The sequence below is a fragment of the Mycolicibacterium sp. XJ870 genome (assembly GCF_053483975.1).
In genome coordinates, this window is record NZ_JBEFTI010000004.1 from 224582 (window position 1) to 280600 (window position 56019).

Consider the following 56019-nt stretch of genomic DNA (forward strand, 5'->3'; position numbering starts at 1 on the left):
CAGCAGCACCGTCACATATGTCATGGTGTCGGGGGCCGGCCTGATCCACACACAGCGGTCTTGCTCGGCCTTCGCCTGGCGTTCAACGACTGCTTGGACATCCAGGGCGACCGCGATTTTCTTGGCCTCGGCCTTCACCCGCTTGTTGCCCCACCCCTCCAGGCGGGTCATGTCGGCGCAGAGGTCGGCATCCAACTGGCGCCGATGCTCGATGCTCAGGCAGGCAGATTCACGGACGATCAAGACTGCCCGCCATTCCGACAATGCCCCGCATTCCAACGCGGCCAGCGTGTGCGGCATCTCGTGCACCAGGGCGGTGGCCAACCCCAGAAAGGTTCCGCCGCGTTTGGGAGCTTCGTGGCGCGCCAGCCCCACTTCATTGGCCAGCCCCTTGCCCCGCTTGCGGGCCGGCACGCCGACAGCAGCCTCGGCGTCTCGGCGCTTGGTCGCCCACAACGCCGTTGCCCGGGCCTGCGCCGCAGCGGCGGCCGACTTCATGCGTTCGAAGGTCTCGACCTGCACCCGCAGCTCCTCCTCGGAGGCCTCCGGGTCGATATCGAACAAACTTTCGAACACGCTTCCGATGCTACATGCACCCGCCGACAACTTGAGATAGTTGTCGGCATGACGCAGATCCGCCCAGCCGTTGGCGCCGACGCGCTTGCTGTTGCCGATGTACATGTGCGGGCGTGGCAGGTCGGCTACCGCGGGATATTGCCGCAGGACTACCTCGACGGCCTCACTGCCGCGGACAGGGCAAGCCGCTACACCTTCGATGCGATGCCGCTTGACGGCCCATACACCCTGGTGGCAACCGACCATGGCGCGATCCGTGGCCTCGTCACGATCGGTCGGTGCCGGGATTCCGGTCTGTCCGGCCTCGGCGAGGTCTGGGCGCTGTATACGGATCCGAACGGGTGGGGGCGCGGGATCGGCCGCGAGCTGATCGCGGCCGCGCGAGAGCTGCTGTACCACAACGGTTTCACCGAGGGCTTACTCTGGGTGCTGGAACAGAACGACCGCGCCCGCAGATTCTACGAACGCGACGGTTGGTGCCCGGACGGAACGCGTAGGACGGATCTCGTCGCCGACGTCCCGGTGGAGGACATCCGGTACCGCCGCCTGTTGCCTTAGTGCAGCCAGGGACCGATCCGGCGCAGCGCCTCCTCGATATCGCTCGTCGGCCCGGCGAACGACAGCCGGACGAACGAACCGCCCCGCACGGTGTCAAAATCTATTCCGGGGGCAATGGCAACACCGGTGTCTGCCAACAGCTTTGAGCAGAAGGACAGGGAATCCTGGGTGAACTCGCTGACGTCGGCGTACACGTAGAACGCTCCGTCGGTCGGCGCGAGCCGATCGATTCCGATGCGGCGCAGGCCGTCGAGCAGCAGCCGCCGGTTGTCGGCATAGTGGGCGAGCAGGCCCTCGGCCTCGGCCAGCGACTCCGGGGTGAACGCGGCCACCGCGGCATGCTGGGCCAGTGCGGGCGGGCAGATGGTGAAGTTCCCGGTCAGGCAGTCCACCGCACGCCGCAGCTCTTCGGGTACCAGCAACCAGCCGAGCCGCCAGCCGGTCATCGCGAAATACTTCGAGAAACTGTTGACCACCACCGCATTCCGCGAGGTTTCCCAAGCAGAGCTGGTGGCGGGCGCGCCCTCGTACACCAGGCCGTGATACACCTCGTCGCTGATCAGCCTGACCCCCGAGGCGTCGCACCAGGACGCGATGGCCGAGAGTTCCTCTGGCGGAATCACCGTGCCGGTGGGATTGGCCGGGCTCGCGACGATTACCCCCTGCACTGGCGGGTCCAGCTCGTCGAGCATCGCGACCGTCGGCTGGAACCGCGTCTGGGGTCCGCACGGGATCTCCACGACCTCGCAGCCCAGTGCGGTCAGGATATTGCGGTAGCAGGGATAGCCCGGGCTTGCGATCGCCACTCGATCCCCGGCGTCGAAGCAGGCCAGGAAGGTCAACAGGAATCCGCCCGAGGATCCAGTGGTCAGCACAACGTCGTCCACGTCGACGTCGAGGCCATATCGGACGCGGTAGGAGCCGGCGATCGCCGCGCGCAGTTCGGGGATGCCGAGAGCGACGGTGTAGCCGAGCTGGTTTCGGTTCAATGCCGCGACGGCGGCCTCGCGAACGGGCGCCGGGGCGCCTGCGCTGGGCTGGCCCGCGGACAGGTTGACCAGGTCACCATGGGTACGTTGCCGCTCTGCCGCAGCCAGCCACACGTCCATGACGTAAAACGGCGGGATACCGGCGCGAAGCGAGACGTCCATCTGAATCAGCCTAGAAGACCTCGGCTTCGAGCCGGCGTAGATGCTCGCGAGGCGGTCCGAGCAGCTGAGCGCTGCCGTGTGCCCGCTTGAAATACAGCTGGATGTCGTGCTCCCAGGTGATCGCGATACCGCCGTGCATCTGCACGGCCTCCGCGGCTACCGCGGACAGTGCCTCACTCGCGAAGTAGCGGGCCAGGGACGCGGAGGAAGGTGACGGGTCGGCGATCGCGTCGTAGACGACGGCGCGGGCCGAGGACACCTTGACGAACAGATCGGCCATCCGGTGCTTCAGCGCCTGGAAGCTACCGATCGGTCGGCCGAACTGCACCCGGTCCTTGGTGTAGGCCACGGTCAGGTCCAATGCACGTGACGCCGCGCCGATCTGCTCGGCGGCCATCAGAAGTGCGGCGGTGTCCGCGAGGCCCGGATCGGTGCCTAGGACGGTGGTGTCTCCGGGGATCACCGCCGACAGCCGGCGGGTCAGATCCATGGTGGATTTGGGGGTGGCGGTGAACGTGGTCCAGCGGGTCAGGTTCTCCCCATCGGCGGCGATGACGACATCGGCCACGTCACCGTTGATGACGTAATCGGGGTTGAACACCATGGTTCCGATTGACGTGCCTTCGGCAAGACCTTCGAGCGGACCGTGATCGCCGACGTCCAGCAGTGCGAGCTCCGCGAGTGTGGTACCCAGTAGTGGGGTGGGAACCAGGGCCTTGCCGAGCTCTTCGAGAACCACTGCGGCATCGGTGAGTTCGCCCCCGGCGCCGCCGAGTTCCTCTGGCACCACCAGGGCGGCGGCGCCGACCTGTTCACAGAGCAGGGCCCACAGCTTCTCGTCGTAGCCGCGTTCGGATTCCATCGCGGTCCGCACCGCCTCGGGGGAGGCGTGCTTGTCAACCAGTGCGGCGACGGTTTCGCGCAGCAGTTGCCGTTCTTCGCTCATCAGAGGGCCTCCAGCAGTCGACGACGATGTGTGGTCGGATCGCCCCAGGCACTGCGCAACGCCTGCACCCGGAGTAGCAGCAGGGAAAGATCGTGTTCCTGCGTGAAGCCGATGGCTCCGTGGGTTTGCAGTCCCGACCGCGCGGCCAGCAGTGCAGCGTCGGCGGCCGCCACCTTGGCGGCACTGATATCGCGGGCGGTATCAGGCGAGCCTTCCGCCAAGGACAGGGCCGCGCCATACACCAACGGGCGAGCCAGCTCGACGGCGATGTGCACGTCGGCCAGCTTGTGTTTGATGGCCTGATACGAGCCGATGATCCGGCCGAACTGGGTGCGCTGCTTGGCGTATGCGACGGATTGGTCGAGCATGGCTTGACCCGCGCCGACCAGCTGTGCCGCGGTGGCGAGGACACCGAACTCGTATGCTCGCGCGGTGTCCGCCGGTTGTCCCGCGCCGGACGCGGTGACGTCGAACAACTTTCGTGCGGGGTCGACGGATGCGTGCTGTTCACCGGCGGTGGCGTCGCTCACGTGTCCGTGCTCGGCGACCAGAATGAGCCCGGCCGTATCGGCATCGACGGCGCGCGGCACCTGCGGGGGCAGGGCGACGGTGGCGATCAGCTCACCGGAGGCCAGCACCCCAGACCTTTCGTCGTCGGCGAGCAGAATCGGTGCCACGGCAAGGGATTCGGTCACCGGGCCGGGAACCGCCCAGTAACCCAACCGCTCCAGTGCCACCACAAGATCTACCGGATGGGCTTCGATACCGTCGAACTTCTCGGCCACCAGCAGCGCGGTGACGCCGAGATCTGCCAGCTGTGACCACACCTTGCGGCCCGGCGCGGTGTCGCCCGCTGACCAGGCCCGCACCGCGGCCGGAACGTCGGCGGCACCCAGCGCCGCATCGATGCTGGCCGCGAAATCGCGCTGCTGTTCGTCTATCTCGAAGTTCACTTTGCCTCCCGGGGCAGCCCAAGTAGGCGCTCGGCGATGATGTTGCGCTGAATCTCATTGGTGCCGGCGTAGATCGGGCCGCCAAGAGCGAACAGCAGGCCTTCCGTCCAGTGATCGACGTGCTCGGCGTCCGGGCCTTGCAAATCCAAAGCGGTCTGATGCAGGGCGACATCGAGGTCAGACCAGAACACCTTGGTCACCGAGGATTCAGCGCCCAGTTCGCCACCGTTGGCCAACCGGGTGACTGTTCCGAAGGTGTGCAGGCGGTAGGCCTGCGCCTTGATCCAGGCGTCGGCAACCCGGTCGGTGAACACCGGATCCGGGTTCTCCTTCCACATCTCGACAAGCCGCTCCGCCGGGGCCAGGAACCGGGCCGGGCTGCGCAGCGACATGCCGCGTTCGTTGCTCGACGTGCTCATCGCCGCACGCCAGCCATCGTGCACGCCGCCGATCACATCGTTGTCGAGAACGAATACGTCGTCGAGGAAGATCTCGCCGAACCCGGTGTCGCCGCCGAGTTGGGCGATCGGGCGCACCGTGATGCCCTTGGCTTTCAGATCGAACATGAAGTAGGTGAGGCCCTTGTGGCGCTGCGCTTCCGGGTCGGAGCGGAACAAGCCGAAACCGCGCTCTCCGAAGGGGGCTCGCGAGCTCCAGATCTTCTGCCCGTTGAGCAGCCACCCGCCATCCGTGCGCGTGGCCGTCGACCGCAGCGAGGCGAGGTCACTACCAGATTCGGGCTCGGACCAGGCCTGTGCCCAGATCTCCTCGCCGCTCGCCATTTTGGGCAGCACACGGTCCAGCTGCTCTTCGGTGCCGTGCGCGAACAGCGTCGGCGCCAGCATCGAGGTGCCGTTGGCGCTCGCGCGCCCCGGTGCGCCGGCCCGGAAGTACTCCTCCTCGAACACCACCCACTGCAGCAGCGTTGCGTCGCGGCCACCGTACTTCTCGGGCCACGCGATCACCGACAATCCGGCGTCGAAAAGCACTTTGTCCCAACGCCGGTGCTGCTCGAAGCCTTCCAATGTGTCGTACGACTTCGTCGGGAACGACTCCCGGTTGGCTGACAGGAACTCGCGGACCTCGGCCCGGAAGGCGTCGGTCTCGTCGTCGAAGCTCAGGTCCATTACACCCTTTCCCGCAAGGTGGGCTTGACCACCTTGCCACCCGGATTGCGTGGCAACACGTCAAGGAACTCCACCGACCGCGGCACCTTGAAGTTCGCCAAATGCTCGCGTGTGTAAGCGATCACCGTCGCCTCATCCAGCTGTGCCCCGGCCTTGGCCACTACGAATGCCTTGCCGACCTCGCCCAACCGCTCGTCGGGAACCCCGATCACCGCGGCCTCGGCGACCCCGTCCAGCCGGGCCAGCACCTGTTCGATCTCCGCCGGGTACACGTTGAAACCGCCGCAGATGTACATGTCCTTGAGCCGGTCGGTGATGGTGAGGTTCCCGGCCCCGTCCAACGTCCCGATATCGCCCGTGTGCAGCCACCCGTCGGCGTCGATCGCCGCGGCGGTGGCGTCCGGGTCATCGAGGTAGCCGAGCATGACGTTGGGCCCGCGGAGCAGCACCTCGCCCGAATCGTCCAGCCGCAGGTCGAAATCGGCAATGGGGCGCCCACAGGTGGTGGCGACCGTGACAGCGTCGTCCTCCGCCCGGCACATCGTGCCGAAGCCGGCGGCCTCGGTCAGCCCATACGCGGTCAGCACGATGTCGATGTCCAGCTCGGACTGCATCCGCTCGATCAGCACCACGGGAACCACCGCAGCGCCGGTGACGGCGAATCGCAGCGAGCTCAAGTCGTAGTCCGCGCGCTTCGGATGGTCGAGCAGCGTTTGGTAGATGGTCGGTGGACCGGGCAACACCGTGATGCGATGTTCTGCAACGGCTTTCATCGCCCCTTCGGGATCGAAGGTCAGCTGTGGGATGAGCGTTGCACCGGTCTGTAAGCAGGCCAGGATGCCGGCCTTGTAGCCGAAGTTGTGGAAGAACGGGTTGATGCACAGGTAGCGGTCAGCGCTGGTGACCTGTCCGCACGCCGCCCAGGCGGCAGAACCATCCAGCGACTGCCGGTGCGCGCAACGCACTCCCTTGCTGCGGCCGGTGGTACCGGAGGTGAACAGGATGTCGGAGACGTCGTCGGGCTGCACCGCGGCGGCGCGCGCGTCGACCTGATCCATTGCGGCAACGGCGCGACCCCGCGCGACAAACTCGTCCCACGTCCCGTCTTGTGTATCGATCGGCACCCGCACGATGTGGCGCAGCGCGGGCAGGGCAGCGCGGTCGAGGTCGGCGGTCTTGTCGGCGCCGAGGAACTTGCCCGACGCAATCAGCAGCGGCGCCCCGGTGCGGGCAAGGATGTCGGTGGCCTCGCTGGCGGTGTAGCGGGTGTTGAGCGGGACGACGATGCCGCCGGCATAGTGCACGGCAAGGCAGGCCACCACCCAGTGCCAAGTGTTCGGCGACCAGATCGCGACCCGGTCGCCGACCTGCACGCCAAGGTCGATCATGGCCGCGGCGGCTTGCCGAACCTCATCGCGCAGCTCGGCGTAGGTCAGCCGCTTATCGGCTGTGACCAGGGCGTCGTGGTTGGAAAACTGCACGGCAATCCGGTCCAGCACCGCTGGAACGGTGCGACGGTCGCTCGTCATCAATGCTCCTCTAACAAAGCAAGTGCTTGGTAGGTTAGCCTACAGGGGTGATAGAGGTCCAGGAGTTCCGGGCCGAGGTCCGGCAGTGGCTCGCAGACAATCTTGTCGGTGAATTCGCCGCGCTCAAGGGCCTGGGTGGACCGGGTCGTGAGCATGAAGCGTTCGAGGAACGCCGCGCGTGGAATCAGCATCTCGCCGCCGCAGGACTGACGTGCCTGGGTTGGCCGGTCGAGCACGGCGGGCGGGGTTTGTCAGTCGCGCACCGGGTCGCGTTCTACGAGGAGTACGCCCGCGCTGACGCGCCGGACAAGGTGAACCACTTCGGTGAGGAACTGCTCGGCCCGACGCTCATCGAGTACGGCACGCCCGAACAGCAGCAGCGGTTCCTGCCCAAGATCCTCGACGTCACAGAGCTGTGGAGTCAGGGCTATTCCGAGCCGGGTGCGGGCAGTGACTTGGCGAACGTGTCGACCGCTGGCGAACTAATCGGTGGCGAATGGGTGATCAACGGCCAGAAGGTGTGGACGTCGCTGGCGCACTGGGCGCAGTGGTGCTTCGTGGTGGCGCGTACCGAGAAGGGCTCCAAGCGGCACGCCGGGCTGTCGTATCTGCTTGTGCCGCTGGATCAACCGGGCGTCGAGATCCGGCCGATCATTCAGCTCACCGGAGACTCCGAGTTCAACGAGGTGTTCTTCGACGACGCCCGCACCGATGCGTCTCTGGTGGTTGGGCAGCCCGGCGATGGCTGGCGCGTGGCCATGGGCACCCTCACCTTCGAGCGCGGGGTGTCCACCCTCGGTCAGCAGATCCGCTACGCCCGTGAGCATTCCAACCTTGTCGAGCTGGCCAAGCGCACCGGCGCTGCCGACGACCCGCTCATCCGTGAACGGCTCACCCAGTCCTGGACCGGTTTGAAAGCGATGCGGTCCTACGCGTTGGCCACGATGGATGTCGAGCAGCCGGGTCAAGATAACGTGTCAAAACTGCTGTGGGCCAATTGGCATCGTGAACTCGGCGAGATCGCAATGGAGGTCGTCGGTATGGCCGGGCTGACTCTTGACGACGGTGAATTCGACGAATGGCAGCGGCTCTACCTGTTCTCCCGTTCTGACACCATCTACGGCGGGTCCAACGAAATCCAGCGCAACATCATTGCCGAGCGGGTGCTCGGCCTACCCAGGGAGTTGAAGGGTTGAGTCTGTCTGTTCCTCCGAAAGAGATTGACGGCCACGGACTTCTGACCGGCAAGGTGGTCCTGGTGACCGCTGCCGCAGGTACCGGCATCGGCTCGTCCACCGCACGGCGCGCGTTGGCCGAGGGCGCCGATGTCGTCGTCTCCGACTACCACGAGCGCCGGCTGGGGGAGACCCACGACGAACTGGCCGCGCTCGGCCTGGGCAATGTCCACGCGGTGGTGTGCGACGTGACCTCAACCGAGGCGGTCGACGCGCTCATCACATCGGCGGTGGAGAAGGCCGGGCGACTGGATGTGCTGGTCAACAATGCCGGGCTCGGCGGGCAGACGCCCGTCGTCGACATGACCGACGACGAATGGGACCGCGTCCTCAACGTCACGTTGACCTCGGTCATGCGTGCTACGCGCGCCGCCCTGCGGTACTTCCGCGACGCCCCGCACGGCGGCGTCATCGTCAACAACGCGAGCGTGCTGGGGTGGCGGGCACAGCATTCGCAGTCCCACTACGCCGCAGCCAAGGCCGGCGTGATGGCGCTGACCCGGTGCAGCGCAATCGAGGCCGTCGAGTACGGCGTCCGCATCAACGCGGTGTCCCCGAGCATCGCGCGGCACAAGTTCCTTGAGAAGACGTCGTCGTCGGAGTTGCTGGACCAGCTGTCGTCCGATGAGGCGTTCGGCCGCGCCGCCGAGCCGTGGGAGATCGCGGCCACGATCGCGTTCCTGGCCAGCGACTACTCGAGCTACCTGACCGGTGAAGTGATCTCGGTGTCCAGCCAGCGGGCCTGACCGGCGAGTGGGGCGGCGAACGCCCAAACGTGACCTAGCAAGCGCTTGGTTGCTATGCTGTGTCAATGGTGCCGGATACGCCCAGCCAGCCGGCAAGCAGACGGGACGAGCTCCTGGAGCTCGCCGCGACGATGTTCGCCGAACGCGGCCTGAAGGCGACGACAGTCCGCGATATCGCCGATTCCGCAGGCATCCTGTCAGGCAGTCTGTACCACCACTTCAAGTCCAAAGAGCAGATGGTCGAGGAAGTGCTGAAGGACTTCCTGGACTGGTTGTTCGGGCGTTACGAGCAGATCCTCGAGCTTGAGGCCAGTCCGTTGGGGCGCCTCACCGGTCTGTTCATGACGTCGTTCGAGGCCATCGAGCATCGGCATGCGCAGGTGGTGATCTACCAGGACGAGGCCAAGCGACTGTCCGGGCAACCGCAGTTCGACTTCGTCGAGACGCGCAACAAAGAGCAGCGCAAGATGTGGGTGGACATCCTGCATCAGGGCGTGGCCGACGGCTCGTTCCGGCCCGATCTCGACGTCGACCTGGTGTACCGCTTCATTCGCGACACCACTTGGGTTTCGGTCCGCTGGTATCAGCCGGGCGGGCCCCTCACGGCCGAGCAGGTCGGCCGGCAATACCTCGCCATCGTTCTCGGCGGAATCACCCTGTCAAAGGAGACAACACATGCCTGAGGCATACATCGTCGATGCCGTCCGCACCCCCGTCGGCAAGAAGAACGGGTCGTTGGCCCAGGTGCACCCGATCGATCTCGGCGTGCACGTTTTCCGCAGCATCTTCGACCGCGTGGACGTGGATCCCGGTGCAGTCGACGACGTCATCGTCGGATGCGTCGACGCGATCGGTGGCCAGGCGGGCAACATCGGCCGTAATGCCTGGCTGGCGGCGGGATACCCGGAAGAGGTTCCCGGCGTCACGGTCGACCGCCAGTGCGGCTCCAGCCAGCAGGCGATTTCCTTTGGTGCGCAGGCGATCATGTCGGGCACAGCCGACGTCATCCTGGCCGGTGGCATGCAGAACATGAGCTGGGTGCCGATCTCGTCTGCGATGATCCTCGGCAAGGAACTTGGATTCAGCACTCCCACAGCGGAATCGGAGAACTGGCGGCACCGCTACGGTGACCAGGAGATCTCCCAGTTCCGGGGGTCGGAGCTGATCGCCGAGCGTTGGGACATCTCCCGCGAGGAGATGGAGCAGTTCGCCTACAACAGCCATCAGCGTGCGTTCGCCGCTATCCGCGCCGGGCATTTCGACAACGAGATCGTTCCGGTCGGCGACTTCGGGGTTGACGAGGGGCCGCGCGAGTCGACGCTGGAGAAGCTGGCCAGCCTGAAGCCGCTGGTTGAGGGTGGTCGGCTGACCGCCGCACTGGCAAGCCAGATTTCGGACGGCGCGTCGGCGGTGCTGCTGGCCTCAGAGGAAGCGCTCAACAGGTACAACCTGAAGCCGCGCGCCCGGATCCACCACATCAGTGCCCGCGGTGCCGACCCGGTGATGATGCTGACCGGCCCGATCCCGGCCACGCAGTACGCACTGGAGAAGACCGGCCTGACGATCGACGACATCGACACCGTCGAGATCAACGAGGCATTCGCGCCGGTGGTGCTGGCCTGGATGAAGGACCTCAAGGCAGATCCCGCGAAGGTCAACCCCAGTGGTGGCGCGATCGCGCTCGGTCATCCGCTCGGGGCGACCGGTGCAAAGCTGTTCGCCACCATGCTCAACACCCTGGAGCGCACCGGCGGCCGCTACGGCCTGCAGACCATGTGCGAGGGTGGCGGCACCGCGAATGTGACGATCATCGAGCGGCTCTGAGCTGCCTACACCCAACGGTTGCGCGGGGGCGGCGCCTGCGGCGTCACCCACGCCTTGGCGTAGCGGTGGCCGCCCGCGCGCAACGGATCGCGACTGCGGTAGACGACATACGGGCGCACCAGATAGCCGATCGGCGCGCTGAACATGTGAACCAACCGCGTGTAGGGCCAGAAGCCCAGGAGCGCAAGCACAATCAAGACGTGCGCCTGGAACGTCCACGGTGTGACAGCCATCAGTTCCGGCGCCGGATTCAAGGTGAACAAGCTGCGGAACCACGGTGAAACCGTCTCGCGGTAGTTGTAGGTCGAGAACACGTTCGTCATCGTGTTCAGCATCCCGGTCAACAGCGCGCCAACGAGCAACAGGTACATCAGCTTGTCGTTGCGGGTTGTCGCCACCCGCACTTCCGGGATGGCGATGCGGCGGTAGAGCAGGATGCCCGCGCCGGCGATGACAGCCAGGCCGGCCAGTGACCCCATGGTCACCGACATCAGATGGTAGACGTGCTCGGATATCCCGATTGCTGCCGTCCACGACTGCGGGATCAGCAGGCCCACCACGTGCCCGGCTAGAACGCCGAGAATGCCGAAATGGAAAAGTGGGCTGCCAAGCCGCAGCAGCCTGCTTTCGTATATCTGGGAAGACCTTGTGGTCCAACCGAACTGGTCGGCCTTGTATCGCCAGATGTGTCCTAGAGCGAACGAGGTGAACGCGATGTACGGCAGGGTCATCCACAGAATGGTGTTCATCGTCTACCCCCTGCTCCCGACGGATCCATCGTCATCGGATCCATCCCGAACGGGTCGAGCCCGACATCTTCGTCGGGTGGCCCCTCTGCCGCCAACTCTGTGATGCGGCGGCGGTCTGCCGTGGTGATCGGTGGCAGCGTCGACAGGACCGCGGCCATCAGGTCTGCATACGGAGAATTGTTGTCCTGCAGAGAAAGCCGCAGTAGTTCCAGCACCGGGACATGTTCAGCCAGCAATCGCTCACCTTGGACCTGATCGACGGTCGCCGCGAACTCGAGCACCATGGGCAGATAGTCGGGCAACTCCGAGTTACCCAGGTCGTCGTCCGTTATCCCCGCTTGGCGGTAAGCGTGCTTGAAGCGCAGCAGCGCCATTCCGCGCTTGCGCGTGTCGCCGTAGGCGTAATAGGTCAAGTGCAGACTGCTGCGACGCCGCATGTCGAATGTCTCGACGTAACATGCGGCCCGTTGCGTCGGATCCGTATCAAGGAAGCACGTCAGGAAATCAGTCACCGCAGTACATACCGTCGCCGGCAATTCACCTGCCGCGGTGCTGAGTTGGTCGGCCACCTCCGCTGTTACGGCATCCGGATAGTCAAGCAGCAGGGCGGTGATGCGCCAGACCAGACGCTGTTGACGCTCGGACAAGTTGGTGCCTGTGCCTGTCCTGCGACCGAGAGTGAGTAACTTCATTTGGTCGGTATCAACCCGTCGGTGTTCCGGCCGTCCCAGTTGAGCAGGTTGACTCGTGATGAATCACCCTGCGGAACAGCGTCATTGGTGTTGACCAGATGAAATTTGTCCGACATCGTGTCCAGCGCCGTCATGCCCGGCCCACCGTCGCCGTCCAGGCTGCAACCTGTGGCCAGTGCGTCGAGGCGATGCGCATCCGAACCGGCACCGGTCGGAATGACGTACCGGTCCTGATATTTGGCGATCGCGAGCAGCCGGTACATCGACTCGATCTCATCGCCACGCAACCGCACGGAATCTGGGATCGTTTCGTCGAACTCCTCGCCGAGATTGGCCGCACGCATATAGGCGCGCATCGCCGCCAGCCGTTGCAGTGCCGCGCGGACCGGTCCGACGTCTCCGGCGGTGAACAACTCGGCGAGATACTCGACCGGAATACGCAGGGTGTCGATGGCGCCGAACAGGTTGTTCTTGCTTTCGCCGTCGTGACCCGTCTCCTTAAGGATGTCGACCACCGGAGACAGCGGCGGGACGTACCAGACCATCGGCATCGTCCGATACTCCGGATGCAGGGGCAGCGCTACCTGATAGTCCACGATCAGCCGGTACACCGGCGAATTCTGCGCGGCATCAATCCATTCGGGAGAGATGCCGGCGCGTTCGGCCTCGGCGACCACGCGCGGGTCGTGCGGGTTGAGGAACGCGTCGAGCTGCGCGGGATAGAGGTCCTTGTCGTCGGGAACCGAAGCCGCCTCGAGCACTTTGTCCGCGTCGTAGAGCAGCACGCCGATGTAGCGGAGCCTGCCCACGCATGTCTCCGAACACACCGTGGGGATGCCGACCTCGACCCGCGGATAGCAGAACGTGCACTTCTCGGCCTTGCCGGTCTTGTGGTTGAAATAGATCTTCTTGTAGGGACACCCGGTGACACATTGCCGCCAGCCGCGGCACTTGTCCTGGTCGACCAGGACGATGCCGTCCTCGCTGCGCTTATAGATGGCGCCGGAGGGGCACGACGCGGCACACGACGGGTTCAGGCAGTGCTCGCAGATGCGCGGCAGGTAGAACATGAACGTCTGCTCGAACTCGAGCTTGACCTTGTCCGAGATTTCGGCGACCTTGGCCAACAAAGGATCCCGGCCCACCTGCTCGGGACCGCCGCCGAGATCGTCGTCCCAGTTGGCACCCCAGGTGACCTTGGTGTCCTGCCCGGTGATCAATGATTTCGGGCGGGCGACCGGCGTGGTGTCCATCAATGGCGACGACAGCAGGTTGTCGTAGTCGTAGGTCCAGGGGTCGTAGTAGTCGGACACCGTGGGCAGATCTGGATTGGCAAAGATGTTCAGCAGGCGCTTGAACCGCGACCCGGTCTTGAGGGTGAGCTTGCCACGCTTGTTGAGCGTCCAGCCGCCCTTCCACTTCTCCTGATCCTCGTACTGGCGCGGATACCCTTGTCCGGGGCGGGTTTCGACGTTGTTGAACCAGACGTACTCGACGCCGCTGCGGTTGGTCCACGCCTGCTTGCAGGTGACGCTGCAGGTGTGGCATCCGATGCACTTGTCGAGGTTCATCACCATCGCGAGCTGCGCCATGATTCTCACGGTCAGTACTCCACCTCTTGTGAGCGGCGCCGGATCGTGGTGACCTCGTCGCGCTGGTTTCCGGTCGGTCCGTGGTAATTCAGTGCGAAAGACTGCTGTGCATAGCCGCCGATCAAATGCGTTGGCTTGATCATGATCCGGGTGAGCGCGTTGTGAATGCCGCCACGCTTGCCGGTCTTCTCGGTACGGGGCACGTCCACCGCCTTGTCCTGTGCGTGGTACATGAACACCAAGCCTTCTGGCATCCGATGGCTGACGATCGCGCGTGCGTTCACCACACCGTTGCGGTTCGTGCACTCGATCCAGTCGTTGTCTTTGACGCCGATCTTGGCGGCGTCCACATCCGACATCCAGATGCACTGTCCGCCACGGGAAAGCGTGAGCATGTGCAGGTTGTCCTGGTAGGCGGAGTGGATCGACCACTTGGAGTGTGGGGTCAGATAGCGCACTGTGATGCCGCCGGAGGTGTCCCCGACGGCCGGCTCGTCGAACAGCGCCGTCATGTCCAGCGGAGGCCGGAAGATGGGCAGCTGCTCGCCGAGCTCTTCCATCCAGTCGTGGTCCAGATAGAAATGTTGGCGTCCGGTCAGCGTGTGCCACGGCTTGAGCCGTTCGGTGTTGATCGTGAACGGCGAGTAGCGGCGCCCGCCGGTCTCCGACCCGGACCATTCCGGTGACGTGTTGACCGGAACCGGGCGGGCCTGGGTGTCTGCGAAGGTGATTCGCTTGCCCTCGTTCTCCTTGGCCAAGTCCGCGAGTTCGACGCCGGTCCGGCGTTCCAGGGCTTCGAAGCCCTCCACGGCGAGGCGGCCATTGGTGGTCCCGGACAGGGCCAGGATCGCCTCGGCGGCGTGGGTGTCCTTCGCCAGCGACGGCCGCCCGGCCGCCATACCGCTGACCACGGTGCCGTTGGCGCCGCGCAGGTATTCGACCTCAGCTTCTGGGTGAGTGGTCACCCCTTTTGTGGTGAGGCCGACGGTTTCCACCATCGGGCCCAGCGCGGCCATCTTCTCCGCGATCGCCGGATAGTCCCGCTCGACCTCGACCAGGCGCGGCATGGTTACGCCCGGAATCGGCTCGCACTCTCCGGCTTTCCAGTCCAGCACCCGCCCGCCCGGCTGTGCTGTGGCATCGGCGCTGTCGTGCTGCAGCGGCATGGCCACGATGTCCTTGCGCTTGCCGAGATGCTTCTCGGCAAGCCAGGAGAATCCGCGGGCGATCCGGTGGAACGCATCGAAGTCGGTCTTCGTCTCCCATGGCGGTGAGATCGCCGGCGAGAACGCGTGCACGAACGGGTGCATGTCCGTACTGGACAGGTCGTGCTTCTCGTACCAGGTGGCCGCGGGCAGCACGATGTCGGAGAACAGCGTTGTGCTGGTGTTGCGGAAGTCCAAGGACAACAACAGATCCAGTTTGCCTATCGGGGCTTCCTCGCGCCACCGCACCTCCTGCGGACGCACGCCATCCTGGTCGCGAGCCTCGACATTGGAATCGGTGCCCAACAGGTGCTTGAGAAAGTACTCATTGCCCTTGGCCGAGGATCCCAGCAGGTTCGACCGCCACACCGTCAGGCAGCGCGGAAAGTTCTCCGGCGCATCGGCATCCTCGCAGGCGAACTGCAAGTGCCCCGACTTCAACCCGTCGACCACGTGCTGGGACGGGTCCTTGCCCAACCGCGCGGCCTCATCGGCCAGATCCAGCGGATTGCGGTTGAACGTCGGATAGCTCGGCATCCAGCCCAACCTGGTGGCCAGCGCGATGCTGTCCGCCACGGTGCGGCCGGCGAACCGACCTTCGGCCAGCGGTGATGCCATCACCTCCGACGTGAACGGGTCGTACCGCCACTGGTCGGTGGCCAGGTACCAAAAGATCGTGCCCTGCATCTGCCGCGGTGGACGCTGCCAGTCCAACCCGAAAGCCAGGGTTGCCCAACCAGTTACCGGACGGCACTTTTCCTGACCCACGTAGTGGGCCCAGCCGCCGCCGTTGACGCCTTGGCAGCCGGTCAGCATGACCAGGGTCAAGAAGGAGCGGTAGATCTGATCGGAGTGGAACCAGTGATTGGTTCCTGCGCCCATCAGGATCATCGACCGGCCCTTGGAACGCTCTGCGTTGTCGGCGAATTCGCGGGCGATCCGCTCGGCCGCCTGGGCGGGAACGCCGGTGATGGCTTCCTGCCAGGCCGGGGTGTACGGCTCGGCAGCGTCGTCGTATCCGGACGGCCAGTTGCCCGGAAGACCATCCCTGGCCACTCCGTACTGAGCCAGCAGAAGATCGAACACTGTTGTCACACGGTGTCCGGCAACGATTCGCGTCGGCACGCCGCGTACCAGAACTCCGGGCTGGTCGCTGTCGAATCGGGGTAGTGCGACGGTGGCGACTTCGCCGGCGCCACCGTGCAGCGTGAGGAGGGGATCGACCCCCTGCAGATCCAGGTTCCAGTTTCCCTCACCCGAAGCGGTGAACCGATGGCCCAGAGAACCGTTCGGCACCACCGGGGTGCCGTCGGCGTCGAGTAGGACAGTCTTGGAGGCCGCGGCCTCAGCCTCCGTATGCCGTCCGCCGAGATCTGCTGCAGTGAGAAACTTTCCGGGCCTGCCCTGGTCTGTGATCGTCACCAGGAACGGCAGGTCGGTGTATTTCTTGACGTACTCGGTGAAGTACGACGTCTGCCGGTCGACGAAGAACTCTTTGAGGATCACGTGACCCATCGCCATGGCCAGGGCGGCGTCGGTCCCGGGGCGGGCCGGCAGCCATTCGTCGGCGAATTTGGTGTTGTCCGCGTAATCCGGTGAAACCACCACTACCTTCTGCCCGCGGTACCGCGCCTCGGTCATGTAATGCGCGTCGGGTGTCCGGGTCACCGGGACGTTGGAACCCCACATGATCAGGTAACCCGCATCGAACCAGTCGGCGGACTCGGGCACGTCGGTCTGGTCGCCGAACACCTGCGGAGACGCGACCGGCAGGTCGGCGTACCAGTCGTAGAACGACAGCATGGACCCGCCGATCAGCGAGATGAACCGCGCGCCGACGGCGTGGCTGACCATCGACATCGCCGGAATCGGCGAGAACCCCGCCACCCGATCGGGTCCGTAGGCTTTGACGGTGTACACGTGGGCGGCGGCGGCGATCTCGGCGGCCTCCCACCACTCCGCGCGTACGAAGCCGCCCTTGCCCCGGGCGTCCTTGTATCGCTTGGCTTTCACCGGATCTTCCACGATGTCCGCCCAGGCGAGCACCGGATCCTTCAGGCGCTCCTTGGCTTCGCGGTAGTACTCGAGCAGCACACCGCGCACATACGGATAACGCACGCGCGCAGGCGAATACGTGTACCACGAGAATGATGCGCCGCGCGGGCACCCCCGCGGCTCATATTCGGGCTTGTCGGCTCCGACTGAAGGGTAGTCGGTTTGTTGTGACTCCCAGGTGATCACGCCGTCTTTGACGTAGATCTTCCACGAGCAGGAGCCGGTGCAGTTCACTCCATGGGTCGATCGCACGACCTTGTCATGTGCCCAGCGGTCGCGATAGAAGTCGTCGGCGGAGCGGCCACCGACCTTGTGGAGGGTGCGCCTGTCTGCCGAGATCTCGCCGCGATGGAAGTACTTGCCCAGTCGCAGTAGAGCATCGGCAGATGTCTGACTGCCCGCATGGGAATCAGCCACGGAACCTCCCCTCACGCTGTTGATTTCATGAGGGTAGGGGCGCCGCAGAGTCCGTCCAAAGAACGCACTGGGACAATGCTGACGGTGTGAAATCGCGTTAACTTGACAGTCATTCCACGGGAACACGTCAGTCATGTGGTGTCCGGGGGTGATCCCGGGGTGGCGTTATCTACCTGCAGCGATCGGTGGATCACCGCTGAAAACGAGGGCGCAGGAAGGGCCCGTCACGAGGTGTCCCCCGAGCCGTCGGCCCCAGGATTTATTCGCGCGGTAACAATTCGCGGCACCGGTATGGGGGCCTACTGAGCAACGGCCAGGCGCCTGCTCCGCCAGCCCGCGACCGCCCGCACGGTGGAGGTGGTCGCGGGGACCAGGACCGGGAACAGTCCGATGAAGAACAGGAGGAAGAAGCCGAACATGGACACGGCGGACTCGCTTTCTGAAGTGGATTTCCGCTTTTGCGGCCGGCAGGGGCCTGCGGTCGTGATGTACGTTACGAAGCCGGATTCACTGTGACGACGGTCTCAGGAGCCCAAGAACGGGTGCTTTTATGTCCTGGGAGGACAAATCGCCCCCTCGACGGCAGGCTCGAACTACGGTTTGTCCATGGCCTCTACCAGCCACGTGGACGGGGCAACAGTCGCCGAAACCGCGGGGGCCATCACCGGCCGACTCGCTGACAAGCTGCCTGGCATCACCGACTCCATGCAGCAGTCGCTGATTGCGGAAATATCAGAATTGCGCGGTGAGGAGCAGCTTCAACAGTTGCTGCGCGACACCGTTGCGAGCAATGTCGAGACGTTTTTCGCCGCGGTTCGGCACGGCATCGCGGTGAAGCACATCGAGTCTCCGACGGGCGCTCTCGAATACGCCCGGCGACTGGCCCAGCGGGAAGTGTCCGCGAATGCCTTGGTGCGGGCCTACCGCCTTGGCCATCGCGCGGTCCTACGTGTCGTCCTTGACGAGATTCGCGCCTCGAAGCTCGAACCGACCCTCGGCCTGGCGGTATACGAGCTCATGGAGTCGGTGTCTTTCGACTACATCGACGAAATCTCCCAACGGGTGGTCGTGGCCTACCAGGAGGAACGCGAACGCTGGCTCGAATCCCGCAACAGCGTGCGGGCCTCGAAGGTGCGTGACCTGCTGGCGTCTGGTGCCGACGTCGATATCGATGCCGCCGCAATGGCAATCCGGTACCCGCTCAGGCGGATCCACCTGGCCGTGATCGCGTGGTGCGAGGAGTCCGACGAGGGCAATGAACTCGCGTCGATGGAACGGTACGTCAACCGGTTTGCCGAATCGATAGGCGCGCAGGAGAACCCGCTGTTCATCTCAGTGGATCGGGTGACGGCCTGGGTGTGGATCCCGGTGCCGGGCGACGTTGCGGCGGACGTGGTGGATCGGATGCGCGCATTCGCCGATGGACCATTCATCGCGGTCGGCAACCCGCTGCCGGGGGTCGACGGGTTCCGCCAATCACACCGGCAGGCAATGGACACCCGCACGGTGGCCCTACTTTCGGGGACTTCCCGCTTCACTGCGGCGAGCGACCAGGGGGTGTTGATTGCCGCCCTGCTGGGCAACAACATCGAATCAGCGGCACATTGGGTGAGGGAGGTGCTCGGCCCCCTCGCCGAAGCAACCGATGGCGACGAACGGTTACGGGACACACTTCGGGCATTTCTGAGCAGCGGCTCAAGCTACAAGGCAGCCGCTGAACAGCTACACCTGCACACCAATTCAGTGAAGTACCGCGTTAGCCGGGCCGTCGAACGTCGTGGTCGGCCGATCACCGATGATCGGCTCGACGTCGAGGTGGCGTTGCTTCTCTGTCACCACTTCGGTTCGACGGTGCTGCACTGACGGCTACCGCCCCAGCGCGGCGGATGCACTCAGTCCGAGGCGGGAACCAGCTCCGGTAGCTGCCAGGTGCCCTCGGTGATCGCTGCGTGCGGTCGGTAGAGCCGAACCAGGAAGTTCCACCCGTCGGGCGTGGCAATGGTGTTGGGACTGTCACCGGATGGGTTGGGGTCGAACCGGATTGTGACCGAGCCATCTGGATTCTTGACGCCGGTCACGCTGTTGACGGTGTACTGGTTGTGTTCGTTGGGCTCGAAGAATCCCCGTGCGTTGTAGACCGAGACCGACCAGAAGCCATCCACCGGAACGTCCCGCAACGTCAACGTTCGGACTTCGTTGGACGGTGTCGGGTCGACGCCGATGTAGGCGGCTTCCTCGGTGGGGAGTCCACCCCAACCAGCGGCTGTACCGATGAGGTGACGGACGGGGTCGATCTGATTGCGGGCACCGAATGTGTGGTCGAAACCATGGAGGCCCTTGGCCAGATCGAGTAACGCGTCGCGTGTCGCGTCCATGCTCGCGCTGTCATAGTCCGGGCAGGTGAAGGGTGTGGCGGAGCCGGATTCGAGTCCCAGTGCGTCCTGGAGCCGAGCGACCTCGGCGACGTCGCTGTCATCGAGGGGGTTGACCAGGATGCGCACACCCACCAGCACGTACGGAGTGTCGAACTGGTCGACGGTGAGCGGGTAGGTGCCGCCGTCGTGGTAGACCGCGTTGATGAGGTGATCCTGGTTGACGATCATCGCCGAGAGATAGCGCTCGCCGGAGTCCGGGAGTGTCAGGCTGGCGCCCGCGGATATGTCGACGATCGCGAAGCTGTAGAGAGTGTCGCGATTGAGTCGGATCACGGTCTGCTGATCGATGGGCGCGGGTTCGCGATTGTGCCGGAATGTGTCCACTCCGCCGGCATCCCGTTGAATGTCGGAGAACATTCGGTCAGTTTCTGCTCGTACGAAATTGTCAGCGTTGACATGCATTCCACCAGTATCCCCGTGGACTGCTCCTTTACTTCATTACTGCTGAATGAAGGAGGACGCTTCCGTCAGGTGCTTCACGGCGTCGGCCACGATCGCGTCGATCAGCTCAGCGCACGACGGCAGGTTATCGATGATGCCGGCCACTTGGCCCGAGGCCAGCACGCCTGCTTCGGTATTGCCTTCCACCAGACCGGCTTTCAGTAGCATCGGGGTGTTGGCCGCCATCACCACCTGTGACCAGGTGAGTTCCTTGCCGTGGCGCATGGCCAGGCCGTCTTTGACCATCGACCGCCAGGTCATCCCGGACATCTTCTTGAACTTCTGCGCGTTGGCCACGGCGGCGGCGAAACCCCGTACCGGCGAGCCACTCTCGAGCTTCTCCACCAGGCCGGTGCGTAGCACGCGGTGCGGCATGCCGTCCACCCGGGTCGAGACCACGGTGCCATCCAACGCCGCCTGCAGATACCGCTGCTTGACGGCCTCGGGCACGGTCGAGTCGGAGGTCAGCAGGAACCGGGTGCCCATCGCGACGCCGGCTGCACCGTAGGACAGTGCGGCTGCCAGACCACGGCCGTCGAAGAATCCGCCTGCCGCGATCACCGGCATGCCGGTATCGGCCACCGCATCCAGAACCGACGGCAACAGCAGCGTTGTGGCGACCGGCCCGGTGTGCCCGCCGCCTTCGCCGCCCTGCACGATCACCGCGTCGGCACCCCAACCGGCGACCTTCTTGGCGTGCTTGGCCGCGCCTACCGACGGAATGACCACCACGCCTGCGTCTTTGAGCTTGGCAATGAGGTCCGGTTTGGGAGCCAGGGCGAAGGAGGCGACTTTGACTCCTTCGCGGATCAGGAGGTCGACGCGCTCGTTGGCGTCGCCGGCGTCGGCACGCATGTTTATGCCGAAGGGTTTGTCGGTGGCCGCCTTGACCTTGGTGACGGCCGTCTGAAGTTCCTCAAGCGTCATCGTCGCCGAGGCGAGGATGCCCAGCCCGCCCGCGTTGGAGGTCGCGGCCACCAGGCGCGCGCCAGCCACCCAGCCCATCCCGGTCTGCACGACGGGATGTTCGATGCCGACCAGCTCGGTCAGCGGCGTTGTGAGCTTGCTCATCGGTTAGGCCTTGACTTCTTTGTCCCGCAGCGATTTCGGGTCGATGACCTCGCGCAGCAGCTTGAGCTCGTCCTCGGTGGCCAGTCGGGTGGTCTCGGCCTCATTGAGGCCGTGCACCTCGAAGGAGGTGTTCTCGGCCACTTGCTCAGCTTCGACGCCCGGGTGCAGTGACACCGCATGCATCTGATGGTCGGGTCCGTTGAAGTCGAACACGCCGAGGTTGGTCACCACACGGTAGACATTCACGAACCGGTACGCGGGGTTGTCGGGATCGACCTTGTCCCAGCCGATTCCGGAGACGATGTCGACGGAGTCACCGAACACCCGCTTGGAGTGGTTGCCCACCCAGTAGCTGGTCGCGTGGTTGATCGAGTTGCCGGGCGCGCCGCGGACCCCGAACATCTGGCGTTTTGGCTGCTGCAGCGGGCCGAATGCAGAGAGGTTCTGGTTGCCGTATCGGTCAATCTGGTTGGCGCCCATGACCACATGGCGACGGCCCCAGGCCAGTGTTTCGAAGACCCGGCCGAACGGCATCCAGCCCTCGATCGTGGCAGCCGCGCCGATGGCCGGCGTGTCGGCGATCAGGCGGGCCTCACCGTCGGTGAGCAGGATGTCGGGGGAGAACGTAAGCCGGGCCAACCTGGCGCCGACCGACACGATCGTGGTCATCGGACTGACCATGATCTCGCCGGCATCGCGGAACAGTTCGGCACAGGCGACAGCGCAAACTTCGGCGCGGGTCACGGCAATCACTTGGTGGCCTCCTGGAAATTACGGACGGCGGCCTGGTAATCGGCCTCGCTGCCGGACAGATAGGTCGTGACGAACTCGGCCCAGGTCTCGTCGGATCCGGCCGCCTCGGCATAGTGCCGCTGGAACTTCTCGTCGCGCTTGTAATCGGGCTCGGCGGTGGTGAAGTGAGCGCCACCCGGAGCTTCGACGACAGTGTCGACCATCATCCGGTTCACCAGCAGTGCTTGTGGCGGTACCGCTTTGACCAGTTCGTCGGTCTGCACTACGCGCTCGACGCTCAGGAAGCGTCGTTGAGCGGCCATCAGGAACAGGTCATCGAAGTACGGGTCGATCCCGGTGTAGGCCGCATTACCCTGCGCGTCACCGAGATTCAAGTGCACGAACGCCGCGTCGAGGTTCAGTGCGGGCATCGCGACAAGTTCCTCGTAGCCGCCGTCTGTCGGGTACGGGGACTTGACTGTGCGCAGTTCGTCACCCCAGAACGCGCGGACATCGCTGCCGAGCCCGGCGCGGATCGGCAGGAACGGCAGGCGTTGCGCGGCAGCCTGCAGACCGCAGCGCAGCATGCCCTCGTCCATCTCGCGGGCCTCGATCGAACCGCTGGTGCGTGCCTTGGCGAACCACGGGTCGTAGAACGGCGGCGAATCCAGCGAGACGAAGCCGTAGTAGACGCGCTTGACCTTGCCTGCCGAGCACAACAAGCCGAGATCCGGTCCGCCGTAGGTGACGACCGTCAGGTCGGTGACGTCGGTGCGCAACAGCGCCCGCACGAAGGCCATCGGCTTGCGCCGCGAGCCCCAGCCGCCGATGCCGATCGTCATGCCGCTCTCGATCGACGACACGGCCTCGTCGAGAGTTGTTCGCTTGTCGCTCATTTCTCCCCTTCTCGCTTCGCTCGTGCCCGCCGAATCATTTGGCTCCCTTTTCAGTCCCCGCGAACGCGTCGCGGTGCTCATCGGAGACGCCGGCCAGGTTCAGCTCGAACGTAAAGCCCTGCTCCATGCGGTATCTCGCGTTGACGGGCTGCACGTCGATGAAGTTGAGCGCTTCCTTGGCGGCACGGATCACCCGGGTGTCCTTGCTGGCGATGTCGCGGGCCACCCGAAGGGCAGACTCGTCGAGATCGGCGCGGGGTACCACCTCGTGCACCGAGCCGAAGTGGTGCAGCGTCTCGGCATCGACGGTGGCGGCGGTGAAGAACAACCGGCGCATCATGTGCTGCGGCACCAGGCGCGACAGGTGGGTGGCCGCGCCGAGTGCGCCGCGCTCCACCTCGGGGAGACCGAACTTGGCGTCGTCGGAGGCGACGATGACGTCGGCGTTGCCGACGAGGCCGATGCCGCCGCCGACGCAGAACCCGTTGACCGCCGCGACGACCGGGACCTCGCACTCATAGACCGCTTTGAACGCCGCGAAGCAGCCCCGGTTGGCGTCGATGAGCGCGGTGAAGCCCTCGGTGTTTTGCATTTCCTTGATGTCCACGCCGGCGTTGAAGCCTCGGCCCTCGGCACGCAGGATGACCACGTGGGTCTGCCGGTCCCGGCCGGCCGCCGTGATGGCGTCGGCCAGCTCGAACCAGCCGGCCGATGGAATGGCGTTGACGGGCGGGTAGTTCACGGTGACCGAGACGATGCCCGGTTCGACTGTGGTGGATGTGATCGTCATCGGGTGGGTCGCTCCCTCGCTACCTAAGCAAGCACTTGCTTGGTACGCTAGCACAGTGACCGATACGCCAGAAGCCGGTGCGCTCAATTTGGGATTGACCGGCAGGGTGGTCCTGGTGACCGGCGGAGTGCGAGGGGTCGGCGCTGGGATCAGCGCCGTCTTCGCCGGTCAGGGCGCCACCGTGGTGACCTGTGCCCGCCGTCCCGTCGAGGGCCTGCCCTACGAATTCCACAGCTGCGATGTCCGCGATGACGCGTCGGTAGCGGGTCTGATCGAGGCCGTTGTGGCCAAGCATGGCCGGCTGGACGTGGTGGTGAACAACGCCGGCGGTTCTCCTTATGTGCCGGCCGCTGACGCGTCGCCGAAGTTCAGCACCAAGATCATCGAGCTCAATCTGCTTGGGCCGCTCTCCGTCTCGCAACACGCGAATGCGGTGATGCAGAACCAGGACAGCGGCGGCTCGATCGTCAATATTTCCAGCGTCAGTGGGCACCGTCCCACCCCGGGCACGGCGGCGTACGGTGCGGCGAAGGCCGGGGTCGACAACCTCACCAGCACGCTGGCGGTCGAGTGGGCGCCGAAAGTGCGGGTGAATTCGGTCGTCGTGGGCATGGTCGAGACCGAGCAGTCCGAACTGTTCTACGGAGACGCCGACTCGATCGCGGCGATCTCGAAGAACGTCCCGCTGGGCCGGCTGGCCAAGCCCGCCGATATCGGCTGGGCCGCAGCATTTCTGGCCTCAGAAGCGGCGTCGTACATCAGCGGAGCCTCCTTGGAGGTGCACGGCGGCGGAGAGCCGCCGCACTATCTGGATACCACCAGCGCGATCAAGTAGAAGGAGACACACAGCATGGGTTTGCTCGACGGCCGGGTGGTCATCGTTACGGGTGCCGGTGGCGGCATCGGACGCGCGCACGCGCTGGCGTTCGCCGCCGAGGGCGCGCGCGTCGTGGTCAATGACATCGGCGTGGGTCTGGACGGATCGCCCGCAGGCGGTGGCAGTGCCGCCCAAGGCGTGGTCGACGAAATCACCGCGGCGGGTGGCGAAGCCGTCACCAGTGGTGCCAATGTCGCCGACTGGGCCCAGGCCGAAGGTCTCATTCAGACCGCCGTTGATTCCTTCGGTGGACTCGACGTCCTGGTGAACAACGCGGGCATCGTCCGTGACCGGATGTTCGCCAACACCTCAGAAGAAGAGTTCGATGCCGTCACCGCGGTGCATCTCAAGGGGCACTTCGCCACCATGAAGCACGCCGCGGCCTACTGGCGCGCGAAGTCCAAGGCCGGTGAGACCGTGGACGCCCGCATCATCAACACCAGCTCCGGCGCCGGCCTGCAAGGCAGCGTGGGTCAAGCGAACTACAGCGCATCCAAGGCGGGTATCGCAGCCCTGACTCTGGTGGCTTCCGCCGAGATGGGGCGCTACGGCGTCAGCGTCAACGCCATCGCACCGTCGGCGCGTACCCGGATGACCGAGACCGTCTTCGCCGACATGATGGCTACCCAGGGCAACGACTTCGACGCGATGGCGCCGGAGAACATCTCGCCGCTCGTGGTGTGGCTGGGCAGCGTCGAATCCCGTGGCGTCACCGGCAAGGTCTTCGAGATCGAGGGCGGCAAGATCCGGGTCGCCGAGGGCTGGGCGCATGGACCCGAGATCGACAAGGGTGCCCGCTGGGACCCGGCCGAGCTGGGCTCGGTGGTCGCCGATCTGCTGGCCAAGGCACGCCCGCCGGTTCCGGTGTACGGCGCCTGAGTTTCCTGGCGAGCAGACGCAAAAACCCCCGAAATGAACTGATTTCGGGGGTTTTCGCGTCTGCTCGCGCAGTTCGGTTAGGCGGCGTCCTTCTCGCCGGTGTCGTTCGTGTCAGCGGCGTCCTTTTCGGTGGCGTCAGCTTTGTCGCCTTGGCCGGTGGCCTTCTTGACGGCCTCACCGATCTTCTGCGCTGACGACGACATCTGCTCGCGGGCATCCTCGACGGCTTCGCGCACCCGCTCGCCGGTCCGGCTGATGGCCTTGGCGCCTGGCCGAGACTTGTTGCCGTCGGTGAGATCCGTTGCGCCACTGCGCTTGGACTTGGTGACCATCTTCGTGCTCTCATCGGCCGCATCGGTGGCGACCGCCGGTTCTGCCTCCGGTGTGACCGCGCTGACGGTGTTGTCCACCGCCGCCTTGAGATTCTCGACGCCGGTGGAAACCTGCTCCTTCAGCTCCGTCGTGTCGCTCGGGATCGAATTGCTCACCCGGTCAATGACTTCGGCATTGATCGCGCGGCTGAACTTTGTGACCGAGAAGCTCGCCTCGGCAACACCCCGGTTGATGGCGGTGGCAATAGTCGCCGGATTGCCGGTGGCGAAGGCCGCCTTCACCTCGGAAGCGACCGCCTCGAGCTGGCGGGACAGGGTGCGGACCTGAAGCTTCACCTCGTGCCCGAAGGTGGGCTCGGGCGTGAACTGCTGGCCGTTCCAATTCACCAGCGTCCAGCCGTCCTCCGGATTGCCCTCGATGACGACGTAGTCGGTGTTGTGCAACTGCGCTGTGCTCAGCAGCTGGATCTTCTCCGGCAGCGTGAGGTTGTTCACGTTCATCATCGTCCAGAACATGATGGTGCCACCGTGCGAGAAGGCGACGGCGTTGCGATCACCGTTGTCGTACATCGTCTTCAGAGCATCTTCCACCCGGGCGTCGAAGACGTGCCCGTTGAGCAATGGATCCGTTCCCGGCATCGGCACATCGAGCTGGCCCCCGAACGCCCACGCGAGCAGGACCGCTCCGTAACCGGCCTGAGCCTCAGCCTCTGGCGTCCCCTCGAACGCACCGGCCTCGATCTCTCGCAGGCCTGGCAGCACCTGGATGGGCAGGCCCAAATACTGCGACATCGGCGCCGCCGTCAGTTGAGTCCGCACCATCGTCGACGCGTAGATCGCGTCATAGTTGTTGTCGCCGAGCGTGTCCACGACGTCCTGGGATTGCTGCTGGCCCAGGGGAGTGAGCACCGGACCGGGCGTCGACGTGTCGATCAGACCCGAGGCGTTGCCCTCTGATTCCCCGTGCCGGATAAATGTCACCCGCATGACTTCGGCTGCGCTGGCAACGGGAATTGCCATAAAGAAAGCGAGGAATGCGAACGCGACACCCCCGAGAATCGCCCGCGTGCGCGAGCATCTTGAATTGTTCATTCTGCCTCCGTTGGCGTAATGGTTTCTGGAGCAAAAACCATGGTTGAGCTGATTAGTGGGCTGGTGGGAGATTGTCCCGGTGTTCGGGACCGATTCGTGCGGAGCTACACCGCGCCAGAAACAATTCAGCCCGCTACTCGGAATGAGTAGCGGGCTGAATTGGTCATTTGCGCCGGTTCATCTCACGCGGCGTCATTGTCGGCTGGTTTGTCGTCGCCGGCTTTCGCGGTCTCAGTCTTACCGGACTTTCCTCCGGCGGCGAGTTTCCTTACGGTTTCGCCGACCTGCTTCATTGACGAATCGACATCGGCCTTCACACCCTGGACCGCTGCCCGAACCCGTTGGCCCACAGCTGAAGAGGCCTTCCCCGGTGTCACCTTGTTGCCATCGGTCAGCTTCGTGGCACCGTTGACCGTGGTGATGCGGGCCTGCTGCCGGTCAGCAGTGGTCGCGGACTTTTCCTCTGCGGCAAGGGTGTTCGCAGACTGGGTCAGGCCACCGATCTCATCGCCGATATCCTCTGCCATGTCCAGGCCGAACTTGACCGGCGCAGTGGCGACGTCGACGGCGCTGTCGCGAACCGTGTTGGCGATCGTCGTGATGTCGCCCGTCTTGACGGCCTGCTGAACGTCATAGGCGGCAGTCTGCGGGGCAACCACCAGATCGCGAACATTGACGAACACCTTTATCGGGAACGTCGCCGGCCCGACCTCCGTGTCGGCCCAGCGCTTGAGCGTCCACCCACCCTCGCCATTGCTTTCGACCACCACGACGTCGGTGTTCTCGAGCGGGTGCTGTGCGAACAGCATCAGATCCGGGTTGTCGACGTTCATCAGGGTCCAGAACATCATCGTGGCTCCGTGCGAGAACACCACCGGGTTGTCGTCGCCATTCGCCTCGACCTGGGCAAGTGCGGCATCGACGCGGGCGTCGAACTCGTTGCCGTCCTCAGACCCGGGTATGCGCACGAACCGCGCACCCAACGTCCATGCCAGCGGGGCGAGGGCGTAGCCCAGTCGGCCGAGGCCCTCTTCCTGGGATTGGCCCTCGAAAATCCCGGCATTGATCTCGCGGAAGCCGCCGATCACCTCGGCAGTGCCGCCGGGCAGGTCGGCGTACGCGGCCGTCTGCTGGGTCCGGATCATGTCCGATGCATAGAGGCCGTCGTAGGCGTCGATGTCGTACCCGTAGCCCGTGAGCTTGTCCGGCACCCCGGCTGCCTGGGTTTCGCCGAGCTCGGTGAGACCCGGACCTGGCACCGAGGTGTCGATGTTCCCCGACGCATTGCCCTGGGATTCGCCGTGCCGCACGAACGTCACCGTCATGGCGGAAGCTGGAAGGACCGAGACGGCAAAGAGGGCGCTGGCCGTGAGGGCTGTCGCGGCGGCTCCGGCGGTCCGGCGACCTGAGGGTTTCTGCATGTAGTTCTCCATCTGTACACCGAGGTGTGGGCTCTAGCACACTCGGTGTTCACCTGTGTGCCGGCTCACTGTACAACATCGCGAATGTGTCTACTGACGCGATCGGAAAACTACAAAACGCCCCTGAACGCAAAGGTTCAGGGGCGTTGACGCTGGTCGACAGCGTTATGGATCGCAGATGACGATCGGGATCTTGCGTTCGGTGTAGGACCGGTAATTTGCGAAGTCGGCGTACATCGCATCCAGCTTGGGCCAGTACTCGTCGCGTTCGGCGTCGGTGGCCTCACGCGCCACCAGCTCCAGTCGTTCCTTCTTGGTCTGGAATGTGATGGCGGGGTTGGCTTTCAGGTTCAGGTACCACATCGGGTTCGTCGCACGGCCGCCCTGCGAGGCCACCAGGACGATGCGCTTGCCCTCCTGCAGGAAGAGCAGCGGACTGTCCCGGGGTTGCCCGGACTTTCGCCCGATGGTGGTCAGGATGCCGACCGCCGCGCCGCGCAGGAACTTGTTACCGAACTTGCCGTTCGTCTTCTTGAAGATCCAGGTCTGGGCCCGCGACATCCACTTGATGGCGGTGCCGGTGGACGGCGCATTGAGCCGTTCGACCTGTTTGGGGTTGAGCGGCTTCGGCGTATTGGCCATGGAGTGAACCTATCGGCTGATGAACGGCTTGAGGGTGGCGTGAATGTGGTGGATGGTAGCCAACCCACTCGGATCAGTAGCCGGGATCAGGAAGGTTTCGTCGACGTGCGAGCACACCCGCCGTCCGGCCAGCCGGGGCTTGGTCAGCACGTCGAACCGGGCCCGGATGTGGTCGCCGTCGACAGTGAACTCGGGCGGCGTCGCAGATTCGATCAATTTGAACTGCGGGCCGTTATTCAGACTGCGCCGCAAGTGATCTCCGGAGCGTCCGGTTTTCAGGCCCATCTCGATACGGATGCAGTCCGGCGCGAACGGCACCTTGTCGGCCTGGTGTGTGACGAGCGCGTCTATGTAGGACTGAGCCGCTGCGATGCGCTCGGCTTCGGAGAAGGTCACGGAAGGTCTCAGATTCTTTCGATGATCGTGCCGGTCGACAACGCGCCGCCGGCGCACATCGTGATCAGCGCAGTGCTCTTGTCGCTGCGCTCGAGTTCATGCAGTGCGGTGGTGATCAACCGCGCGCCGGTGGATCCCACCGGGTGCCCGAGCGCGATCGCCCCGCCGTTGACGTTGACCTTGTCCATATCGGCATCGTGCACCTGAGCCCAGGACAGCACCACCGAGGCGAACGCCTCGTTGATCTCGACGAGGTCGATGTCACCGAGCTTCATCCCGGCCTTCTCCAGCACCTTGGCGGTGGACTGCACCGGACCGTCGAGGTGGTAGTAGGTCTCGGAGCCGACATTGGCCTGCGCGACGATCCGGGCGCGTGGCTTCAGTCCGAGTGCGCGCGCCTTGTCTTCGTCCATCCACAGCACCGCGGCGGCGCCGTCGGAGATCTGTGAGGACGTGCCCGCGGTGTGAATACCGCCTTCCATCACCGGATTCAGTGACGCCAACGCTTCGGCCGTGGTGTCACGCAGGCCCTGGTCACGGGTGACCGGCGCCCACTCGGCCGTCGGCTGCTTGTTCTCGTCGAGCACCGGCGCGGAGATCGGCGAGATCTCCCGGTCGAACCGGCCCTCGGCCCATGCCTGTTTCGCCTTGCGTTGCGAAGCCAGGCCGAGCGCGTCGACGTCGGCGCGGGTGATGCCGCGGCGCTTGGCGATCCGCTCGGCGGCCTCGAACTGGTTGGGCATGTCGATGTCCCACGACGACGCGCGGATGATGCTGCGGTCCGGACCGGCGTTGGCGCCCAGGCCGACCCGGCTCATCGCCTCGATGCCGCAGGCGATGCCGATGTCGATAGCACCCGTGGCGATCAGGCCGGCGACCAGATGGTTGGCCTGCTGCGCGCTGCCGCACTGGCAGTCGATGGTGGTGGCGCCCACGTGCTCGGGCAGGCCCGCGGTCAGCCAGCCCACGCGGGTGATGTTGTTGGACTGTTCGCCGTATTGCGTGACGCAGCCGCCGATGAGCTGCTCGACGTCACCGGCCTCGATCCCGGCCTTCTCCACGAGTGCCTTCTGCACGGCGCCCAACAATTCGGTCGCGTGCAGGCCGGACAACCAGCCGTTGCGCTTTCCGATCGGGCTGCGAGTGGCTTCGACGATGACAGGATTACCCATGTGGCCAGGCTAGAACACGTTTCATTACTCTGACAAGCGACGATGCAACACTGCCTTTGATCTGCGGTCAAGGCATGTTTCAATGGTCCTAATCGGTACTAGACCACGTTGTGTCAGGTGCTCTCAGACAGAACACGCCTGCTACAGACATTAGGAGTAGTCACATGGCCTGCCCGAATCTGCCCAAGGGCTTCGATCCTCTCGACGCGAGCCTGAACCTCGAGCGTCTGCCTGTCGAGGAGCTCGCCGAGCTGCGCAAGTCCGAGCCCGTCCACTGGGTCGACGTTCCCGGCGGCACCGGCGGGTTCGGTGACAAGGGCTATTGGCTCGTCACCAAGCACGCCGATGTCAAAGAGGTGTCGAAGCGCAACGACGTGTTCGGCAGCTCGCCCGACGGCGCCATCCCGGTCTGGCCGCAGGAGATGACGCGCGACGCGATCGACCTGCAGAAGGCCGTGCTGTTGAACATGGACGCGCCGCAGCACACCCGGTTGCGCAAGATCATCTCCCGCGGCTTCACCCCGCGCGCGGTGGGGCGCCTGAAGGAAGAGCTCGATCTGCGGGCACAGAACATCGCCAAGGAGGCCCTTGCCGCCGGCCGCGGTGACTTCGTCGAGCAGGTCTCGTGTGAGCTGCCACTTCAGGCGATCGCCGGTCTGTTGGGCGTGCCGCAGGAGGACCGCGACAAGCTGTTCCGCTGGTCGAACGAGATGACCGCAGGCGAGGACGAGGAGTATGCCGACGTCGACCCGGCCATGTCGTCCTTCGAGCTCATCACCTATGCGATGAAGATGGCCGAGGAGCGGGCGAAGAACCCCACCGATGACATCGTCACGACGCTGATCGAGGCCGATATCGAGGGTGAGAAGCTCTCCGATGACGAGTTCGGTTTCTTCGTGGTGATGCTCGCGGTGGCCGGGAACGAGACCACCCGCAACTCGATCACCCACGGGATGATCGGGTTCTCGCAGCATCCCGAGCAGTGGGAGCTCTACAAGAAGGAGCGCCCCGAGACTGCTGCCGACGAGATCATCCGTTGGGCCACACCCGTCTCGGCCTTCCAGCGCACCGCACTCGAGGACACCGAGCTCAGTGGCGTGAAAATCAAGAAGGGCGAGCGGGTCGTGATGTCCTACCGCTCGGCCAACTTCGACGACGAGGTTTTTGACACACCTCACGCCTTTAATATCCTGCGCGACCCGAACCCGCACGTCGGGTTCGGCGGCACCGGCGCCCACTACTGCATCGGCGCCAACCTGGCCCGGATGACCATCAACCTGATCTTCAACGCAGTCGCCGACACCATGCCCGATCTCAAGCCGATCGGTGAGCCCGAACGCCTGAAGTCGGGCTGGCTCAATGGTATTAAGCACTGGGAAGTCGACTACACCGGCATGTGCCCCGTAGCGCAATAACTTAGGAGAACGGGTGGATTTCAGTCGAAACCCCGAACAGCAGGCTGTTGCCGATGTGGTGACGTCTGTGCTGGAGCGGGACAATACTTGGGACGCACTGGTTTCCGGTGGCGTAACGGCATTGGCAGTTCCGGAGCGACTCGGCGGTGACGGCCTCGGACTTCTCGAAGTGGCGACCGCGCTGACCGAGATCGGCCGGCACGGCACGATCAGCCCGGCGCTCGCCACCCTCGGCCTAGGGTTGGTGCCGTTGCTCGAACTGGCTTCGGATGCACAACAGGACCGTTACCTTTCCGGGGTGGCCAAGGGTGCGGTGCTCTCGGCGGCGCTGAACGAGACCGGTGCGTCGATGCCGGACCGTCCAGCCACCACGTTCTCGGGCGGGAAGCTCAACGGCACGAAAGTCGGTGTGCCATTTGCGCAGAGCGCGCAGTGGCTGGTGGTCACCGCCGACAACGCGGTCGTCGTGGTTTCACCGACCGCATCCGGCGTCACGGTGACGAAAACACCGACCGCCAACGGTTCCGACGAATACGTGGTGACGTTCGCCGACGCCACCGTGCCCGACGAGGATGTGCTGGACGGGGCGAGCGCGGCGCGGGTGAATCAGTTGGCGCTGGCGACGACGGGCGCGTTCGCGGCCGGACTGGTCGCCGGTGCGCTGCGGCTCACCGCCGACTACGTGGCCAACCGTGAGCAGTTCGGCAGGCCACTGTCGACGTTCCAGACGGTTGCCGCCCAGCTGTCCGAGGTGTACATCGCCTCCCGCACCATCGATCTGGTGTCGAACTCGGTGGTGTGGCGGCTCTCGGAAGGGTTGGACACCGATGAGGACCTTGCCATCCTCGGCTACTGGCTGACCTCGCAGGCCCCGCCCGCGATGCGCATCTGCCATCACCTGCACGGCGGTATGGGCATGGACATCACCTATCCCATGGATCGCTACTACTCTTCGATCAAGGATCTGACGCGACTGCTCGGCGGTCCGTCGCATCGCCTGGACCTGGTGGGGGTTTAATGTACATCGAGCTGACTCCCGAGCAGCGAGCACTGCAAGCCGAACTGCGGCAATACTTTTCGACGCTTATCACGCCTGACGAGGCGGAGGCGATGGCCTCCGATCGGCACAATGAGGCCTATCGCGCGGTGATCAAGCGGATGGGCTCCGACGGCAAACTCGGGGTGGGCTGGCCAAAGGAGTACGGCGGCCTGGGCTTCGGCCCGATCGAGCAGCAGATCTTCGTCAACGAGGCCAACCGCGCCGACGTTCCTCTGCCGCTGGTGACACTGCAAACCGTAGGGCCGACGCTGCAGGTGTACGGCACCGAGGAGCAGAAGAAGAAGTTCCTGCCCGGCATCCTTTCCGGCGACATCCATTTCGCGATCGGCTACTCCGAGCCCGACGCGGGAACCGATCTGGCGTCGCTGCGCACGACTGCGGTGAAACACGGTGACGAATACATCGTCAACGGCCAGAAGATGTGGACCACCGGCGCCCATGACGCCGACTACATCTGGCTGGCGTGCCGGACCGATCCGAGTGCGGCCAAACACAAGGGCATTTCGATCCTGATCGTCGACACCAAGGATCCCGGCTACTCGTGGACGCCGATCATCCTGTCCGACGGTGCCCACCACACCAATGCCTCCTACTACAACGACGTCCACGTCCCCGCCGACATGTTGGTCGGCGAGGAGAACGGCGGCTGGAAACTCATCACCACCCAGCTCAACCACGAGCGGGTCGGCCTCGGGCCGGCCGGCCGGGTCGCCGGTATCTACGACCAGATTCGGACCTGGGCGTCCAAGCCAGGCGCGGACGGGGTGACACCCATCGAGCAGGAAGGTGCGCGGCGTCTGCTCGGCCAGATCAAGGCGATCTGGCGGATCAACGAGTTGCTCAACTGGCAGGTCGCTGCATCGGGCGAGACCATCGCCGTCGCCGATGCCGCGGCGACGAAAGTCTTTTCCACCGAACGCATTCAAGAGGTCGGACGGCTGGCCGAAGAGCTGGTCGGACGCTACGGCAACCCGGCTGACCCGGAGACCGCCGAGCTGCTCGACTGGCTCGACAAGATGACCAAGCGCAACCTGGTCATCACGTTCGGCGGCGGTGTCAACGAGGTGATGCGGGAGATGATCGCCGCGTCCGGGCTGAAGGTGCCGAGGGTTCCGCGGTGAGTGACGTGTCAGGCGATCTGCAGAAGGCAGTAGACGAGATCAAGGCTGCGGGCCGCAGCAAGCCGCGCGTCGGCCGGGATCCGGTGAACCAGCCGATGATTCACCATTGGACCGATGCCATCGGCGACCGCAACCCGATCTACGTCGACGAACAAGCCGCGAGAGCGGCGGGCCATCCCGGCATCGTCGCGCCGCCGGCCATGATCCAGGTGTGGACGATGATGGGCCTGGGCGGTGTTCGGCCCGACGACGATCCGCTGGGCAAGATCATCGAGATCTTCGATGCCGCAGGCTATGTCGGCGTCGTCGCCACCAACTGCGAGCAGACCTATCACCGCTATCTGCAGCCGGGTGAAGAAGTCAGCATCGCCGCCGAGCTCACCGACGTCATCGGGCCCAAGCAGACCGCATTGGGTGAGGGCTTCTTCATCAACCAGAAGATCACCTGGCAGGTCGGCGACGAGGATGTCGCCGAAATGGCCTGGCGGATCATGAAATTCCGGCCGGCCGAGAAAGACAAGCCGGCGGTTCCGGACGATCTGGATCCGGACAAGCTGATGCGTCCGGCCGCGTCCCGCGACACCCAGTTCTTCTGGGACGGCGTCAACGCGCACGAACTGCGGATTCAGAAGCGCCCCGACGGCGCTCTGCAGCATCCGCCGGTGCCCGCGGTATGGGCCGGTAAAGACGAGCCGACGGATTTCGTCGTCGCCTCCGGCAAAGGCACGGTGTTCAGCTTCGTCGTGCATCATGCGCCCAAGGTGCCCGGCCGTACCCTGCCGTTCGTCATCGCCCTCGTCGAACTCGAGGAAGGGGTGCGGATGCTCGGCGAACTGCGCAATATCGACCCCGACAAGGTGCAGATCGGAATGCCTGTGCGCGCAACCTTTATCGACTTCCCGGACAGCGATATCAGCCCGGCGTGGACCCTGTACGCATGGGAGTCGGCAAAGTGACACAGGTCGGCACCAAGCTGCCGGAACTCAAGATCTACGGCGACCCGACGTTCATCGTCTCTACCGCCATCGCCACCCGCGACTACCAGGATGTTCATCACGACCGGGACAAGGCACACGCCAAGGGGTCGAAGGACATCTTCGTCAATATCCTCACCGATACCGGACTCGTGCAGCGGTATCTGACCGACTGGGCCGGGCCGTCGGCACGGATCAAGTCCATCGGCCTGCGCCTCGGCGTGCCGTGGTACGCCTACGACACCGTGACGTTCGCCGGTGAGATCACCGCAATCGAGGACGGCGTGGCAACCGTGAAAGTGGTGGGCAGCAACAGCCTCGGTGACCACGTCATCGCCACTGCCACACTCACATTGGGGGACAACTGATGCTCTCCGGCAAGGCGGCCATCGCCGGTATCGGCGCCACCGACTTCTCCAAGAACTCCGGGCGTAGTGAGCTGCGGCTCGCCGCAGAAGCGGTGCTCGACGCGCTCGGTGACGCCGGCCTGGCGCCGTCGGACGTCGACGGCTTGGTGACCTTCACGATGGACTCCAACCTGGAGACCGCCGTGGCCCGGGCCACCGGGATCGGCGACCTGAAGTTCTTCAGCCAGATCGGGTACGGCGGTGGCGCGGCCGCTGCGACCGTGCAGCAGGCGGCCCTCGCGGTCGCGACCGGCGTGGCCGAAGTGGTTGTGGCATACCGGGCTTTTAACGAGCGTTCGGAGTTCCGCTTCGGTCAGGTGATGACCGGCCTGACGACCAACGCCGATTCGCGCGGGGTCGAGTACAGCTGGTCCTACCCACATGGGCTGAGCACACCGGCGGCGTCGGTGGCGATGATCGCCCAGCGGTACATGCACGAATACGGCGCGACGAGTGCGGATTTCGGTGCGGTATCGGTGGCCGACCGCAAACACGCCGCGAACAACCCCAAGGCGCATTTCTACGGCAAGCCGATCACCATCGAGGATCACCAGAACTCTCGGTGGATCGCCGAACCCCTGAGGTTGCTCGACTGCTGCCAGGAAACCGACGGTGGGGTGGCGATCGTCGTCACGACCCCCGAGCGGGCCAAAGACCTCAAGCACCGGCCGGCCGTCATCGAGGCGGCGGCCCAGGGCGCGGGCGTCGACCAGTTCACCATGTACTCGTATTACCGCGATGAGCTGGGACTACCCGAGATGGGTCTGGTCGGACGCCAACTCTGGGAGCAGTCCGGTCTGTCACCCGCCGACATCCAGACGGCGATCCTGTACGACCACTTCACCCCCTACACCCTGATCCAGCTGGAAGAGCTTGGGTTCTGCGGTAAGGGCGAAGCCAAGGATTTCATTGCCGATGGTGCGATCGAGATCGGCGGGCGGTTGCCGATCAACACGCACGGTGGGCAGCTGGGCGAGGCCTACATCCACGGCATGAACGGGATTGCCGAAGGGGTGCGCCAATTGCGGGGCACGTCGGTGAATCAGGTCGACGGTGTCGAACACGTGTTGGTCACCGCCGGTACCGGGGTGCCGACCTCGGGGTTGATCCTGGGATAAAGGTGCGTCGGAACCCCCGCTGGGCACGGTAATCTTTGCTGCAAACAGCAGGACGCGTGGAAGGGGGGCCGTGTCGTGGGGATGATGCCTGACAGCAGCCCGTTTGGGTCGCAGACCGTGATGGGCCCGGGTTGGCCGAATGTCGACGAAGAGCAGTTGACGGCGGCGGCAGCTTCGTACGAGAAGTTGGCCGCCAAGATCAGCGGCAACATCGTGCCGGAGCAGACCAACCAGCTGGCGAAGCTGGGGGAGGTATGGCAGGGCTCCGGGTCGTTGGCCGCTTCGGGCGAGGCGACCACGATGATCGCCGGCCACCAGGCCAACGCTGCGCAGGCTCAAGCGATCGCCACCCAACTGACTCAAATGGCGGCCGCGGTCGTGCAAACGAAGATGGCGGTCAACGCCGCGGCGCAGGAAGTGCAGCACGAGGTCGAAGCGCTGCAGGCGGTGCCCATCGCCGATAAGCAGGCATTGATCGAGAGCCGGGTCAAGGCGGGGCTCGCGCAGAACGTCGCAACCGTCACCGCAGGCACCACCCAGATGGCCAGCGCGCTGGGGACGGTGGCCAATGCGCCCCAGTTCGGAACGCCGCCGACGGCGCAGGCGCAGCAGGCCGGCCAGCAGGGCATGCAGCAGATGATGCAGCTCCTCGGTCAGCTCCCGCAGATGTTGGGCCAGATCCCGCAGATGATCGGTCAGATCCCCCAGCAGCTTTCGCAACCCCTGCAACAGCTTTCACAGCCGCTGCAGCAGCTGACATCGATGTTCGGTTCGGCGGGCAAGGGCGGCACCGGGGGCGGACCGTCGCCGTTTTCGTCCTTCTCCAACCATCCGTTGGCCGGCGGATCCGGCCCGAGCAGTGGTGCGGGCATGGTCAAGTCGGCGTCGTTGCCGGGTTCGGGCGGAGCCGGCGCGCAGACACCGCTGATGTCGAAACTCGTGGGTGGTACGGCCCCGGTTTCGGTGGATCCTGGGCTGGCGGGCAGTGCCGCCATCGGAGTCGCTCCGGTGGCCGCCGGCGCCATGGGCGGTATGGGCGGCGGTATGGGTGCCCCGATGGGAATGATGGGACAGCGAGGCACAAGTGGAGGTACAGCGGCGGGGTTGGCTGTTCCCGCTCCGCTGGACCACAGCTACGACGATGGCGGCGACGACGATGAGTGGTGAGCACGCGATGTTCGGATGCACGATGAACTTTGAAGGAGTTACCCGTGGCTGATACGCCGTTCACCACGCCTGGCACGCTGAACTGGAGTGCCGCGCCCATTCAACTTCCGGACATGCCGAGGATCCCGCCTGGCGAGGACGCCATGAGTATGACGATCGCCGGTTTGCTGCCGACCATGGCCGCCTCGTTGACCACGAACGTCACAGCATTGGCGGCCAAAGAGAACATGTTCAACGGCAAGCTGGGTGATGCCCAGGGTGCCTATGAGAAAGCCGACCAGGCCGGCGGGGAAGGCGTGGGTCAGCTTGGCCAGATGATGGGCCAGCTCGGCCAGATGGGTCAGATGGCTAGTGCCCCGGCACAGGCCGCGGGCCAGATGGGCGGGCAGTTCGGCTCGCTGATGGAGCCACTGATGAAGGCCATGGAAGGTGCCAAGGGCGGCGGTTCAGAAGGCGGCGCCGCCCCCGGTGCCGGTGCCCCCGGTGGTGCCCCGATGGGCCCGAACCCGCAACAGCAGGCCGCTGAGCGTGAGGCTCAACTGAACGAGCGCGATTCCAAGCAGGACGAGCGAGAAAATCGCCAAAATGAGCGTGACGACCAGCTGGACAAGCGGGAAGCGCAGCTGAACGAGCGGACGGGCGCGGGCGCCGCGGCGTCGGCCGGGCCATCCGCCGCGCCATCAGCGCCGCCGACGTCGGCTGCTCCGCCCGCCGCGGCTGCCGGTCCCAGCGAGAGCCGGCCTGCGCCAGGTCCGGTGCCGGTCACCCCGCATGAGCCTCCGCGCTACAGCGGCGGCGACGACGATCTTTCGCGTCGGATGTAGTGGGCCGAGCTGCGTTCAGAAGCCTTAGGCAGGAACCAGTTCCACACCTGACAGCACGACCGCGTTGTCGCGGCTAGGCGCGGTCAGCACACCGATGAAGCGACCGTCTTCTTTCCAGATGTTGGCTTGCAACGTCTCGCCGGGGAACACCACGCCGGCGAATCGCGCACTGTACGAAGCCACCTGGGACACGTCACCGTCGAGCAGGTTGTCGACGATGGCCTTGCAGCCGATGCCGTAGGTGCACAACCCATGCAGGATCGGCCGGTCGAAGCCGGCGGCCTTGGCGAAGGCCGGGTCGGAATGCAGGGGATTGCGGTCGCCGCACAGCCGGTACAGCAGGGCCTGTTGCGGCAGGGTCGGCAGGGCGATCTCGAGATCCGGCGCGCGCTCAGGTGCCTGCGCCGAAGAAGACGGCCCACGCTCGCCGCCGAAACCGCCCTCGCCGCGCGCGAAGATCGACCGCGTCGTGGTCCACAGCAGTGTGCCCGAGGGATCGGTCACCGTCGTCTCACTGACGATGACGGCGGCCTTGCCTTTGTCCCAGATCTCGGTGAAGCGCTGCACCGACTTCGCCGTGCCGCTGGTCGGAATCGGGCCGGGGACACTGACACCCTCGCTGGCATGCAGCACCTTCGACAGCTCGATGTCGATGCCGGGGAACTGCACCTTCGGCGGCTCGGTCATGTGGAAGCTGACGGCCACGTTCCCGAACGTCGGCAGCACCTGCGGGGTGCCGTCGACCAGATACCGCAGCTCCCGCTGATCCATCGGATCGGCGCCCGCACCGAGGCCGAGGTGGTAAAGCTGGATATCACTGCTGGTCCATGAGAATTCGATGGGTTCCAGCTCGGCGCCCAGCGCCTTGTCGAGATCGATTGGCATATCAGCTCTTTCCGGTGTTGGATGTCGCCGCCGGGGCGGCTCCGGCGATATCCAGTGCTGCGAGGTACCCGAACGTCATGGCGGGTCCGATGGTGCCGCCCGGTCCCGGGTAGGTGTGACCCATCACCGGGGAGCTGACATTACCGGCGGCATAGAGTCCCTCGATCACCGAGTCGTCGTCGCGCAGCGCGCGCCCGCGCACGTCGGTCCGGATTCCGCCCTTGGTGCCCAGATCGCCCGGAACCATCTTGGCCGCGTAGTACGGTCCATTCTTGATCTCGCCGAGGTTCGGGTTGGGCTTGTTGGTCGGGTCACCGTAGTAGCGGTCGTAGGCGCTTTCGCCGCGCTTGAAGTCCTCGTCGACGCCGGAGCGGGCGAAGCCGTTGAACCGTTCGACGGTCGACTTGAAGGCGTCGGCGGGCAGGCCCGTCTTCTGGGCGAGCTCATCGAGTGTCTGAGCCTTGACGACGACGCCCGATTCCAGCCACTTCGACGGAATCCGCTGCCCCGGCTGCAATCCCGCGAAGATGTAGCGGTCGCGGTACTGCTGGTCGAAGACCAGCCAGGCCGGGATGTTCTCGCCGGGCCCTGGTCCCTGGCCGTACTGGCCGCCGTACATGTGATGGCACGCCTCCACGTACGGCATCGACTCGTTCATGAATCGCTTGCCGGCCATGTTGACGATGATCGACCCGGGGGAGTTGCGCTCGGACAATGCGAACCACGGTGCGCCGACCAGCGGAACCGTCGGGCCCCACCAGGAGTCCTCCATGAGTTCCAATGCGGCCCCGAGCTTTTCGGCGGCCAGGATGCCGTCGCCGGTGTTGGCCACCGCTCCGACCGTCCACTCGGTGGTGATCGGCGCGCGCTGGTACTTGACCCGCATCTGCTCGTTGTGCTCGAACCCGCCCGAGCCGAGGATGACGCCCTTACGAGCCCGAATCAACACGGGCTCAGCAGAACCGTCGCGTGCATCAGCCACGTAGATGCCGCGCACCACGCCGTCCTCGACGTAGAGATCCGTCAGCGCGGTGTTCAACTGCACCGGCACGCCGGCCTTCTGCAGACCGATGCGCAGCGGCCCGATCAGGGCGCGGCCCATACCGACCAGGTTCTTGCCGGTGGCGTTGGCCCACACCGAGCGCACACCCACCTTGAGGCTGCGCAGCACACCGCGGGGATGCCGCTTGAGCTGGTTGAGCCGCACGTAGTCCTGCTGCATCACCACCATGTTCAGCGGCACCTTGCCGTACGGCGGCTCCAGGCCCTTCTCGTCCGGCCCGAGCTTCTTGGCGTTGAACGGCTTGGGCTCGACGGACCGCCCGGTCGGCTTGCCGCCGGGTGTCTCCGGGTAGTAATCCGCGTACCCCGGCACCCAGCACAGCTTCAGCGGGGACTTCTTGAGCACGAACGACAGCATCTCCGGCCCGCGGTCCAGATAGGTGTCGATCTTCTCCGCGGGCACCACATCGCCGATGATGTTGTGCAGGTAGGTGCGCGCGGCGTCAGCGGTGTCGGAGACCCCGTCACGCTTGAGAATCTCGTTGTTCGGGATCCACACTCCGCCACCTGACCGCGCAGTGGAACCTCCATAGTGTGGAGCCTTTTCTACGACTACTGTCGAGAGGCCCTGGTGGGCAGCGGTGAGGGCGGCGACCATGCCGGCGGCGCCGCTACCGACCACCACGACGTCGTACTCCTGTCCAGTCATGTAGAACACGTTATAGAATTGGCCGGCCATACAACAACCGCCCCGGTCAATGAAGTGAGGGGACTTCACCACATGCTTAGTGTCGAGGTGCGCGACGAGCTGGCTGCCGACTTGGCCCAGGCCGAGCGCAGTCGGGTTCCGATCAGCCCGTTGACCGACCGTAATCCCGGCATCGATGTGATAGATGCCTACGAGATCCAGCTGATCAACATCCGCCAGCGGATCGCCGAGGGCGCCCGGGTGATCGGCCACAAGGTCGGCCTGTCCAGCAAGGCGATGCAGGACATGATGGGCGTCGACGAACCGGATTACGGGCACCTCCTCGACGAGATGGAGGTGTTCGAGAACAAACCGGTGAAGAGCGCGAACTTCCTCTACCCGCGCGTCGAGGTCGAGGTCGGCTTCATCCTGGCCGACGACCTGCCCGGTGCAGGCTGCACCGAAGAGGATGTGCTGGCTGCGACGGCGGCGTTCGCTCCCGCGATCGAGTTGATCGACACCCGGATCACCAACTGGCAGATCAAGTTGTGCGACACCATCGCAGACAACGCGTCGTCGGCCGGGTGGGTGCTCGGTGAGGCGCGGGTGTCGCCGAAGGACATAGATATACGAGCTATCGACGCCGTTTTGAGGAACCACGGCGAGGTGGTAGCCGAGGGTCGCAGCGATGCGGTGCTGGGCAATCCGGTGACCGCGGTGGCCTGGCTGGCCCGCAAGGTCGAGAGCTTCGGGGTGCGTTTGAAGGCCGGTGACATCGTGTTGCCGGGCTCGTGCACGCGTGCGATAGATGCACCTCCGGGCAGCGATTTCGTCGCGGACTTCGCCGGGTTAGGTTCAGTACACCTGAGTTTCGAGTAGGGAGACATCAAAATGCCGGACACGGCTGGCCGGAAACTTCAAGTCGCGATCGTCGGATCCGGCAACATCAGTACCGATCTGCTCTACAAGCTACTGCGCTCAGAATGGCTGGAGCCGCGCTGGATGATCGGGATCGACCCGGAGTCCGAAGGTCTGGCCCGGGCCCGCAAGCTCGGCCTCGAGACGAGCCATGAGGGTGTCGACTGGCTGTTGGCCCAGGCCGACAAGCCGGACATGGTGTTCGAGGCCACCAGCGCCTACGTGCACCGCGACGCCGCCCCGCGCTACGCCGAGGCCGGCATCCGCGCCATCGACCTGACCCCGGCGGCCGTCGGCCCCGGCGTCATTCCACCGGCCAATCTGCGCGCGCACCTCGAAGCGCCCAACGTCAACATGGTCACGTGTGGCGGGCAGGCCACGATCCCGATCGTGCACGCGGTCAGCCGCGTCGTCGATGTGCCTTATGCCGAGATCGTGGCGTCCGTGTCCTCGGCGTCGGCGGGCCCCGGTACGCGCGCCAACATCGACGAGTTCACCAAGACCACCAGCGCCGGGGTGTCGAGCATCGGTGGCGCCGCCCGCGGCAAGGCGATCATCATCCTCAACCCGGCCGATCCGCCAATGATCATGCGCGACACCATCTTCTGCGCGATCCCCGAGGACGCCGACCGTGACGCGATCGCGCAGTCGATCAAGGATGTCGTCGCCGAGGTGCAAACCTACGTGCCGGGCTACCGGTTGCTCAACGAGCCGCAGTTCGACGAGCCGTCGATGAACTCGGGCGGCCAGGCGCTGGTCACCACATTCGTCGAAGTGGAGGGTGCGGGCGACTACTTGCCGCCTTACGCTGGAAACCTGGACATCATGACCGCCGCGGCGACGAAGGTCGGCGAGGAGATCGCCAAGGAATCGCTTTCTGCGACGGCCCGAGGAGCGCAAGCATGAGCACCAAAGAGATCTTCTTCAACCCGATCTGGGACGTCCGGATGACCGATACGTCGCTGCGCGACGGATCGCATCACAAGCGTCATCAATTCACCAAAGATGAGGTCGGCGCCATCGTCGCCGCCTTGGACACCGCGGGCGTACCGGTCATCGAGGTCACCCACGGCGACGGCCTGGGTGGGTCCAGCTTCAACTACGGCTTCTCCAAGACGCCCGAGCAGGAGCTGATCAAGCTCGCCGCCGAGACCGCCAAGGAAGCCAAGATCGCCTTCCTGATGCTGCCGGGCGTGGGCACCAAGGAAGACATCAAGGAAGCGCAGAACAACGGTGGTTCGATCTGTCGGATCGCCACCCACTGCACCGAGGCCGACGTGTCCATCCAGCACTTCGGGCTGGCCCGGGAACTCGGTCTTGAGACCGTGGGCTTCCTGATGATGAGCCACACCATCTCGCCGGAGAAGCTGGCCGCGCAGGCCCGGATCATGGCCGACGCCGGCTGCCAGTGCGTCTACGTCGTGGACTCGGCCGGAGCGCTGGTGCTCGAAGGGGTGCGCGACCGGGTGGCGGCGCTGGTCGCCGAACTCGGTGACGACGCGCAAGTGGGTTTTCATGGCCACGAGAACCTGGGCCTGGGTGTCGCCAACTCGATCGAGGCCGTGCGCGCAGGCGCCAAGCAGATCGACGGATCCTGCCGCCGCTTCGGTGCAGGTGCAGGCAACGCGCCCGTCGAGGCCCTGATCGGGGTTTTCGACAAGATCGGCGTCAAGACGGGAATCGACTTCTTCGACATCGCCGACGCGGCCGAAGAGGTCGTCGCCCCCGCGATGCCCGCCGAATGCCTGCTCGACCGCAACGCACTCATCATGGGCTACTCCGGGGTGTACTCGAGCTTCCTCAAGCACGCCATCCGGCAGTCCGAACGCTACGGGGTGCCGGCGCACAAGCTTCTGCACCGGGCCGGGCAGCGCAAGCTCATCGGCGGCCAGGAAGACCAACTCATCGACATCGCGCTGGAGATCAAGCGTGAGCAAGAGGCGGCCGCCCGGTAGTGCGGTTTGTTTAGCGTTTTCCGGATCGGTTAACCCTTCGGTTCGCGATCGACCACGATCGCCAACCGAAGGAGTGAAGTTCGATGAAGATGTCCGCACGCGCAGTCCGTCGTTGCCTGTACGGGATGTGCGCCGGCGGCGTCGTCTCCGCCGCATTCACGCTGCCGATGGCCAACGCCGCACCTGACCAGTGCAGCGAGAGCGGCGTCGCCGGCACTGTCAGCTCCGTTAGCGCCTCGACCAGCACATATCTGGCGGAGCACCCCGCGGTGGATCAAGCGCTGACGGATATCGCCAGGCAGCCAGACGACCAGGCCGACGGTCTCTACCGGGCCTACTTCGACAAGAACCCACAGGTGGAGCAGGAGCTCCGGACCATCAACCATCCGGTTGCCGACATCTCGGCGCTGTGCGGTGTCGAGGTGGTGCCGACACCGGTTGCCGAGGCATTGCTCGACCTCTGATGCCAGCGTGACCGGGCGGCGGCTCCATCCCCCGCGCCGTCGCCTGGTTACGCGCTAACGGCCTCGTCTACCAGGCCCAGTTGGCGGTAGACGTCATCGCGGTAGTTGGCCGCTTGCGAATTGATCGGGATCGGGCCACCTTGGGCCCAGTTGTGGATCTGACCCATGCCGATGACGACGGTGACGTCGGCGTTCGGGTCGGCGTCGACCATTCTCTCGGCATAGCGCAGCGCTCCCGGTGCGGCCTGTTCGCGCGAGCCCACGTAGATCGTCGTGGGCGGCATACCGTCGGTCGGCCCAATCATCGGGTTCCATATTTCTTCGGGGCCGCTGGCCCACTGGCCGTAGTACTCCTTGTCCTCCTCCGTGAGCCACACGACCGGGTCATTGACCAACTCCACATTCGGGTCGGTATAAATTTCCTCCCCACTGAGGCCTGGTGAAATCAGCACCATGCGCGACGGAACCCGGTTTTCCAAGCATGCGGAATCGCCATTGCAATCGCGGACGATCTTCTGAACGGCAAGGGCAGACAGCGTGCCGCCAGCAGAATCTGCGTAAATACTGACGTTCTCCGCGCCGTAGGTCTCGACCTCGTTGGCGATGAAGTCGGCCATGGCGGGGACTGAGTTCTCCGCGGTGCCGCCGTCCGGGATCAGTGGATATCGGGGGACGACGATGGTGGCGCCGGTCTGGCGAGCCATCTGGGCGTAGTCCATCCAGTGAATGATGTTGGGGTTGTAGACGAACCCGCTGCCGTGTACGGCGATCACCCGCTCGCCCGTCGGGTTGGGCGGGGTGATCACCCAAACGTCGCCGCCCTCGTAGGAGTCCTTGGTGACGTCCAGCCCGATGGTGGTGAACCAAGGCGGGGTGGGTGTGGTGATCAGCTCGCCCAGCTTCATCGTGATGTTGACGCCGATGACCTGGGAGACCTGCTTCAACGCCTCCATTCCGAACACCGTGATCTGGTCGGTCAAAGACGGGCCCGGGGTCACGACGACATGGTCGATGAGTTCCGGTGGCACCACGATCCCGGGTGCGAGGCCGATGGGAGTCTCGACCTGTTGGATGACGCTGACGCTGCTCAGCAGATTCTCCGGCTGGCGGACTGCTCGCTCGAATTCCCGCCGCGCTGCGGCGAGCAATGCCCACGCCGCCGGGGGTTCGGTTGGAGTGTCCGGCAAGGAGTTCACCGAGAAAGGGTTCAGCATCGCCCCGATGACCGTCGACACCGTCTGGGCCGGGGTAGTGGCGACCGGCTCAGGCGCTTTAGCCGACACCCGCGGGACAGCGGGCAGCACCGATCTGGGGATGTCGGTGATCCGTTCGACTGCGACGGTGACCTGAGGCGCGGCTTCGGGTTTGTCAGGTTCGACCTGGGGGGCGAGGTTCTCCGGCTCCTGCCGCTCGACTGCCTTGGCCGGTGCGCGCTCGACTCGGTGCTGTTTCGGCGCTCGGTTGACCGAACTGCCGCGCCGGGTGGCCCTCGTCGTCGGCCGATCTTCGTCGCCAACGGGTTTCGCACCCGCGGAGTCCAGGGCGTCCCGGACGGCTGTGCGCACTTTCGAGCCGAAGTTCTCTAGATTCTCGCGGGCTTCGCGAACCTTCTCATCAGGCTTCTTCGGTTTCGGCGCTGACTTCTCGGGCGTCTTGGACTCCGCGTCTTTGGTCGATGACGTCGAAGAGTCCGTGGGGTCTGCCGCGGCCACCCCGCATCCGAACCCCATGGCTACCGCTGATCCGACCCCCAGAGCCACGGCCAAACCGCCGACCCGCCCCACATATCCCCCGGTTTGCATATGCCCAGGTCTACCGGACCGGATACCTGTTCCGTGGGCGTTAATCGGCACGCTTAGCAAATGTTCGGTTTTCGGCGATGTCGGGGCGACCCTGCACTATGGGTGCATGGCAACCCGCGAGCAGGCCCAGGCGATTCTCGAACAACTGGCGGGGCCTGCGGCGACGCTGCGGGATGACCAGTGGACGGCCATCGAGGCATTGGTGGTCGGGCGGCGCCAGGCGCTGGTGGTGCAGCGCACCGGGTGGGGCAAGTCGGCCGTCTACTTCATCGCGGCCAAGCTCCTGCGCGCCACCGGCCACGGCCCGACGGTGATCGTGTCGCCGCTTCTGGCGCTCATGCGTAACCAGGTGGCTGCAGCCGAACGGGCCGGGGTGCACGCCGCGACGATCAACTCCGGCAATGTCACCGAGTGGGACGGGATCCATGAGCGCGTCGCCCACGGCGACCTCGACGTACTCCTGGTCAGCCCGGAGCGGTTGAACAACCCTGACTTCCGCGACAACGTGCTCCCCGCGCTGGCCGCCGATGCGGGCCTGGTGGTGGTCGACGAGGCGCACTGCGTCTCCGACTGGGGTCACGACTTCCGGCCCGATTACCGCCGGATCCGCACGCTGATATCCGAATTGGGTTCGAACATACCGGTTTTGGCCACCACCGCGACAGCCAACGACCGGGTGGTCAGCGATGTCGCTGCCCAATTGGGGGTCGGCGGGCGCGACACGCTGGTGCTGCGCGGTGGCCTTGACCGCGAATCGCTGCGGCTATCGGTGGTCAAGGCGGGAAACCCCGCTCAACGTGCGGCCTGGATTGCTGCACAACTAGATTCGCTGCCCGGGTCCGGAATCATCTATACCCTCACGGTCGCGCAGGCAAATGACGTCGCCGCACTATTGGCCGAGCAGGGCCACAAGGTGGGTGCCTACACCGGATCGACGGACCCCGCCGAACGCGAACAGTTGGAATCCGACCTTCTGGACAACCGGGTCAAGGCCCTGGTCGCAACCTCGGCACTCGGCATGGGATTCGACAAACCCGACCTCGGGTTCGTCGTGCATCTGGGCGCGCCGTCGTCGCCGATCGCGTACTACCAGCAGGTCGGCCGCGCCGGCCGCGCCACCGACAGCGCAGAGGTGATTCTGCTGCCGGGTACGGAGGATCAGGATGTCTGGCGGTACTTCGCCTCGGTGGCGTTTCCGTCGGAGTCGATGGTGCGCAACGTCATTGGTGCGCTGGAGATCGACCGGCCGCAGTCCACCCCGGCGTTGGAGACCCTGGTGGATCTCAACAGGTCCCGGTTGGAGATGGTCCTCAAAGTCCTCGACGTCGACGGCGCGGTGCGGCGGGTCAAGGGCGGTTGGGTGGCCACCGGTGAGCCGTGGACCTACGACGAGGAGCGTTACCGCGCACTGGACGAGGCTCGTCGGCGTGAACAGCAGGCCATGCTGGACTATCAGGACACCGACGGCTGCCGGATGGCCTTTCTGCGTGGCCAACTCGACGATCCGGACCTGCAACCCGGCGAGCGCTGCGGTCGGTGCGACAACTGCACCGGAACCCGCTATGAGACCGCGGTCGACGAGGCCACCCTGACCGCAACCCGAGATCGGTTGCGCCGGCCCGGAGTCGAGGTCGCACCACGCAAGCAATGGCCATCGGGACTGGCCAAGTTGGGCCTCGAGCTGTCCGGCCGGATCACCGACGGTGCCGCGCCCGGTCGTGCCATCGGCAGACTCACCGACCTCGGCTGGGGTGCCCGCCTGCGGCGGCTGCTGGCCGAACCCGACCATGAGGTGTCCGACGAAGTGGTGGGCGCAGCCACCGCGGTCCTGAAAGCCTGGGACTGGAAGAACCGGCCGGTCGCCGTGATGGGACTGGACTCGGCAACCCATCCCATGCTGATCTCCTCGACCGTGCAGCGCCTGGCCGAACTCGGCAGGCTGACCAATCTCGGGACGCTGCGGTACGCCCCGGACCGGCGGCCGGTGACGGCGGCGAACTCGGCCTACCGGGTCGCGGCGCTGGACGGGGCGTGGGAGCGGCCGGATCTGGCGTGCGACGGCCCGGTGTTGCTGGTCGACGACATGACCGACACCGGGTGGACGCTGACGATGGCCGCACGCGTGCTGCGTGACGCCGGAGCGCCCGAGGTGCTGCCGTTCGTACTGGCCAGCACTAGCTAACGCGTCGGCTTCACCCCACCCAGTTGGGCGGTGAGCGCATCGGCGGACGCGACGAGGGCGCGGGCCCGTTTGGTGATCTCGGCGTCGGTGAGTGCCCGCCCGATATGCAGCGACACCACCATCACCTGCCGCTGGTGATGGTCGTAGACCGGCGCGGAGATGACGCTGACGTCCTGACGCTGCCGGGTCTGCGCCTCGCCACTGAGGTACACCCGCTCACCGATATCGGAGATCAACTCCCGCAGCAGGGCCTGCAGCTCGTCGGGCAGGGTATTCGACATGCCGGCCATCAAGCCGTACAGCCGCTGGCCGGCCGGGGTCTGCCGCTCGACCAGGTAGCCCGACGCGCGGCACTGGGCGACCACCTGGTCGAGGCGGTCGGATTCCGTGCGCAGCGGGACGGTCGGGGCCTTGGCCAGCCAGGCCCGCAGGGCGTCGTCGTCCCACAGCACGAACATCAAGCCGACCGGCGGCGCGAACGGATAGCTCTGGCCGATCCGGACCCCGACGTCACTGCCCGGCGGGCCGATCAGTTCCAGCACGGTGATCCGGTCGTCGACCACCGCGGAGATCGCCGCGGTGGTATCGAATGCCGCGGAGAGCCGACGCAACTCGGCTCGGGCGGCGGGGTTCACCCGCATCGACTCCTGCGCAGTGTGGCCGAGCGAAATCAATGCCGGCCCAAGGCGATACGACTTGTCGCGACTGGTCTCTCCACCCTCGCGCACCAGGTAGCCCGCGTCGCTCAAGGTGGTCAGGATGCCCAAGCAGGTCGGTTTGCTCAGCCCGACACGGCGGGCGAGCTCGGACAGTCCGAACTGCTCATGCGGATGGCGGGCCAGGAAGTCGAGAACGGCGACGACGCGTGCAGTCGGCGGCGAAGCGCGGCCTGCCGGTGCGGTGACCGCCATAGCACCCTCCCGGGCATTGACTCGAATTAGAACGCGTTCTAGTGTCAGGTCGGAAACTCTACCACGACGGTCCAATATTGGACCGCGGGAATGGAAGCCAATGTACTCACAGCCGCTGCTCGACGCCATCGCCGAGGCCGAGCGCCTCGTCACTGCCGCGCCGTTCATCGAATCCGAGGCCGACCTGCTGGAGGGCCTGCAGTACCTCGCGGGATGCGTCGCAGGCTGCACGCACCTCGCCTTCGACTACGACCGCGACCATCCCTTCCTGCAGTCGGGCACCGGCCCCTTCACCAAGATGGCCCTCGACAACCCGGACACGCTGTACTTCGGCACCCGGGTTCAGCCCGGCCACGAGTACGTCGTCACCGGCAAACGGGGCACCACGACTGATCTGAGCTTTCAGATGCTCGGCGGCGAATACACCGACGACAATGTGCCGGCGAGCCAGGCAGCATTCGACGACCGCGAACTCGACATCGCCGCCGACGGCACCTTCGAGTGGCGGGTCACCCCGACCAGCCCGTCGCAGTTGCTGGTCCGCGAGGTCTACAACGACTGGTCGGCACAGCGGGGCCACATCAGCGTCGCGCGCACCGACACGGCAGGCACCGCGCCGCCACCGTTGACCAAGGAACTGATCGAAAAGCGCTACGCCTTGGCGGGTAAGCAACTGGTGCAGCGGGTCAAGACGTGGCTGCAGTTTCCGCAGTGGTTCTACAACACCCTGCCCGTCAACACCATGGTGGCACCGCGCCTGACCCCTGGGGGGTTGGCGACGCAGTACTCGTCCGTCGGGCATTTCGACCTGACACCCGAGCAGGCGATGATCATCACTCTGCCGGTCACAGACGCGCCGTATCTCGGTTTCCAGCTGGGCAGCCTGTGGTACATCTCGCTGGACTACATCAACCACCAGACCTCGCTGAACGGGACTCAGGCGCAGGCGGATCCGGACGGCAAGATCCGTATCGTGGTGTCCGACGCCAACCCAGGGGTGACCAACTGGTGCGAAACCCTCGATCATTCCAAGGGGTACCTGCAGTTCCGCTGGCAGCGGTTGTCGCGTGAGTTGACCGAGGCCGACGGCCCGACGGTGGAAGTCGTGGACGTGGAGAGGGTCGCGGCGGCCCTGCCGTACTACGAGTCCAACAAGATCTCCGACGAGGACTGGCGAGCGCGGATTGCGCTGCGACAGAAGCAAATTCAAGACAGAATGGTGGGCTGACAATGACCGGGCTCCTTCAAGACAAAGTCGTCGTCATCAGCGGCGTCGGCCCCGCGCTTGGCACCACCCTGGCGCGTCGCTGCGCGGAGGCCGGCGCCGATCTGGTACTGGCCGCGCGCACCGTCGAACGCCTCGACGAGGTGGCCAAGCAGGTGACCGATCTCGGTCGGCGCGCGGTGTCCGTTGGCACCGACATCACCGACGAGGATCAGGTGGCGAACCTGGTGACGGCCTCGCTCGATGCCTACGGCAAGGTTGACGTATTGATCAACAACGCCTTCCGCGTGCCGTCGATGAAACCGTTGGCCAACACCACCTTCGACCACATGCGCGACGCGATCGAGCTGACCGTGTTCGGTGCCCTGCGGATGATCCAGGGCTTCACCCCGGCGCTGGCCGAGGCCAAGGGCTCGGTCGTCAACGTGAACTCGATGGTGGTGCGGCACTCCCAGGCCAAGTACGGCGCCTACAAGATGGCCAAGTCGGCGCTGCTGGCGATGTCACAGTCGCTGGCCACGGAGCTCGGCGATCAGGGCATCCGGGTGAATTCGATTCTGCCCGGGTACATCTGGGGCGGCACATTGAAGAGCTATTTCGAGCATCAGGCCGGCAAGTACGGGACCAGCGTCGACGACATCTACAACGCCGCCGCGGCAGGTTCCGACCTCAAGCGCCTACCCACCGAGGATGAGGTGGCCTCGGCGATCCTGTTCATGGCCAGCGATCTGTCGAGCGGGATCACCGGCCAGGCGTTGGATGTGAATTGCGGGGAGTACAAGGCATGACGCGCACCAACGTAGGGACGGTCGAGGACCTGCACGCCTCGGCGACCAAGGCGTGCGGTCTCGACGATTTCGGTGCCGACGACGACAACTACCTCGAGGCTCTCGGGGTGCTGCTGGAGTCATTTCAGCGGGATGCCGACCTCACCGAGCTCGGCAGCAAGATGCAGCGGTTCTTCACCCGAAATGCGTTGGTGGCCCGGTTGGTATCCGAGGCGGCGTGGAAGCAGCACCCGCAGCATGCCGACGTGACGATCGAACGGCCCATCTTCGTCACCGGCCTGCCTCGCACCGGCACCACGGTGCTGCACCGACTGTTGACAGCGGACCCGGCGCATCAGGGTCTGGAGATGTGGCTGGCCGAGTTCCCGCAGCCGCGCCCGCCGCGCGACACCTGGGCGTCGAATCCGGTGTATCAGCAGCTCGACGCGCAGTTCTCCCGTCACCACGACGAGAACCCGGATTACACCGGGCTGCATTTCATGACCGCCGACGAGGTCGAGGAGTGCTGGCAGTTGCTGCGCCAGTCGCTGCATTCGGTGTCCTACGAGACGCTGGCGCACCTGCCGACGTACGCCAATTGGCTGGCCCGCCAGGACTGGACCAAGTCGTATCAGCGTCATCGCCGCAACCTGCAGCTGATCGGACTCAATGACCCCGAGAAGCGTTGGGTGCTCAAGAATCCGAGCCACCTGTTCGCATTGGACGCGCTGTTCGCCACCTACCCGGACGCGCTGGTGATCCAATGTCACCGGCCGGCCGAGACCATCATGGCCTCGATGTGCTCGCTGTCGCAGCACACCACCGCGGGGTGGTCGAACAGTTTCGTCGGGGCCCAGATCGGGGCGGACGCGCTCGAGACCTGGTCGCGCGGCCTTGAATTGTTCAATGCCGAACGCGCCAAACATGATCCCGCGCAGTTCCTCGACGTCGACTACTCCGACTTCATCGCCGATCCGCTGAGCGCCGTGGAGAGCGTCTACCGGCATTTCGGGCTGCCCTACACCGATGCGGCCCGCACGGCCGTCGAAGCGGTGAACGAGGCGAGCAAGAGGGGGCCGCGGGCACCGAAACACACGTATTCACTTGCCGATTACGGGTTGACCGCCGAGACGGTCAAGGAGCGGTTCCGCGGACTCTAGAAAGCTAGCCGTCGCCGGGGGAGGGGGCCGAGGAGATCTCCTCCAGGCAGCCTTCGGCGATGGCGTGCTTGATGCTGTCGGACAGCCGCGGACATGACCGGGTGCGCGCGGGGTCGCCGCCGGATTCCCGGATCTCGTTGAACACCGCACAGCGTTGCGTCGCTTCGGAATTCCACTGCACAGAGGTGTGCTCCGGCCCGAGCTTCTTCACCTGGACCGCCACGTGGCAGAACCGGCAGTCCACCGACACCAGGCCCGAGGTCAGATACCGCTCCCGATCCCGTTCGGTCGCTTCCCGCACCGCTGCAGCGCGCTGCGGGTCGGCCGCGAAATCCGGTGCCTTGGACCAGGAACCGGAGCCGCGGCCACCGCCGGACGGGTGTTCGTCGTCGTCATGGCCGAGCAACTGCAGCATCGAGCGGGCCAGACGATCGACATCCGGCGTCTGGGTCCGCTCGTCGTGCGCAGTCATCAGCTGGGCTGCTCTGCCTTCTGCCGCTTGAGGTTCTCCTCGACCTCCACGTGCCACTTCTCGTTGGCGGCGGTGGTGTCGACTTCCATTTCGAAGCGGTCGGTCATCTCTGGAGTCACGTCAGCGACGTCGACATAGAACTGCTGGTACCAGCGCCGCATCTGGTAGACCGCGCCGTCCTCCTCGACCAGCAGCGGATTGTCGATGCGGGTCTTGTGCTTCCAGATCTCGACATCCTGCAGGAAGCCCTTGGAGACACCCTCGGTGAACGCTGACGCCAGTTTGTCGGTGGTGGCATCGTCCATGCCCTTGGGCTTTTCGACGATCACACCCCACTGCAGCACGAAGGAGTCCTGGGAAACCGGGTAGTGGCAGTTGATCAGGATCGACTCGGCCTTGAAGCCGCCGTAGTTGTTGTGCAGCCAGTTGATCATGAACGACGGCCCGAAATACGAAGCCTCCGAGTCCAGATGGGCTTCGCCGTACGCGGTGCCCATGTCGCCGATATCAGGGCGGCCCACGTTGTGCAGGTACTGCGACGCGATGTGACCTTCGAAGACGTTCTTGAAATACGTCGGCAGACCGAAGTGGATGTAGAAGAAGTGCGCCATGTCGGTGACGTTGTCGATGATCTCGCGGCAGTTGCTGCCCTCGATGAGCATCGAGTGCCACCGCCAGTCGGTCCAGCCGTCGTCGGCGAACTCGGGAATCTCCGGGATCTGCACCTCGGGCTGCGGCGGGTTGCCCTCATGGTCGTGCCAGACGAACAGCAGGCCGCCGCGCACGTCGGTGTGCCATGCCCGGGTGCGAGCCAACCGCGGGGTGCGCTTGGCGTAAGGCACGAGCTGGCACTTGCCGTCGCCGCCCCAGCGCCAGTCGTGGAACGGGCAGGCCACCGCGTCGCCCTTGATGGTGCCCTGCGACAAGTCGCCACCCATGTGCCGGCAGTAACCGTCGAGGATCTTCAGATCACCCGCCGAGTCGGCGAACACCACCAGCTTGGTGCCGAACGCCTCGACCGAGTGCGGCTTTCCGTCCCGGAAGTCCTTCACCGGCCCCAGGCAGTGCCATCCGCGCGCATATCGATCGGGCAGTGCACCGGTGTCGATCTCGCGAATTCCGACATTCTCAGCCATGACGCCTCCAGTCCTCACTCTCTAACTAGAACACGTTACAGTTTTTAGGTCGGGTCTGGCAATCAGGGGGGCGTGACCTGCGGCATACCCATGAGTCTGGATGCCTACTCCCGCTCGGGAAGTCCGATTCGCAGCGCGATCTGCTGCATCCTGCCCACACTGGCGACCATCTGCGGCGTCACCGGATCGTCCGTATTGCTGTCGAACTCGAGACGCACCAATGCGCGGCCCTGCGTGAACATCAACAGCGTGACAGCTTTGGAGCCATCGGGCGCGGTGCCGGCGATCACTGTGCCCCCGGAGCCCACGGGACTGGGCTGTGGCACCCCGCCGGTCACGATCGTGCTGACCGCGGCCGCTGCCTGCTGCAGTGTGGCCGACGCGGTGGCGACGTCCGGGTAGATCAGGATCGTGTCGGCGATGGCCCTGGTGTCGTCGGCGTTGACGAACAGGGCGCTGGCGCCGTCCTGGCCATCGGGATTGATGTTGGTGGACCGGGCGGTGAACGTGTCCGGCGGAATACTGACGTCCTCGGCCTGCAGCAGCAGATGGCTGTAGTCGGAAGCCTGCGCCTTCGGCGACGTCGTTGTGGGTGTCGGGACGGTCAGGCCCGGTGTCCTGCCCTGGCCCGAGCCGGTGGAGACCTGGGTGGCGTCGCAGGCGACGACACCGCCGACGACGGCTGCGGCGAGCCCGGCGGCGAGCAGGGACTTCAGGCGGAAGCCTGTCGTGAGCGACATAGTTACTGGGTACCGTACGCGCCGCGGCGATGCGACCGCCCAGGCTGCGGTATATGTGAACGATGCCGTTGTACTCGTTCGAGGGTCATGCGCCCACCGTCGACCCAAGCGCTTTCGTGGCCCCGACCGCCACGCTGATCGGCGACGTCACCGTCGAGGCCGGCGCCTCGGTGTGGTTCAACACCGTGCTGCGCGGGGACTTCGCGCCGATCGTGGTCCGGGAGGGCGCCAACGTGCAGGACGGGTCGGTGCTGCACGCCCCGCCCGGTATCCCGGTCGACATCGGCCCGGGTGCGACGGTGGCGCACATGTGCGTCGTGCACGGCGTGCACGTCGGTGCGGAGGCGCTGATCGCCAACCACTGCACGGTGCTCGACGGGGCCGTGATCGGACGACGCAGCCTCATCGCAGCGCACTCGCTGGTGATCGGCGGCACCAAGATTCCCGACGAGGTGCTGGTGACGGGCTCGCCTGCCAAGGTCAGAGGCCCGATCGCCGGGACCGGTGCCGAGACGTGGGTGAACACGAACCCGCAGGCCTACCAGGAGTTGGCGCAGCGGTACCTGGCTGGGCTGGAACCGCTTTAGGCTCAGCCCTGCCAGTCTGAATGGATATAGGTGTCGGCGAACCGCTTCAGCGAGTCTTTCTTCTTCTCGAGCGGTGCGTCGAATCCGAGACCCTCGAGCATCCAGGGAATCACGATGTTGTCGGTGATGCCCGCCTCGGCGAGTTCGCGATGTCCGTCGAGGTCGAACTTGTCGATGCACACGGCCTGGTACTCGAACGGTTCATCGGCCCGGCCGTACTCGGCGCGCAACTTGTTGATCGTGGACACCGTCTCGGCCAGTTGTGCACACGTCATCATCGCGCTGGTCCAGCCGTCGCCCACCCGGGCCGCCCGCTTGAGCGCCACCGGGGTGTGGCCGCCGACGTAGAACGGCACCGGTTCGGACGGTGCCGGGCTCATCTGCAGGCGCTCGAAGTCGTAGAACTCACCGTGGAACTCGACCATGCCGCCACCGAGCACGAGCTTGAGCACCTCGATCATCTCGTCGACGCGTGCGCCACGCTTGGCGAACGGCACCCCACACCATT

54 protein-coding genes (2 of these 54 only partly in view) are annotated in these 56019 nt (G+C 65.2%); 25 read left to right on the forward strand and 29 right to left on the reverse strand.

Translation table 11 applies throughout. From position 1 onward, the window contains the following. A protein-coding gene (locus ABQF30_RS18335; RefSeq protein ID WP_448466312.1) for a 13E12 repeat family protein crosses the window boundary here: on the reverse strand, positions 1 to 576 show its 5' end (the start). Its footprint begins 705 nt before the window's first position; 576 of the gene's 1281 nt are visible here — the first part of the coding sequence; it begins with the start codon at positions 574 to 576; its stop codon lies beyond the left edge, outside the window. Positions 577 to 624: 48 nt separating this feature from the next. On the opposite strand from ABQF30_RS18335, the gene ABQF30_RS18340 reads away from it, so the two are divergent. Next, positions 625 to 1134 carry a GNAT family N-acetyltransferase gene (locus tag ABQF30_RS18340; protein WP_448466314.1) on the forward strand — a complete coding sequence of 170 codons (510 nt, stop codon included), beginning with the start codon at positions 625 to 627 and terminating at the stop codon, positions 1132 to 1134. On the opposite strand, the gene ABQF30_RS18345 is transcribed toward ABQF30_RS18340, so the two are convergent. From ABQF30_RS18345 to fadD3, 5 genes are read right to left on the reverse strand one after another with little or no spacing between them, the layout of a single operon-like run. After that, complete coding sequence (locus ABQF30_RS18345; RefSeq protein WP_448466316.1) at positions 1131 to 2285, reverse strand: pyridoxal phosphate-dependent aminotransferase; 1155 nt, start codon at positions 2283 to 2285, stop codon at positions 1131 to 1133. The two genes, ABQF30_RS18340 and ABQF30_RS18345, sit on opposite strands and share 4 nt — an antisense overlap. Before the next feature lie 10 nt (positions 2286 to 2295). Further along, positions 2296 to 3231: an acyl-CoA dehydrogenase IpdE2 gene (ipdE2, locus tag ABQF30_RS18350; RefSeq protein WP_448466318.1), complete on the reverse strand. Its 936-nt coding sequence runs from the start codon at positions 3229 to 3231 to the stop codon at positions 2296 to 2298. Then, positions 3231 to 4184, reverse strand: a complete 954-nt coding sequence (locus ABQF30_RS18355) for an acyl-CoA dehydrogenase family protein (RefSeq protein WP_448466320.1) — start codon at positions 4182 to 4184, stop codon at positions 3231 to 3233. The genes ipdE2 and ABQF30_RS18355 overlap by 1 nt, the downstream gene beginning before the upstream one ends. Further along, a complete protein-coding gene (locus tag ABQF30_RS18360) occupies positions 4181 to 5311 on the reverse strand; it encodes an acyl-CoA dehydrogenase family protein (RefSeq protein WP_448466322.1) in 1131 nt (376 codons plus the stop codon). Before ABQF30_RS18360 ends, ABQF30_RS18355 begins: the two co-directional genes overlap by 4 nt. Then, the gene (gene fadD3 / locus ABQF30_RS18365; RefSeq protein ID WP_448466324.1) at positions 5311 to 6840 is read right to left on the reverse strand and encodes a 3-((3aS,4S,7aS)-7a-methyl-1,5-dioxo-octahydro-1H-inden-4-yl)propanoate--CoA ligase FadD3; all 1530 of its coding nucleotides are present in this window, start codon (positions 6838 to 6840) and stop codon (positions 5311 to 5313) included. Before fadD3 ends, ABQF30_RS18360 begins: the two co-directional genes overlap by 1 nt. 47 nt (positions 6841 to 6887) lie before the next feature. Here fadD3 and ipdE1 point away from each other — a divergent pair, with 47 nt between their 5' ends. The 4 genes from ipdE1 to fadA6 all read left to right on the forward strand — a co-directional run bounded on the left by ipdE1 (position 6888) and on the right by fadA6 (position 10645). Continuing rightward, on the forward strand, positions 6888 to 8036 hold the full coding sequence (ipdE1, locus tag ABQF30_RS18370; RefSeq protein WP_448466326.1) for an acyl-CoA dehydrogenase IpdE1: 1149 nt from the start codon (positions 6888 to 6890) through the stop codon (positions 8034 to 8036). Beyond that, complete coding sequence (gene ipdF / locus ABQF30_RS18375; RefSeq protein WP_448466328.1) at positions 8033 to 8821, forward strand: (5R,7aS)-5-hydroxy-7a-methyl-1-oxo-2,3,5,6,7,7a-hexahydro-1H-indene-carboxyl-CoA reductase; 789 nt, start codon at positions 8033 to 8035, stop codon at positions 8819 to 8821. The genes ipdE1 and ipdF overlap by 4 nt, the downstream gene beginning before the upstream one ends. A 65-nt stretch (positions 8822 to 8886) precedes the next feature. After that, positions 8887 to 9504 carry a TetR family transcriptional regulator KstR2 gene (gene kstR2 / locus ABQF30_RS18380; protein ID WP_448466330.1) on the forward strand — a complete coding sequence of 206 codons (618 nt, stop codon included), beginning with the start codon at positions 8887 to 8889 and terminating at the stop codon, positions 9502 to 9504. Continuing rightward, positions 9497 to 10645, forward strand: a complete 1149-nt coding sequence (fadA6, locus tag ABQF30_RS18385; protein ID WP_448466332.1) for a steroid 3-ketoacyl-CoA thiolase FadA6 — start codon at positions 9497 to 9499, stop codon at positions 10643 to 10645. Before kstR2 ends, fadA6 begins: the two co-directional genes overlap by 8 nt. 5 nt (positions 10646 to 10650) lie before the next feature. On the opposite strand, the gene narI is transcribed toward fadA6, so the two are convergent. From narI to ABQF30_RS18410, 5 genes are all read right to left on the reverse strand, one after another. Beyond that, entirely contained in the window at positions 10651 to 11394 is a 744-nt protein-coding gene (narI, locus tag ABQF30_RS18390; protein ID WP_448466334.1) for a respiratory nitrate reductase subunit gamma, read from the reverse strand. Next, positions 11391 to 12086 carry a nitrate reductase molybdenum cofactor assembly chaperone gene (gene narJ / locus ABQF30_RS18395; RefSeq protein WP_448466336.1) on the reverse strand — a complete coding sequence of 232 codons (696 nt, stop codon included), beginning with the start codon at positions 12084 to 12086 and terminating at the stop codon, positions 11391 to 11393. The genes narI and narJ overlap by 4 nt, the downstream gene beginning before the upstream one ends. Continuing rightward, positions 12083 to 13678, reverse strand: coding sequence for a nitrate reductase subunit beta (gene narH, locus ABQF30_RS18400; RefSeq protein ID WP_448466338.1), 1596 nt, complete (start codon positions 13676 to 13678; stop codon positions 12083 to 12085). The genes narJ and narH overlap by 4 nt, the downstream gene beginning before the upstream one ends. Positions 13679 to 13689: 11 nt before the next feature. After that, positions 13690 to 17355 carry a nitrate reductase subunit alpha gene (locus ABQF30_RS18405; RefSeq protein WP_448466339.1) on the reverse strand — a complete coding sequence of 1222 codons (3666 nt, stop codon included), beginning with the start codon at positions 17353 to 17355 and terminating at the stop codon, positions 13690 to 13692. A 299-nt stretch (positions 17356 to 17654) separates the two neighbouring features. Next, entirely contained in the window at positions 17655 to 17780 is a 126-nt protein-coding gene (locus tag ABQF30_RS18410) for a hypothetical protein (protein ID WP_448466341.1), read from the reverse strand. 181 nt (positions 17781 to 17961) lie between these two features. On the opposite strand from ABQF30_RS18410, the gene ABQF30_RS18415 reads away from it, so the two are divergent. Further along, a complete protein-coding gene (locus ABQF30_RS18415; RefSeq protein ID WP_448466343.1) occupies positions 17962 to 19218 on the forward strand; it encodes a PucR family transcriptional regulator in 1257 nt (418 codons plus the stop codon). A 29-nt stretch (positions 19219 to 19247) separates the two neighbouring features. On the opposite strand, the gene ABQF30_RS18420 is transcribed toward ABQF30_RS18415, so the two are convergent. From ABQF30_RS18420 to echA20, 5 genes are all read right to left on the reverse strand, one after another. Beyond that, positions 19248 to 20147, reverse strand: coding sequence for a DUF1214 domain-containing protein (locus tag ABQF30_RS18420; protein WP_448466345.1), 900 nt, complete (start codon positions 20145 to 20147; stop codon positions 19248 to 19250). 81 nt (positions 20148 to 20228) lie between these two features. Further along, positions 20229 to 21302 (reverse strand): (3aS,4S,5R,7aS)-5-hydroxy-7a-methyl-1-oxo-octahydro-1H-indene-4-carboxyl-CoA dehydrogenase, encoded by a 1074-nt coding sequence (gene ipdC / locus ABQF30_RS18425; RefSeq protein WP_448466347.1) that lies wholly within the window; start codon positions 21300 to 21302, stop codon positions 20229 to 20231. Between the two features lie 3 nt (positions 21303 to 21305). Continuing rightward, complete coding sequence (ipdB, locus tag ABQF30_RS18430; protein ID WP_448466349.1) at positions 21306 to 22055, reverse strand: cholesterol ring-cleaving hydrolase subunit IpdB; 750 nt, start codon at positions 22053 to 22055, stop codon at positions 21306 to 21308. Next, the gene (gene ipdA / locus ABQF30_RS18435; protein WP_448466351.1) at positions 22052 to 22930 is read right to left on the reverse strand and encodes a cholesterol ring-cleaving hydrolase subunit IpdA; all 879 of its coding nucleotides are present in this window, start codon (positions 22928 to 22930) and stop codon (positions 22052 to 22054) included. The genes ipdB and ipdA overlap by 4 nt, the downstream gene beginning before the upstream one ends. A 34-nt stretch (positions 22931 to 22964) precedes the next feature. Next, positions 22965 to 23720 (reverse strand): (7aS)-7a-methyl-1,5-dioxo-2,3,5,6,7,7a-hexahydro-1H-indene-carboxyl-CoA hydrolase, encoded by a 756-nt coding sequence (echA20, locus tag ABQF30_RS18440; RefSeq protein WP_448466353.1) that lies wholly within the window; start codon positions 23718 to 23720, stop codon positions 22965 to 22967. A 55-nt stretch (positions 23721 to 23775) separates the two neighbouring features. Here echA20 and ABQF30_RS18445 point away from each other — a divergent pair, with 55 nt between their 5' ends. Continuing rightward, positions 23776 to 24555, forward strand: coding sequence for an SDR family oxidoreductase (locus tag ABQF30_RS18445; RefSeq protein WP_448466355.1), 780 nt, complete (start codon positions 23776 to 23778; stop codon positions 24553 to 24555). Between the two features lie 15 nt (positions 24556 to 24570). Next, a complete protein-coding gene (locus ABQF30_RS18450) occupies positions 24571 to 25476 on the forward strand; it encodes an SDR family oxidoreductase (protein WP_448466357.1) in 906 nt (301 codons plus the stop codon). A 77-nt stretch (positions 25477 to 25553) separates the two neighbouring features. Here ABQF30_RS18450 and ABQF30_RS18455 read toward each other — a convergent pair whose 3' ends face one another. The 5 genes from ABQF30_RS18455 to ABQF30_RS18475 all read right to left on the reverse strand — a co-directional run bounded on the left by ABQF30_RS18455 (position 25554) and on the right by ABQF30_RS18475 (position 30531). Beyond that, complete coding sequence (locus ABQF30_RS18455) at positions 25554 to 26828, reverse strand: histidine phosphatase family protein (protein ID WP_448466359.1); 1275 nt, start codon at positions 26826 to 26828, stop codon at positions 25554 to 25556. A 254-nt stretch (positions 26829 to 27082) separates the two neighbouring features. Further along, a complete protein-coding gene (locus ABQF30_RS18460) occupies positions 27083 to 28225 on the reverse strand; it encodes a histidine phosphatase family protein (protein ID WP_448466361.1) in 1143 nt (380 codons plus the stop codon). A 261-nt stretch (positions 28226 to 28486) separates the two neighbouring features. Continuing rightward, entirely contained in the window at positions 28487 to 28963 is a 477-nt protein-coding gene (locus ABQF30_RS18465) for a nitroreductase family deazaflavin-dependent oxidoreductase (RefSeq protein WP_448466363.1), read from the reverse strand. Positions 28964 to 28972: 9 nt separating this feature from the next. Continuing rightward, the gene (locus ABQF30_RS18470) at positions 28973 to 29359 is read right to left on the reverse strand and encodes a DUF8021 domain-containing protein (protein ID WP_448466365.1); all 387 of its coding nucleotides are present in this window, start codon (positions 29357 to 29359) and stop codon (positions 28973 to 28975) included. An 8-nt stretch (positions 29360 to 29367) separates the two neighbouring features. Beyond that, entirely contained in the window at positions 29368 to 30531 is a 1164-nt protein-coding gene (locus ABQF30_RS18475; protein ID WP_448466367.1) for a steroid 3-ketoacyl-CoA thiolase, read from the reverse strand. Between the two features lie 164 nt (positions 30532 to 30695). Between ABQF30_RS18475 and ABQF30_RS18480 the strand changes: the two genes are divergently transcribed. The 8 genes from ABQF30_RS18480 (at position 30696) to ABQF30_RS18515 (ending at position 38617) form a co-directional block, all read left to right on the forward strand. Further along, positions 30696 to 31946 carry a cytochrome P450 gene (locus ABQF30_RS18480; protein WP_448466369.1) on the forward strand — a complete coding sequence of 417 codons (1251 nt, stop codon included), beginning with the start codon at positions 30696 to 30698 and terminating at the stop codon, positions 31944 to 31946. 13 nt (positions 31947 to 31959) lie between these two features. Further along, complete coding sequence (locus ABQF30_RS18485) at positions 31960 to 32964, forward strand: acyl-CoA dehydrogenase family protein (RefSeq protein WP_448466371.1); 1005 nt, start codon at positions 31960 to 31962, stop codon at positions 32962 to 32964. Beyond that, positions 32964 to 34127, forward strand: coding sequence for an acyl-CoA dehydrogenase FadE29 (gene fadE29 / locus ABQF30_RS18490; RefSeq protein ID WP_448466373.1), 1164 nt, complete (start codon positions 32964 to 32966; stop codon positions 34125 to 34127). Before ABQF30_RS18485 ends, fadE29 begins: the two co-directional genes overlap by 1 nt. Positions 34128 to 34132: 5 nt before the next feature. After that, on the forward strand, positions 34133 to 35083 hold the full coding sequence (locus tag ABQF30_RS18495) for a bifunctional MaoC family dehydratase N-terminal/OB-fold nucleic acid binding domain-containing protein (RefSeq protein ID WP_448466607.1): 951 nt from the start codon (positions 34133 to 34135) through the stop codon (positions 35081 to 35083). Further along, complete coding sequence (locus ABQF30_RS18500; RefSeq protein ID WP_448466375.1) at positions 35065 to 35469, forward strand: MaoC family dehydratase; 405 nt, start codon at positions 35065 to 35067, stop codon at positions 35467 to 35469. The genes ABQF30_RS18495 and ABQF30_RS18500 overlap by 19 nt, the downstream gene beginning before the upstream one ends. Further along, positions 35469 to 36626, forward strand: a complete 1158-nt coding sequence (locus ABQF30_RS18505) for a 17-hydroxy-3-oxo-4-pregnene-20-carboxyl-CoA lyase (RefSeq protein WP_448466377.1) — start codon at positions 35469 to 35471, stop codon at positions 36624 to 36626. The genes ABQF30_RS18500 and ABQF30_RS18505 overlap by 1 nt, the downstream gene beginning before the upstream one ends. 75 nt (positions 36627 to 36701) lie before the next feature. Beyond that, a complete protein-coding gene (locus tag ABQF30_RS18510) occupies positions 36702 to 37793 on the forward strand; it encodes a hypothetical protein (protein ID WP_448466379.1) in 1092 nt (363 codons plus the stop codon). A gap of 44 nt (positions 37794 to 37837) precedes the next feature. After that, a complete protein-coding gene (locus ABQF30_RS18515) occupies positions 37838 to 38617 on the forward strand; it encodes a hypothetical protein (protein ID WP_448466381.1) in 780 nt (259 codons plus the stop codon). A gap of 24 nt (positions 38618 to 38641) precedes the next feature. On the opposite strand, the gene ABQF30_RS18520 is transcribed toward ABQF30_RS18515, so the two are convergent. Next, positions 38642 to 39502 (reverse strand): enoyl-CoA hydratase ChsH3, encoded by an 861-nt coding sequence (locus ABQF30_RS18520; protein WP_448466383.1) that lies wholly within the window; start codon positions 39500 to 39502, stop codon positions 38642 to 38644. 1 nt (position 39503) lies between these two features. Further along, positions 39504 to 41213, reverse strand: a complete 1710-nt coding sequence (kstD, locus tag ABQF30_RS18525; protein ID WP_448466385.1) for a 3-oxosteroid 1-dehydrogenase — start codon at positions 41211 to 41213, stop codon at positions 39504 to 39506. Positions 41214 to 41285: 72 nt separating this feature from the next. On the opposite strand from kstD, the gene ABQF30_RS18530 reads away from it, so the two are divergent. The 4 genes from ABQF30_RS18530 (at position 41286) to ABQF30_RS18545 (ending at position 44529) form a co-directional block, all read left to right on the forward strand. Beyond that, the gene (locus tag ABQF30_RS18530; protein ID WP_448466387.1) at positions 41286 to 42071 is read left to right on the forward strand and encodes a 2-keto-4-pentenoate hydratase; all 786 of its coding nucleotides are present in this window, start codon (positions 41286 to 41288) and stop codon (positions 42069 to 42071) included. Between the two features lie 12 nt (positions 42072 to 42083). Then, the gene (locus ABQF30_RS18535) at positions 42084 to 43016 is read left to right on the forward strand and encodes an acetaldehyde dehydrogenase (acetylating) (protein ID WP_448466389.1); all 933 of its coding nucleotides are present in this window, start codon (positions 42084 to 42086) and stop codon (positions 43014 to 43016) included. Continuing rightward, on the forward strand, positions 43013 to 44065 hold the full coding sequence (dmpG, locus tag ABQF30_RS18540; protein WP_448466391.1) for a 4-hydroxy-2-oxovalerate aldolase: 1053 nt from the start codon (positions 43013 to 43015) through the stop codon (positions 44063 to 44065). The genes ABQF30_RS18535 and dmpG overlap by 4 nt, the downstream gene beginning before the upstream one ends. Positions 44066 to 44148: 83 nt before the next feature. Then, positions 44149 to 44529 (forward strand): hemophore-related protein, encoded by a 381-nt coding sequence (locus ABQF30_RS18545; protein ID WP_448466393.1) that lies wholly within the window; start codon positions 44149 to 44151, stop codon positions 44527 to 44529. Between the two features lie 47 nt (positions 44530 to 44576). On the opposite strand, the gene ABQF30_RS18550 is transcribed toward ABQF30_RS18545, so the two are convergent. Next, positions 44577 to 46289 (reverse strand): alpha/beta hydrolase, encoded by a 1713-nt coding sequence (locus ABQF30_RS18550; RefSeq protein ID WP_448466395.1) that lies wholly within the window; start codon positions 46287 to 46289, stop codon positions 44577 to 44579. A gap of 148 nt (positions 46290 to 46437) precedes the next feature. Here ABQF30_RS18550 and ABQF30_RS18555 point away from each other — a divergent pair, with 148 nt between their 5' ends. Next, on the forward strand, positions 46438 to 48513 hold the full coding sequence (locus ABQF30_RS18555) for a RecQ family ATP-dependent DNA helicase (RefSeq protein ID WP_448466397.1): 2076 nt from the start codon (positions 46438 to 46440) through the stop codon (positions 48511 to 48513). On the opposite strand, the gene ABQF30_RS18560 is transcribed toward ABQF30_RS18555, so the two are convergent. Next, the gene (locus tag ABQF30_RS18560; protein ID WP_448466399.1) at positions 48510 to 49424 is read right to left on the reverse strand and encodes an IclR family transcriptional regulator; all 915 of its coding nucleotides are present in this window, start codon (positions 49422 to 49424) and stop codon (positions 48510 to 48512) included. The two genes, ABQF30_RS18555 and ABQF30_RS18560, sit on opposite strands and share 4 nt — an antisense overlap. A 100-nt stretch (positions 49425 to 49524) precedes the next feature. Between ABQF30_RS18560 and ABQF30_RS18565 the strand changes: the two genes are divergently transcribed. From ABQF30_RS18565 to ABQF30_RS18575, 3 genes are read left to right on the forward strand one after another with little or no spacing between them, the layout of a single operon-like run. Continuing rightward, a complete protein-coding gene (locus tag ABQF30_RS18565; RefSeq protein ID WP_448466401.1) occupies positions 49525 to 50652 on the forward strand; it encodes a hypothetical protein in 1128 nt (375 codons plus the stop codon). Between the two features lie 2 nt (positions 50653 to 50654). After that, entirely contained in the window at positions 50655 to 51437 is a 783-nt protein-coding gene (locus ABQF30_RS18570) for an SDR family oxidoreductase (RefSeq protein WP_448466403.1), read from the forward strand. Continuing rightward, positions 51434 to 52576 carry a sulfotransferase family protein gene (locus tag ABQF30_RS18575; RefSeq protein WP_448466405.1) on the forward strand — a complete coding sequence of 381 codons (1143 nt, stop codon included), beginning with the start codon at positions 51434 to 51436 and terminating at the stop codon, positions 52574 to 52576. Before ABQF30_RS18570 ends, ABQF30_RS18575 begins: the two co-directional genes overlap by 4 nt. A 4-nt stretch (positions 52577 to 52580) precedes the next feature. Here ABQF30_RS18575 and ABQF30_RS18580 read toward each other — a convergent pair whose 3' ends face one another. The 3 genes from ABQF30_RS18580 to ABQF30_RS18590 form a co-directional block, all read right to left on the reverse strand. Then, the gene (locus ABQF30_RS18580) at positions 52581 to 53048 is read right to left on the reverse strand and encodes a hypothetical protein (RefSeq protein WP_448466407.1); all 468 of its coding nucleotides are present in this window, start codon (positions 53046 to 53048) and stop codon (positions 52581 to 52583) included. Further along, positions 53048 to 54184, reverse strand: coding sequence for a 3-ketosteroid-9-alpha-monooxygenase, oxygenase component (locus ABQF30_RS18585; protein WP_448466409.1), 1137 nt, complete (start codon positions 54182 to 54184; stop codon positions 53048 to 53050). Before ABQF30_RS18585 ends, ABQF30_RS18580 begins: the two co-directional genes overlap by 1 nt. A 104-nt stretch (positions 54185 to 54288) precedes the next feature. Continuing rightward, positions 54289 to 54924, reverse strand: coding sequence for a hypothetical protein (locus tag ABQF30_RS18590; RefSeq protein ID WP_448466411.1), 636 nt, complete (start codon positions 54922 to 54924; stop codon positions 54289 to 54291). A gap of 62 nt (positions 54925 to 54986) precedes the next feature. Between ABQF30_RS18590 and ABQF30_RS18595 the strand changes: the two genes are divergently transcribed. After that, a complete protein-coding gene (locus tag ABQF30_RS18595; RefSeq protein WP_448466413.1) occupies positions 54987 to 55511 on the forward strand; it encodes a gamma carbonic anhydrase family protein in 525 nt (174 codons plus the stop codon). Between the two features lie 2 nt (positions 55512 to 55513). Here ABQF30_RS18595 and ABQF30_RS18600 read toward each other — a convergent pair whose 3' ends face one another. Further along, positions 55514 to 56019, reverse strand: partial view of a TIGR03619 family F420-dependent LLM class oxidoreductase gene (locus ABQF30_RS18600; protein ID WP_448466415.1) — the 3' portion only. It continues 373 nt past the right edge of the window; only the last 506 of its 879 coding nucleotides appear in the window; its start codon lies beyond the right edge, outside the window — the gene reads right to left on this strand; it ends in the stop codon at positions 55514 to 55516.

Excerpts from the sequence above, each read along its gene's own strand:
- ABQF30_RS18340 (WP_448466314.1), top strand. The coding sequence starts at position 625 with ATGACGCAGATCCGCCCAGCCGTTGGCGCCGACGCGCTTGCTGTTGCC.
- ABQF30_RS18345 (WP_448466316.1), bottom strand. The coding sequence starts at position 2,285 with ATGGACGTCTCGCTTCGCGCCGGTATCCCGCCGTTTTACGTCATGGAC.
- ipdE2 (WP_448466318.1), bottom strand. The coding sequence starts at position 3,231 with ATGAGCGAAGAACGGCAACTGCTGCGCGAAACCGTCGCCGCACTGGTT.
- ABQF30_RS18360 (WP_448466322.1), bottom strand. The coding sequence starts at position 5,311 with ATGGACCTGAGCTTCGACGACGAGACCGACGCCTTCCGGGCCGAGGTC.
- fadD3 (WP_448466324.1), bottom strand. The coding sequence starts at position 6,840 with ATGACGAGCGACCGTCGCACCGTTCCAGCGGTGCTGGACCGGATTGCC.
- kstR2 (WP_448466330.1), top strand. The coding sequence starts at position 8,887 with ATGGTGCCGGATACGCCCAGCCAGCCGGCAAGCAGACGGGACGAGCTC.
- fadA6 (WP_448466332.1), top strand. The coding sequence starts at position 9,497 with ATGCCTGAGGCATACATCGTCGATGCCGTCCGCACCCCCGTCGGCAAG.
- narI (WP_448466334.1), bottom strand. The coding sequence starts at position 11,394 with ATGAACACCATTCTGTGGATGACCCTGCCGTACATCGCGTTCACCTCG.
- narJ (WP_448466336.1), bottom strand. The coding sequence starts at position 12,086 with ATGAAGTTACTCACTCTCGGTCGCAGGACAGGCACAGGCACCAACTTG.
- narH (WP_448466338.1), bottom strand. The coding sequence starts at position 13,678 with ATGGCGCAGCTCGCGATGGTGATGAACCTCGACAAGTGCATCGGATGC.
- ABQF30_RS18415 (WP_448466343.1), top strand. The coding sequence starts at position 17,962 with ATGGCCTCTACCAGCCACGTGGACGGGGCAACAGTCGCCGAAACCGCG.
- ABQF30_RS18420 (WP_448466345.1), bottom strand. The coding sequence starts at position 20,147 with ATGTTCTCCGACATTCAACGGGATGCCGGCGGAGTGGACACATTCCGG.
- ipdC (WP_448466347.1), bottom strand. The coding sequence starts at position 21,302 with ATGAGCAAGCTCACAACGCCGCTGACCGAGCTGGTCGGCATCGAACAT.
- ipdA (WP_448466351.1), bottom strand. The coding sequence starts at position 22,930 with ATGAGCGACAAGCGAACAACTCTCGACGAGGCCGTGTCGTCGATCGAG.
- echA20 (WP_448466353.1), bottom strand. The coding sequence starts at position 23,720 with ATGACGATCACATCCACCACAGTCGAACCGGGCATCGTCTCGGTCACC.
- ABQF30_RS18450 (WP_448466357.1), top strand. The coding sequence starts at position 24,571 with ATGGGTTTGCTCGACGGCCGGGTGGTCATCGTTACGGGTGCCGGTGGC.
- ABQF30_RS18455 (WP_448466359.1), bottom strand. The coding sequence starts at position 26,828 with ATGGCAATTCCCGTTGCCAGCGCAGCCGAAGTCATGCGGGTGACATTT.
- ABQF30_RS18460 (WP_448466361.1), bottom strand. The coding sequence starts at position 28,225 with ATGACGGTGACGTTCGTGCGGCACGGCGAATCCCAGGGCAATGCGTCG.
- ABQF30_RS18465 (WP_448466363.1), bottom strand. The coding sequence starts at position 28,963 with ATGGCCAATACGCCGAAGCCGCTCAACCCCAAACAGGTCGAACGGCTC.
- ABQF30_RS18475 (WP_448466367.1), bottom strand. The coding sequence starts at position 30,531 with ATGGGTAATCCTGTCATCGTCGAAGCCACTCGCAGCCCGATCGGAAAG.
- ABQF30_RS18480 (WP_448466369.1), top strand. The coding sequence starts at position 30,696 with ATGGCCTGCCCGAATCTGCCCAAGGGCTTCGATCCTCTCGACGCGAGC.
- fadE29 (WP_448466373.1), top strand. The coding sequence starts at position 32,964 with ATGTACATCGAGCTGACTCCCGAGCAGCGAGCACTGCAAGCCGAACTG.
- ABQF30_RS18500 (WP_448466375.1), top strand. The coding sequence starts at position 35,065 with ATGGGAGTCGGCAAAGTGACACAGGTCGGCACCAAGCTGCCGGAACTC.
- ABQF30_RS18505 (WP_448466377.1), top strand. The coding sequence starts at position 35,469 with ATGCTCTCCGGCAAGGCGGCCATCGCCGGTATCGGCGCCACCGACTTC.
- ABQF30_RS18520 (WP_448466383.1), bottom strand. The coding sequence starts at position 39,502 with ATGCCAATCGATCTCGACAAGGCGCTGGGCGCCGAGCTGGAACCCATC.
- kstD (WP_448466385.1), bottom strand. The coding sequence starts at position 41,213 with ATGACTGGACAGGAGTACGACGTCGTGGTGGTCGGTAGCGGCGCCGCC.
- ABQF30_RS18530 (WP_448466387.1), top strand. The coding sequence starts at position 41,286 with ATGCTTAGTGTCGAGGTGCGCGACGAGCTGGCTGCCGACTTGGCCCAG.
- ABQF30_RS18535 (WP_448466389.1), top strand. The coding sequence starts at position 42,084 with ATGCCGGACACGGCTGGCCGGAAACTTCAAGTCGCGATCGTCGGATCC.
- dmpG (WP_448466391.1), top strand. The coding sequence starts at position 43,013 with ATGAGCACCAAAGAGATCTTCTTCAACCCGATCTGGGACGTCCGGATG.
- ABQF30_RS18545 (WP_448466393.1), top strand. The coding sequence starts at position 44,149 with ATGAAGATGTCCGCACGCGCAGTCCGTCGTTGCCTGTACGGGATGTGC.
- ABQF30_RS18555 (WP_448466397.1), top strand. The coding sequence starts at position 46,438 with ATGGCAACCCGCGAGCAGGCCCAGGCGATTCTCGAACAACTGGCGGGG.
- ABQF30_RS18560 (WP_448466399.1), bottom strand. The coding sequence starts at position 49,424 with ATGGCGGTCACCGCACCGGCAGGCCGCGCTTCGCCGCCGACTGCACGC.
- ABQF30_RS18565 (WP_448466401.1), top strand. The coding sequence starts at position 49,525 with ATGTACTCACAGCCGCTGCTCGACGCCATCGCCGAGGCCGAGCGCCTC.
- ABQF30_RS18570 (WP_448466403.1), top strand. The coding sequence starts at position 50,655 with ATGACCGGGCTCCTTCAAGACAAAGTCGTCGTCATCAGCGGCGTCGGC.
- ABQF30_RS18575 (WP_448466405.1), top strand. The coding sequence starts at position 51,434 with ATGACGCGCACCAACGTAGGGACGGTCGAGGACCTGCACGCCTCGGCG.
- ABQF30_RS18580 (WP_448466407.1), bottom strand. The coding sequence starts at position 53,048 with ATGACTGCGCACGACGAGCGGACCCAGACGCCGGATGTCGATCGTCTG.
- ABQF30_RS18585 (WP_448466409.1), bottom strand. The coding sequence starts at position 54,184 with ATGGCTGAGAATGTCGGAATTCGCGAGATCGACACCGGTGCACTGCCC.
- ABQF30_RS18590 (WP_448466411.1), bottom strand. The coding sequence starts at position 54,924 with ATGTCGCTCACGACAGGCTTCCGCCTGAAGTCCCTGCTCGCCGCCGGG.
- ABQF30_RS18595 (WP_448466413.1), top strand. The coding sequence starts at position 54,987 with ATGCCGTTGTACTCGTTCGAGGGTCATGCGCCCACCGTCGACCCAAGC.